The sequence below is a fragment of the Prevotella sp. 885 genome (assembly GCF_002265625.1).
In the GTDB taxonomy this organism is placed as follows: Bacteria; Bacteroidota; Bacteroidia; order Bacteroidales; family Bacteroidaceae; genus Prevotella.
Genome location: NZ_NOVE01000007.1, coordinates 57,672 through 100,643, shown reverse-complemented (window position 1 = coordinate 100,643; position 42,972 = coordinate 57,672). Strand labels below are relative to the sequence as shown.

The window sequence follows — 42,972 nt, the reverse complement described above, 5'->3', positions numbered from 1 at the left end:
ACGAATATCGGTTCTGTCACCTGGTCTCAGCTCGTTTTCGTCAAGGTATATGTGAACAAGCTTTGTTTCTTTCTTTTGCTCTACAAACACGTCTTTAAGGTCGAACCAATCCAGCATGTGTTCGGGCAAAAGACATTCTGCAAGGAGTCTATACTTTTCCATATTTATCCGTTCTTTGACTTTATAAACGGACAATATAGTGTTTTTATTGTACTACGATATCCACACACTTTTTCCAGTGGTCCAGAAGTTTCCTGCAGTTGTTGATAATGGCATCATCAGGATTTCTCAGTCTGAAGAGCGTTCTCGCTATATTCTGAAGCCTGCTCCGTGGGACAACACTCTATATACAAGAAAGCAAATTCCTGCCAATGAACACCTTACAATGCAGATAGCATCTCAAGTATATGGTGTTGTCACAGCAGAAAACGGTCTTTGCTTCACTCCTCATGGAGATATGGTTTACATAACCAAACGCTTTGATGTTGCTGAGGATGGAAGCAAGTACTATATGGAAGATTTCGCTTCGCTGTTATGTAAAAGCGAGGCAGAGCATGGCTCTTATTTCAAGTATGAAGGTAGTTTTGAGGATGTTGCTCGTATGATAATAAAGTACATTCCTGCTTGGATGGTTGCCATGGAGAGATTCTTCAGATTAGTGGTTTTCAATTATATCTATGGTAATGGCGACGACCATCTGAAAAACTTCTCAATAATAAAGGTTGGCAATAGTTACCAGCTTGCTCCTGCCTATGATTTGATGAATACGTGTCTTCATATAGAAGGTGACGACTTTGGGCTTAACGGAGGTTTGTCCTTGTCGTTGGAAAAGAGCGACGTCTATGACCGTACAGGACATCCTTGCCGTTTGGATTTTGAACGCTTTGGTGAATTTATCGGATTAAAAACGAAACGAATGAATACGATTTTGGATGCTTTTTCTTCATTGCCAATGGAGGCAAAGCAATTAGTCGGCAATTCTTTTTTGGACGATAAAATGAAGCGTACTTATTTGAGAATTGTAAATGAAAGAATAGCAAGATTCAATCGTAAATCAGAATAAAAATTATCTATACAAATCATCATTTATATTACACATAATGAAAACTTATCTATCACGATTTTTCGTTGCCGCTTCGTCCGTGCTTGCTACAGCGCTGACCACTACGGCAGTAGCCCAGACGGCAGACAGCAGGGCACCGCGCCCTATGGTCAGACCCAATGTGGCTAACCTCCTTCCATTGACGGGAGCCGAGGCAAAGACATCACCACGTGAGCAAGCCGAGCGATTGGCGCAGCTCAGGGCCTACCGTCCCTTGCTCTTCAAGGCACGCATTGCAGGTCAGGCTGTGGCAGGACAGCTGAAGCCCGTGAAGCGTGCGGTGCCGGCAAAGGCTGACGCCGCTCCCTTCTATGTCAGCAAGGCTCCCCAGTCCGTACCACTCGGCAGGGAACTGTGGGCAAACATTATGCAGAGCGGACGTTGGGCTGACTCTGACCCTGACTACGGCATGTATTCGTTCGGCGTATCAGGCAAGATGGAGATGAACGAGAAGTACGTGGACGCAAGGATGTATGCCAATGCGGGTGGCGCTCTGTCAGGCGACCGACTGGACATCGTGAAGTATGACAGCTCCGTGGGCACGATGACGCACTACTGCTTCGACGCTGAGACGGGCGACCTGAAGTCGAGCGACTACCTCAGCGACTACTCGTTGTGGGCGACCGAGACTGCTGTTGCTGCAGACGGAACCGTGTATGGCGACTTCTTCACGGGTGACGCATCGAGCTATGAGCTTGGCATCGCTGACTATGCGAACAATACGCGCAGCACCATTGGTTCGCTTCACAATTATTATGTGGCGCTTGGCATCACGAAAGACAACGTGCTATACGGCATCAGCACATACGGCGACCTCTATCGCATCGACACCAAGACAGCCAAGGAGAGTCTTGTGGGCAGCACAGGCGTGAAGCTTATGCTCAGCGACGGTTCGTGGAACGTGCAGAGTGGCGAGATTGATCAGGCGTCGGGCATCTTCTATTGGGCTTGCACCGACCATACAGGCGCTTCAGCTCTCTACACCGTTGACCTCACATCAGGCGCAGCCACAAAGGTGGGCGACATTGTCAACAATGAGCAGCTGGCGCTTCTCTCCATTCCTAAGGAGACCGTAGCGGACGCCGCACCAGGCATGACTGCTGACCTTGACGTAGTCCTCGACAAGGCTTCGCTTGCCGGAAACCTGACATTCACCGTGCCCACCACCACATACCGTGGCTCGCAGCTGACTGGAGAGGTGAACTACGTGGTGTCGGTGGACGGCAAGAGCGTGGCTACGGGCAAGGCTTCGGCTGGAGCTGCCGTTAGTGAGAAGTTTACCGTAAAGCGTGGCAACCGCCTCTTCAGCGTGGTGCTCTCCAACGCCGCCGGCAATGGTCCGAAGGCTTATAAGACTGTCTTTGTGGGCGACGATACGCCTTGCAAGCCTACCAACGTGAAAGCCAGTCTCGACATAGCAACGGGTAAGCTGTCGCTTTCATGGGATGCCGTGACGAAGGGAATCAATAACGGATACGTGGGCGATGTAACCTACGACGTGGTTAGATATCCAGATAACAAGACTTTGGCAAGCGCTACTACTAATACATCGCTCACCGACCAGTTGCCGGGTGGCAATCTGACGGGCTATTACTACACCGTTACGGCACGCAGCGGACAGCGCAAGAGCGAGCCGGAACAGTCGAACAGCGTCTCTTACGGCGACATGCTGGAGCCGCCTTATTATCAGGGCTTCGACAATGAGGCGTCTCTTAACGTCTTCACCATCATCGATGCCAACGAGGACGGAGCCACATGGAAGTTCTGCGAGAACGACGGAACAGGTCAGTCGTCGGCACAGATTGAGTATGGCGATAGCGAGGACGGTCACGACGACTGGCTCATCATGCCGCCGCTCAAGCTGAAGAAGGGTCAGGTTTATAACGTGTCGTTCCGTGTGGCAAGCATGGGCGAGTCGTACCCTGAGGAGATGGAGGTGATGTACGGCAGCGAGCCTACAGCCGAAGCGATGACACACACTCTCATGGCCAAGACCAAGATATCCAACGTGGAGTATGAGACTCTGAAGGCAGAGCTTACACCGGATAAGGACGGCGCGTTCTACATCGGTTTCCATTGCACCACCGACGGATACAACTTCTACAAGCTTGTCCTTGACGATATCACCGTGAAGGGAAATTCGCAGAAGGCTCCTGACGCAGCCACCAACCTCCGCGTGGTGCCCGCAGAGGACGGTTCGGCTAAAGCCACATTCTACTTCACTGCCCCGACAAAGGCTATCGACGGCACCAAGCTCACCTCTGACCTCGACGTCTACATCATGCGTGACGGTGAGGAGATACAGCAGATGTCAGCCGTAAAGCCGGGCAGCGAACAGTACTATATTGACAATTGGGCGCAGAACGGCGTAAACACTTACTCTGTCATAGCCTCTAACGATGAGGGTACGGGACGCGAGAGCCAGAAGGTTTCGGCTTATGTGGGCAAGGATACGCCAGCATCGCCGACCGGCATCAAGGCTACTACCACCGACAACGACATCACGCTGACTTGGAATCCGGTAACAACGGGAACCAATGGAGGATACATCGACCCGAATGATGTGGTGTATAACGTGTACGAAATAATCGAGACCGGTACCGGCGTTAGCCTCCCGCTCGTCGATCAGGTATCAGCCACAACCATCACCATCCCATACGACACCAACGACGGCGATCAGGAGATGATAAATTACGCTCTCTCTGCCGAGAACTCTGTGGACGAGGGTCCGCGCGTAATGTCGCCGGGCATCATTGTCGGCACACCTTACACGCTGCCTTTCGAAGAGCACTTCAAGGGTGGCAGACTGGACAACGCCATGTGGTGGACTGACCAGACAGGCGAAGTGGGCTTCGACCTTATGCAGGGCATGTCGTCGGAAGGCGACGGAGGATGCTCGGGCTACATCGCTGAGACTGATTCGGACAAGGCTAAGATTGGCGTGGGCAAGATAGCGCTGGACGGAGCCGAGAATCCGATGCTCGTCTTCTCTTATATGTCAACGGCAGCAAAGGAGCAAGCCGACATCGAGCTTTACGTAAAGACTCCCGGCAAGGACGACGTGCTCTACAAGACATTCAAGTGCGGCGGCGAAGGATCGTCAGCATGGACAACGATGTCCGTGCCGCTCGACAAGAACTTGGCAAGTCAGAAGTATGTCATGCTGACGTTCATCGTTCAGACACCTGCCGGCACAGCACTATATATAGATAATGTATGCGTGCGCGATGTGGCAGGTAAAGACCTGCGTGCTTCGATGACCGCACCAGAGAAGGTTCGTCGTGGCGAGAACGTCACAGCCAAGGTTGCGGTGGAGAATGTGGGTAGCGTTGCAGCCCGCTCATACGCCGTCCGCCTCTATGCCGACGGCAAGCTGGTGGACACTAAGGACATCAACGAAACCCTTGAGCCGAACGAACGTCACATAGTGGAGCTGACATACAAGAGCTCGGTAGTGGACAAGTCGCCGCTGGCGTTGAAGGCAGAGGTGGCAATAGACGAGGACGCCACACCTGACGACAACATAGTTGAGGCAACCGTAGAGCTGACCGCTTCCACACGTACAGCCCCCGAGAGCGTAGACGCTACGACGGCGGACGGCAAGGTGGTAAGCGTGACATGGAAGAAGGTGGAGGAGAAGTCGGAGACAGTGACGGACGACTTCGAATCGTACACTCCGTGGGCAATGGACGACTTCGGCGAGTGGACATCCGTATACGGCGAGAAGGGCATCGCAAAGGGTCCGTTCAGCCGCACATATCCTCATCCCGCAGAAGGCAAGCGCTTCGCCTACACATTGGTGGAGCCGTCGTCATGGATAGTCAATACGGTGCTCGACCAGAACCCGTGTTTGAAGCCCCGTTCAGGAAAGGCTTACCTGGCATCGTTCTACAGCGTGGAGGACTCGAAGTTCATCCCCGCCGACAACTGGCTTATATCGCCGCCGCTCACCGAGCGCAAGCAGACAGTGAGCTTCTGGGCTAACAACTTCAAGAACGCCAACCTCGGTTATTCAGAGGACTTCGAGGTGCTCTACTCTACAGCCGGAACAGCCATCGCCGACTTCAAGACCACGGTTTTGAAGGCAAAGGCAGAGACAGGCGAATGGAAGCAGTATACAGTGGAACTGCCGCAGGGCGCCACTTTCTTCGCCATCCATAACAACACCGCCGACACCTACATGTTCATGGTGGACGACGTGACGTACGAGGCTGGCACCGGCGTGGTAAAGGCATACAACGTCTATCGCGACGGCGTGTTCCTGGCACAGGTGAAGGCTGACGCTGCAGCCGAATACACCGACACACAGGCAGACGGCGGACGTCACCGCTACGCTGTCTCTGCTGTATACGTAGGCGGCGAGTCGGAGGCGACACAGGCTCCTGTGGTTACTGCAGTGGACGCATTGCCCGCTACCGAGGCACAGCAGACTTATGACGTTTACACACCGGACGGCAAGGTGATGGCAAGAGGAGCCAAGAAGCTTGGCACGCTGCCGAAGGGAGTGTATAAGGTGAAGAAGCAGAGCAAATAAGAAAGACTGTGGAGGATGTGTTTTAGGAGGCTATGGCGTCCCGCCATAGTCACGCACCCACGAACGACCAGCAATAATGAGCTGATAGACGTTCTGCTATGGGAGGCTGCGTGACTACGGCGAGACGCCGTAGCCTCCTATGTTTGTTTTGTCAGCTTGTAAATTTCCTGTTCACTTTCCTAAAACATCAACTTCTCAATGTTAGCGATAGTTGATACGCGTTCTCTCACCAGTTGTTAAGCATTCTCTCACCATCCAAATAGAGTTACTTGGAAATCAGCCGAAAAAAACCTGTGTAATGTGGGAGAATGTGGCGCTTTTTTAGTATCTTTGCATAAGATAGCCCCTTATGCGGACTCAATCTTAGCAATAAAACTAAAAAGCAACACCAGAAAAGATATGAACGATTTCAGAAAGTATGCCACAGGTCACCTTGGCATGAACGGAATGACGCTCGACGAAGTGATGAAGGCACAGGCTCAGTATATGAACCCCTACATCCTGGAGGAGCGCCAGCTCAACGTCACACAGATGGACGTTTTCTCGCGTCTCATGATGGACCGCATCATCTTCCTCGGCACAGAGGTCAACGATTATACAGCCAATACATTGACTGCACAGCTCCTTTACCTCGACTCTATTGACAGCGGTAAGGACATCTCTATCTATATCAACTCTCCCGGCGGCAGCGTAACGGCTGGTCTCGCCATCTACGACACAATGCAGTTTATCTCAAGCGACGTGGCAACCATGTGTACTGGCATGGCGGCTTCGATGGCTGCCGTACTCCTCGTGGCAGGTAAGGAAGGCAAGCGCTCGGCACTTACACACAGCCGCGTGATGATACACCAGCCGCTCGGTGGCGTACAGGGACAGGCTTCGGACATCGAGATAGAGGCTCGTGAGATTCAGAAATTCAAGAAGGAACTCTATACCATCATCTCTGATCACTCGCACACTCCGTTTGACAAGGTGTGGGCAGACTCTGACCGCAACTACTGGATGACAGCCCAGGAGGCGAAGGAGTACGGAATGATTGACTCGGTGATGACAAGAAAGAAGCAATAAGAGAAATAAAAGGAAAATGCCAAAGAAAGTTTGCAGCTTCTGCGGAAGAAGCGAGAAGGACGTCAATCTGCTCATCACCGGATTGAACGGATTTATCTGCGACGCCTGTGCGCAGCAGGCCTACCAGATTGTGATGGAGGCTGGCTTCGGGCCGGAGGGAACGCGCAGGAAACCCGCATTCGACGTGTCGCTCAGCGACGTGCCCAAGCCCACGGAGATAAAGAAATATCTCGACGAATATATCATCGGACAGGACGAGGCTAAGAAGTATCTCTCCGTAGCCGTATACAACCACTATAAGCGTCTGAATCAGCCCGAAGACGACAAGGGCGTGGAGATAGAAAAGAGCAACATCATCATGGTGGGCTCTACGGGTACGGGCAAGACGCTTCTCGCACGTACCATAGCGAAGCTCCTCAAGGTGCCGTTCACCATCGTGGACGCCACGGTCTTTACCGAGGCTGGATACGTGGGTGAGGACGTGGAGAGCATCCTCTCGCGTCTGCTTCAGGTGGCTGACTTTGATGTGGCTGCCGCCGAGCGAGGCATCGTCTTCATCGACGAGATTGACAAGATAGCCAGAAAGGCGGACAACCCCAGCATCACGCGCGACGTGAGCGGCGAGGGTGTGCAGCAGGGTCTGCTCAAGCTCCTCGAGGGAACAATGGTGAACGTGCCGCCAAAGGGCGGACGCAAGCACCCCGACCAGGACTACATACACGTCGACACACGCAACATCCTCTTCATCTGTGGTGGTGCGTTTGACGGCATAGAGCGCAAGATAGCACAGCGTCTCAATACGCACGTCGTAGGATTCAATTCCGTGCAGAACGTGCGCAACCTCGACAAGGGCGACCTCATGAAGTATATCCTTCCGCAGGACCTCAAGTCGTTCGGTCTCATACCAGAGATTATCGGACGTCTGCCCGTGCTCACTTATCTCAATCCGCTCGGACGAGAGGCGCTGCGCCGCATCCTCGTGGAGCCGAAGAACTCTATCGTAAAGCAGTATAAGAAGCTCTTCGAGATGGACGGCATAAAGCTGGAATTCACCGAAGAAACATACGACTTCATCGTCGACAAGGCTGTGGAGTATAAGCTCGGCGCACGCGGACTGCGCTCCATCGTGGAGTCGATAGTCATGGACGCCATGTTTGAGGTGCCTGCCAAGAAGGTGGACTCATTTACCGTAACTCTCGACTACGCAAAGAGCCAGCTCGAGAAATCGAACCTTAAATAAGAAGGAGATGCGCGGGAGGCAAGGACACAGACGAGCCTGTCTCCCACGCATATCTCAGAGACATTAAATCTTATTACTATGACTGGGACAATTAACCTAACCGGACAACTGAAGCATTACTTCGGCTTCTCTTCCTTCAAGGGAGAGCAGGAAGCCATCATACGCAATCTGCTTGACGGCAACGACACCTTTGTGCTCATGCCGACGGGCGGAGGAAAGAGCCTGTGCTATCAGTTGCCGTCTCTAATCATGGAGGGCACGGCCATTGTCGTGTCGCCGCTGATAGCGCTCATGAAGAACCAGGTGGATGTCATCAATTCGCTCGGCGAGGAGACGGGAGTGGCACACTATCTCAACTCCTCACTCAACAAGGCTGCCATACAGCAGGTGCATGACGACGTGCACAGCGGAAAGACCAAGCTGCTGTACGTGGCACCCGAATCGCTCAACAAGGAAGACAACCTGGAATTCTTCCGCTCGTTCAAGATTTCGTTCTACGCCGTGGACGAGGCGCACTGTATCTCCGAATGGGGACACGACTTCAGACCAGAATACCGAAACATACGTCCTACCATATCCAAGATAGGCGACGCTCCCGTCATAGCACTCACCGCTACGGCTACGGACAAGGTGAGGATGGACATCAAGAAGAGCCTCGGTATTATGGATGCAAAGGAATTCAAGAGTTCGTTTAATCGCCCCAACCTATATTATGAGGTAAGGCAGAAGACAAAGGATATCGACCGCCAGATAATAAAGTTTATCAAGCAGCATCACGGAAAGAGCGGCATCATCTATTGCATTTCGCGCAAGAAGGTGGAAGAACTGGCTGCCGTGCTCAAAGCCAATGACATCAAGGCGGCACCTTATCATGCCGGACTCGACTCGGCTACGCGTTCGAAGACGCAGGACGACTTCCTCATGGAGCGAATTGACGTCATTGTGGCTACGATAGCCTTCGGAATGGGCATCGACAAGCCAGATGTACGCTTCGTAATACATTATGACATTCCGAAGAGCCTGGAGGGATATTATCAGGAAACCGGCAGAGCAGGACGTGACGGCGGCGAGGGCATGTGCATTGCCTTCTACGCATATAAGGACCTTCAGAAACTGGAGAAGTTTATGGAGAGCAAGCCTGTGGCTGAACAGGACATCGGAAAGCAGCTTCTGCAAGAGACGGCGGCATACGCCGAGTCGTCTGTATGCAGAAGACGCATCCTCCTGCATTACTTCGGAGAGGAATATACGAAGGACAACTGCGGCAACTGCGACAACTGTCTGCATCCCAAGACACAGCACGAAGGCAAGGAACAGCTGCTCATCGTCCTGAAAGCCATCATGGCAGTGAAGGAGGCATTCCGTCAGGACTACGTGGTGGACTTCATAAAGGGCAGAGCCACGGACGACATCGTGTCGCACAAGCACGAACAGCTGGAAGAGTTCGGAGCAGGAGAGGACATGCCGTCGAAGGTGTGGAATCCTGTGATTCGTCAGGGTATGATTGCCGGATATATCGTCAAGGACGTGGAGAACTACGGACTGCTGAAGGTGACGGCTGCCGGACGCCGATATGTGAAGAACCCGACGGACTTTACGTACGTGGAGGACACTGACTTCAGCGAGTCGGCTGAGGACGAGATGGAAGATCACGGAGTATCGGCTCTCGACCCGACACTCTACAGCATGCTGCAGGACTTGAGAAAGAATACAGCACGCAAGTGTAACCTGCCCGCATACGTAATCTTTCAGGACGTGTCTCTGGAACAGATGGCAACGCTTTATCCCGTCACCGTGGACGAACTGAAGAACATTCAGGGCGTGGGCGTCGGCAAGGCTAAGCGTTACGGCAAGGAATTCTGCCAGCTTATCAAGACTTACTGTGAGGAGAACGATATAGAACGTCCTGAAGAACTCTTCGTGCGCACCGTGGCGAAGGACTCGATGACGAAGGTGAAGATCATCGGATTCCTCGACCGTCGCATGCCTCTCGACGACATCGCCTCTACGCTCAACCTTGAGTTTGAAGAACTGTTGGACGAGATTGACGCCATCGTATACAGCGGCACAAAAGTGAACATCGACTACTTCCTCGAAGACGTAATGGACGAAGATCAGGTGGACGACATCTATGAGTACTTCCGCGAGAGCGAGACGGACAGCATAGATGATGCTGTGGACGAACTCGGTGGCGACTACGAGGACAACGAAATAAGACTGGTTCGCATAAAGTTCCTGTCGGAACAGGCGAATTAAAGTTGAGAATTGAGAGTTGAGAATTTGGAGTTGAGAGTTATGATTACCTTTTTTAATCATTTAAGATTGCTACATTATTAATATGCATATCATAACTCTCAACTCTCAATTCTGAACTCTCAACTAAGTACATCTCTCAACTTTTCCGCTCTCTGACGTTAATTAGCATTAACGTAAAAATTAAATGCCCTGTTTTTTTTTCCGAATGGATTTTTATTGCTAAATTTGCATGCAATAAATTTTTTAAGTTATATGTCATCATTTGTTGCTGATAAAATTGTAATGGACGGTCTCACTTACGACGACGTCCTGCTTATCCCAGCTTATTCAGAGGTACTGCCCAAGACGGTAGAGTTGCAAACCAAGTTCTCAAGGAACATCAGCCTGAATGTGCCCTTTGTCACAGCAGCCATGGACACCGTAACGGAGTCGGCTATGGCTATTGCCATCGCGCGTGAAGGCGGCATCGGTGTTATCCACAAGAACATGTCGATAGAGGACCAGGCTCGTCAGGTGGCTATCGTGAAGCGTGCCGAGAACGGCATGATTTACGATCCCGTGACCATTCGCCGTGGAAAGACGGTGAAGGATGCCCTCGACATGATGGCGGAATATCACATCGGAGGTATTCCCGTAGTTGATGAGGACAATCATCTCGTTGGTATCGTCACCAACCGTGACCTGCGTTTCGAGCGTCACCTTGACAAGCTCATCGACGACGTGATGACACGCGACAACCTTGTCACAACACACATCAAGACCGATCTTGTGGCTGCTGCCGAAATTCTGCAGAGCAACAAGATTGAGAAGCTCCCCGTTGTTGACGGTGACAACCATCTCGTAGGTCTTATCACATACAAGGACATCACCAAGGCTAAGGACAAGCCAATGGCATGCAAGGACGACAAGGGTCGTCTGCGTGTGGCTGCTGGTGTGGGCGTAACAGCCGACACCCTCGAGCGTATGAGCGCTCTCGTTGAGGCTGGCGCTGACGCCGTTGTCATCGACACAGCTCATGGTCACTCTAAGTTCGTTATCGAGAAGCTCCGCGAGGCTAAGGCTTCATTCCCCAACGTAGATATCGTTGTGGGTAACGTAGCTACTGGTGCTGCCGCCAAGATGCTCGTCGACAATGGAGCCGACGCGGTGAAGGTGGGCATCGGGCCGGGCTCTATCTGTACCACACGTGTGGTTGCAGGTGTAGGTGTGCCGCAGCTCAGCGCTGTGTATGACGTATTCTCAGCTCTCCAGGGCACAGGCGTGCCTTTGATTGCTGACGGTGGTCTGCGCTATTCAGGCGACGTGGTTAAGGCACTCGCTGCCGGTGGTAGCTCAGTAATGATCGGTTCGCTCGTGGCAGGTACAGAGGAAAGCCCCGGCGACACCATCATCTTCAACGGTCGTAAGTTTAAGAGCTACCGTGGTATGGGTTCGCTCGAGGCTATGGAGAACGGATCGAAGGACCGCTACTTCCAGGCTGGTACAAAGGACGTGAAGAAGCTCGTGCCGGAAGGCATCGCAGGACGCGTACCTTACAAGGGAACCGTTCAGGAAGTTATCTATCAGCTCATCGGCGGTCTGCGCTCTGGTATGGGTTACATCGGAGCAGGCACCATCGAGGCTATGCACAACGCCAAGTTCACACGCATCACCAATGCCGGCGTGCTTGAGAGCCACCCGCACGACATTACCATCACAAGTGAGGCTCCTAACTATTCACGTCCACAGTAATAACAGGACGGACACTCTATAAAGCAATGGTCCGCGCCGCGTTTCCGAGGAAATGCCACGGACCATTGCTTACGCTTTTTTTAGACGTATCCGCATAAGACGGAACATGACTCACCCCTTAATATATAATGTATATACAGATACACCACATGCTGACGATTAACGTACACCCCGATTCGTCATACTGAATAAGAAAATACGCCGTAAGGCAAACAAAATACAGAAAGAACACATAAACAGAAATGAATAAGATTAAATCACTGTTGGCTGCATTGCTACTTGCCGCAGGCAGCGTGTCGGCACAGACCGCCGACCCTACGATTATGACCATAAACGGACAGGCAGTGCCGCGTTCTGAGTTTGAGTATTCATACAACAAGAACAACGCTGAGACTGTCGTCGACAAGAAGAGCGTAGCTGATTATGTTGACCTCTTTGTCAATTACAAGCTCAAGGTGCTGGCAGCACAGGCAGAAGGACTGGACACGGCAAAGGCATTCAGAGACGAGTTTCTGATGTATCGTAACCAGCAGGTGCGTCCGTCATTCATCGACGATAACGATGTGGAGCGCGAGGCACGCAATATATACAAGCAGACACAGCAGCGCGTAGACGGCAACGGAGGCTTGGTGCATGCTTACCACATCCTCGTGGCTTTGAAGCAGAAAGCGTCGCAGGCAAGTCAGGACTCTGCCAAGCTGCGTGCCGACAGCATCTATACGGCGCTGAAGAAGGGCGCCGACTTTGAGGATTTGGCACGTCGTTGCTCGGACGACAAGATGTCAGGCATGCGTGGTGGCGACCTTTCATGGGTGCAGAAGGGACAGACCGTTAAGGAGTTTGAGCAGAAGATATTCGGAATGAAGAAGGGCGAGACTTCAGAGCCGTTCCTCTCACCGTTCGGTTATCATATCGTTTACGTAAAGGATCGCGGCAACTTCTTCCCGTACGACTCGGTTCGTACTGACATCCGCAGATTCATCGACCAGCGCGGCATCCGCGAGCAGATCATCACACAGAAGATTGATTCCATCGCAAAGGCTGACAAGGTGAAGCCCGGCGACATTCTGGACAAGCGTGTGGAGGAGATGACAGCAAACGATCCGTCACTCAAGAACCTCATCCGTGAGTATCACGACGGACTGTTGCTCTACGAAATCTCAAACCGCACAGTGTGGAACCGTGCGGCAAAGGACGATAAGGCACTTGAGGCTTATTTCAAGAAGAACCGCAAGAAGTATCGTTGGGACGAACCGCGCTTCAAGGGCATCGCTTACTACGTGAAGGACGCTGCCGACGTGGAGAACGTGAAGAACGCCATCAAGAACATTCCTTTCGAGGCTTGGGCAGACACGCTGCGCAAGGAGTTTAACGACTCGACGGTTCGCATCAAGGTGGTGAAGGGCATCTTCAAGAAGGGCGACAACACCCTCGTGGACAACGAGATATTCCAGACAGGTGCAAAGGTGAAGCCCGTAGAGGGTTATCCCATCACAGCCGTATACGGCGAGAAGCTCAAGGCTCCGAAGACATACAAGGACGTGCGCGAGCTTGTTGTAGCTGACTATCAGGAAGAACTTGAGAAGAAGTGGGTGGCTGATCTGCGCAAGAAGTATAGCGTAAGCGTAGACAAGGCTGTGCTCGAGACTGTAAACAAGCACTAAGCACACATATATAATATAAGTATATTAGGAATATACATTCAAATTGATAGATGAACAAACAGAGAGTAACCATATTTATTGCGGCAGCAGCCATGCTGCTTGCCGTGATAGGAGCAAATGCAAACCGCGGAAAGGCTATGCAGCTTGCTCTCAAGACCGACACTACGGAGGTGGAGAGCGACGAGCCGGTCTCGCTCCCCGAACTGTCGGAGGAGAAGCCCGTTGTGGACAATACACCTCCTGAGCACAGCGTTGTGGACGAGGTGATGTGGGTGGTAGGCGATGAGCCTATCCTCAAGTCGGATGTCGAGATTATGCGCCTGCAAGGTGAGGCTGAAGGCGTGACATGGCATGGCGATCCTGACTGTTCCATACCGGAGCAGATAGCCGTGCAGAAGCTCTTCCTCCATCAGGCAGCCATCGACTCTGTCACCGTTACAGAGTCAGAGATTGCACAGAACATCGAGATGCAGATAAACCGCTGGATACAGCAGGCGGGTTCGAAGGAGAAGCTGGAGGAATACAAGAAGATGACAGTCGCACAGATGAGACAGCAGCTCCACGACGACTTCAAGAACAACCAGCTGATTCAGCAGATGCGTGAGAAGCTGGTGAGCGACATATCAGTAACTCCGTCCGAGGTGCGCAAGTTCTTCCGCGATATGCCGGAGGACAGCATACCGTTCGTGCCGACAGAGGTGGAGGTGGAGATTGTCACCAAGCAGCCGAAGATTTCGCAGGAAGAAATCAATCGTGTGAAGAACGATCTGCGCGAATACACGGAGCGTGTCACATCGGGCGAGACCTCATTCGCCACTCTCGCACGTCTCTACTCTGAAGACCCGGGTTCTTCACGCCAGGGAGGAGAGATGGACTATGTGGGAAGAGGTATGCTCGACCCGGCGTTCGCCACCGTGGCGTTCAATCTTACAGACCCGAAGAAGATATCCAAGATAGTGGAGTCGGAGTATGGATTCCACATCATTCAGCTCATCGACAAGAGAGGTGACAGAATAAAGGTGCGCCACATCCTCCGCATTCCGCGAGTTTCGCCGGAGGCAACCGAGGAGATGCGTCTGCGTCTTGACTCCGTGGCAGATGACATCAGAGCCAAGAAGCTGACCTTTGAGGAGGCTGCCACTTACTTCTCCGACGACAAGGACACACGTAATAATAAGGGTCTGATGTCGTTTAACGCAGAGGACGGACGCACATCACGCTTCCAGATGAAGGACCTCCCCACTGAGGTGGCACGCGAGGTGGAGCACATGGAAGTTGGAGACGTGTCGAAGGCATTCTCAATGGTTAACGAGAAAGGCAAGACTGTCGTGGCTATCGTAAAACTGAAGAGCCGCACACCGGCTCACCGCGCCACCATCACCGAGGACTATCAGGTAATGAAGAACGTGGTGTTGCAGAAGATGCGTGCCGACTTCCTTCATGAATGGGTGGTCAACAAGATTAAGACCACGTATGTGAAGATGGCAGACAGATGCAAGAGTTGCAAGTTTGAATATGAAGGATGGATTAAGTGATCTATGAAGTGATCTTATAATAAAATGGAAAAACAGAAATCCAAAATCATACATAATTGGCATAGAACCGTCCTGATGGCGGTTCTATGCCTTTTTGGCTTCTGCCTGCTCTCGGCTATGGCGGCGCCAAACAAGAAGAAAAAGCGTAGGAAGACAGACGAACGTGTGTATCTCGTCCATTCGGATGAGCTGCGATACGACCAGTATAGCAGCGTTCCTGACGCGCAGATACTGAAGGGAAAGGTGCATTTCACGCATGCCGGAGCCCAGCTTTGGTGCGACAGCGCCTACTTCTTCCAGGAGGCCAACGCCGTGGAAGCGTTTGGACACGTGCGCTTCAAGCAGGGCGACACGCTCTCCATGACCTGCGACTATGCCGACTATGACGGAGCTGAGCAGATGATGCATGCCAGAAACCATGTGGTGCTAAAGCATCGTACGCAGACGCTTTACACCGATTCGCTCGACTATGACCGCATTTACGAGAACGCCTACTTCTTCGAAGGAGGAAAACTCGTGGACGGAAAGGACCGTCTGGTGAGTGACTGGGGCGAGTATAATACCGTAACACGTAAGGCTACGTTCCTCTATTCGGTGGAGATGTTCAGCGGTCATAACCATATCACTACGGATACGCTACATTACGACACGCGAACATCAGTGGCTCACGTCACCGGACCGTCTACGGTGCGTTCGAAGGAGAGTGTCATACACACCACTGACGCCTACCTTAACTCGCGTACCGACCGCTCGCAGCTCTTCGGACGCTCCACCATCGTGGACGGCGACAAGACCATTACGGGCGATTCGCTCTATCATGACAACAACAACGGCAACAACGAAGGATTCGGTAACGTGGTTTTCGTAGACCACAAAAACAAGAATGAGCTGCATGCAGGACGCTTCTTCTATAACGAGAAGGACGGTTATGGATATGCCACGAAGCGTGCCATGCTTGTAGACTACTCGCAGAAGGACACGCTGTGGATGCATGCCGACTCGATGAAGCTCTATACATACAACATCAATACCGACTCGGTGAGACGTGAGGTGCACGCTTTCCGCCATGTCCGTTCGTTCCGCAACGACATGCAGGCGGTGTGCGACTCGCTTGTCGCCACTTCCATTGATTCGTGCATGACGATGTATCACGACCCGATAGCGTGGAACATCAACCGTCAGATTCTCGGAGAAGTGATAAAGGTGTATATGAGCGACTCCACAATAAAGCGTGCAGAGGTCATCAATCAGGCGCTCTCGGTGGAACAGGTGGATGACAAGCACTTCAATCAGATATCCTCAAAGCGCATGGACGCCTTCTTTAAGGACGGAAATATGCGTCGCGCGGATGCCGTCGGAAACGTCAAGACCGTATATTACAACGCCGATAGCAAGGACTCGGTTCTCACGGAGCTTAACTATCTGGAGACGGATACGATGCGAATGTTTGTGTCTGAGAAGAGACAGCTGGAGAAGATATGGGCTTCGAAGTCCACGGGAACGATGTATCCTATTACGCAGATACCGCCAGACAAGTATCGTCTGCCTGAGTTTGCGTGGTTCGACTATATCAGACCTACCGACAAGGACGACATATTCAACTGGCGCGGAAAGAATGCCGGCACCGAACTGAAGGCGGTCCGCAGACGTGAAGCGCCGTTGCAGACGCTGTCTGGAGAGTGACGCAGTGCATCACACAGATTGTGAACAAGCATCATTGCTGCGTATTTCGTCTTACATATATCTAATTTTATACATATATATAAATGTATTTCGGCAATCGCCGCCCACGCGGCTTCCATCACACGTTTCGCTTCTCCAATGAGCGACGTGACATATTAGACGCCTTGAAGAGGGGAGTGGCGCCGGAGGATGTGGCAAGACAGTCGCTGGAAGGTTCGTCCGAAGGCGACCGTAAATCGGCAAGACAGCCGGCACGTATCACCGGATGGCTCTTCATAGTGGCGCTGCTGTTACTGTTGGCAGCCCTGATGGCGTTGCTGGCTTGCTGAACTTAGGTAAGCCGTGGACAAGAATGTGGGTATATATTAACAGACCATTTTAACGTATGAGCGATATTATACAACTTCTGCCCGATTCCGTGGCAAACCAGATAGCCGCCGGCGAGGTGATACAGCGCCCCGCCAGCGTTATAAAGGAGCTGGTGGAGAACTCCGTTGACGCGGGTGCCACCAGCATCAATGTGGTGTGTGTCGACTCAGGACGCACCACCATACAGGTTGTGGACAATGGTAAAGGTATGTCAGAGACTGATGCCCGTCTCTCGTTCGAGCGTCATGCTACGTCGAAGATACGAAAGGCGGACGACCTTTTCAACCTTCACACTATGGGATTCCGCGGCGAAGCGCTTGCTTCCATTGCAGCTGTGTCGCAGGTGGAGTTGAGGACACGCATGGCAGACGACGAGGTGGGAACGCTGCTTACCATAGCTGGTTCGCGTTTCGTGTCGCAAGAGCCGTGCTCATGTCCCGTCGGAAGCAACTTCAAAATTGAGAATCTCTTCTTTAATGTTCCGGCAAGAAGGAAGTTCCTGAAGTCGAACACCACCGAACTTAACAACATTGTAAGCGCTTTCGAGCGTATAGCCCTTGTATATCCCGAGATAGCTTTCTCGCTTTATAATAACAACAACGAGATGTATAATCTCCGTTCCTGCGGTTTGAGACAGCGCATCGTGGACATCTTCGGCAAGAAAATCAATCAGCACCTTCTACCTTTGGACGTCGACACATCGATGTGTCGCATCTCCGGCTTCGTGGGTAAGCCCGAGTCGGCACGTAAGAAGGGCGCTCACCAGTACTTCTTCGTTAACGGTCGCTACATGAAACATCCTTATTTTCATAAGGCAGTGATGATGGCTTACGACCGTCTTGTGCCTGAAGGCGAACAGGTGCCTTACTTTATCTACTTCAATGTGAATGCCGACGACATCGACGTGAACATCCATCCAACCAAGACCGAGATAAAGTTCGGCAACGAACAGGCTATATGGCAGATTCTATCAGCTGCCGTAAAGGACGCAGTGGGCATGTTCAATGACGTTACTGCCATCGAATTCGACACTGAGGGTCAGCCCGACATTCCAGCAGTAGGCGGTTTGGGTGGAGTTACTGCGCCCAAAGTGCAGTATAATCCCGAATACAATCCCTTCAAGGAATCGGCTCCAAAGAAGCCTACCGCTCCTTCTGAGTGGGACAAACTCTATGCAGGACTTGGTGATACGTCGCGCCAGCCCCGTCAGACAAGCTTCCTCCCGGATGACAGCGAGATAGTGCCGTCGCGTAATTTCAACAGCGACGACGCAGAAATGACCATTCCCTCGCGCGGTTTTGGTGATGCATACGCCATCCCATCACGTGGTTTTGGTGATGCAGATGTTCTTCCGTCTGACGGTTTTGGCGATATGGATGAGCCCGCTACTGACGAGATTGTGCAGTCGCGCACGCTTCCGTCCGATGCAGAACCTCAGTCTGCCGCCACCGATGAAGGACTGATGGCAGAGAAATCGCCCGACCATTATCAGTTTAAAGGCAAGTATATCATGACCGCCGTAAAGTCAGGACTGATGATTATCGACCAGCGTCGTGCACACATACGTATCCTATACGAGCGTTATCTCGCCCAAATGGCCGACCATCACAGCTATCCGCAGAAGCTGATGTTCCCTGAGGCACTCCATCTTACACCTGCCGACGGCAATGTCTTAGCATCGGTAATGACCGAGATGCAGTCGCTCGGCTTCGAGCTTAGCGACCTTGGAGGCAACACGTACGCCGTGAATGCCGTGCCGTCAGGACTGGAAGGCGTAAACTGCATCAATCTTCTGCAAGACCTTATAGCCTCTGCCCGAGACGTGTCTTCGTCGTCAGCAGCAAGCGTAGACGCCACTTTGGTCAGCAACGTCAACCACGAACTGGCGCTCGGCATGGCACGAGGAGCCGCTATCGGTTATGGCGAGGTGCTCAGCAACGAGGAAATGGAGACCATAATCAACAGTCTTTTCGCTTGTTCTAACTGCAATTACACCCCCGATGGCAAGAAAATCCTTGCCGTATATCGCCAGACAGATATGGAGCAACTCCTGGGGTAGGAAGCTAATAGTGTCAGTTTTGCATTATTTACATAAAATGTTAATACACAAAAAGATAAAATGAACACAAGATTATCCGAAATGTAAGATTTTTTATACTTTTAGGTAATATTTTTATGAAAAATTGATGTGGATACTGTTTTTATTAGTATCTTTGCAGCGATTTATAAGGTGAAAACCCTCTATACCAATATTAAAACTGAATAAAATTTTTGATTGTTAAAAAATAAAGGTTATGAAAAAGTTATTAATTGTTTTGGCAATGTGCGGTTTGTCAATGGGCTCAATGGCTCAGGAGACAACAGCAGATCCTGTAGAAAAGTACAGCGTTGCAACAAACTCATTCTGGAGCAACTGGTTTGTCCAGGTTGGTGCAGATTGGAATGCATTCTATTCAAATCAGGAGCACGGTCAGGGCCTCTCACGTAGCCCGTTCAAGGACTTCCGTTCAACTCCCGGTTTCTCAGTAGCTATCGGTAAGTGGTTCACACCGGGTCTTGGTCTTCGTACCAAGTTCTCTGGCGTTTGGGGTCGTACCGTAGTTGACGAGAACAAGCACTCTAACCATATTTGGACTCTTAACGAGAACGTTCTCTTCAACCTCAGCAACATGCTCTATGGTTATAATCCTAACCGCGTTTGGAACTTCGTTCCCTTCGTAGGTGCCGGTATCAACCGTAACTGCTGCGCTGACCGCTATGCAATGAACCTCTCAGCTGGTATCCTCAACACATTCCGTGTTAGCAAGCACGTAGGCATCCACTTCGAGCTTGGCTGGAACTATGCAGAGCAGGACCTCGACGCTGTTCCTGCAGACGGCAAGGGTGGCCGTATCTGGGAAGGCAAGGACAACAAGCTCTATGCTGAGCTTGGTCTGACCTTCAACCTCGGTAAGGCTTCTTGGGACAAGACTCCTGACGTAGACGCTATCAAGGCTCTCTCACAGGCTCAGATTGACGCTCTCAACGCTCAGCTCAACGACGCTAACGCAGAGAACGCTCGTCTGAAGAACCTCCTCGCTCAGAAGAAGGATGCTACAGCTGCTGTTAAGGAATACGTAGGTACTCCGGTATCTGTATTCTTCAACATCAACAAGTCAGTTATCGCTTCTAAGAAGGACCTCGTAAACGTTAAGAACATGGCTGAGTATGCTAAGGATAACAACGCTAACCTCCTCGTTACCGGTTATGCTGATAGCGCAACAGGTAAGCCTGCTTACAACCAGAAGCTCTCTGAGAAGCGTGCTGAGACCGTTGCTAACGAGCTCGTTAAGATGGGCGTTAGCCGCGACCAGATTACAACAGAGGCTAAGGGTGGTGTAAAGGATCTCTCTCCGATCTCTTACAACCGTCGTGCTACTGTTCAGGTTAAGTAATTTCAGAGCTTAACAACAAGTAACATAATACAAAAAGGGTGTTTTTCCTGTCAAGGAGAAGCACCCTTTTTTATTTGGTATTTTTTATTTAGTATTTTTTTATTCCTAACCCCTGATTCCTAACTCCTAATTACATTTACTCCCAATAATTTAGTAACTTTGCGGGTATGAATAAACTGAAACGATATTTCCGTTGGCTGTGCCGCATCGGGTATTGCCGTGGTTTCGGTGTGCAGTCGCCCTCGGCATACCGTTTTATCCGCTATGTCATCAACGAGCACTATCCGTATTATGCTTATTCAGACCTGTGCAGCGAATTGCCCGATGTCAGCTGGCTGGAACGCAAGCGTATGGAGCTGTATTTCCGCATTGCCAACTTCCGCCAGGCGAGCACATGGCTCTGCTACGGTGGCGACACGGCATTGCTGAAGAGATATGTAAGCAGCGGATGCAAGGCGTCGGCTGTACGCGCTGTTCAGACAAAGGAGGCAAGGGACGGAAAAATGGAAGCAGAGACAGTAGAAGTGGCACTCATCCGTCCCGTTGAGGGAAGCGAAGACTTCCTCACGTCTGTATTGCAGCATTCTGATATGGACACGCTGATATTGGTGGAGGACATCTATGACAATGCTTTGGCTAAGAAAATGTGGCAGACACTCCTGGCAAGCCCTCGCGTCAGCGTCTGTTATGACCTCTACTATCTCGGCATCGCATTTACTGATACAGACCGATACAAGACCAGTTACATCGTGAATTTCTGACATCCTGTTACATCGTAAATTTCTGATATTATGAAGTTATATACCCGACTTGGCGACGATGGCACCACCTCGCTCTATGGAGGCAAGCGTGTCATGAAGGACGACATACGCATTGAAGTGAGCGGCGAGATTGACGAACTGAATGCCCACATAGGGCTGCTTGCCGCTGAATCCGATGCGGAAGTATCGCGTTTTCTGGCGGAGATACAGGCTCGGTTGTTCATCATCGGATCCAGTCTTTCGTCCACGGTGGGCAATCGTACTTGGCGTGTCGGCAAAGACGTGCAGGGAGAAGGCTGTCTGGGATGCGACGAAATAGCAAGGCTGGAGCATGAGACAGACCGCTTGCAGTCTATAGTTCCTGCTCTCGACACCTTCGTTCTGCCCGGCGGAAGCATTGCTGCAGCTCAAGCTCATGTGTGCCGTACGGTATGCCGCCGTGTGGAGCGCCGTTTGGTAACGCTTAGTCGTGAAGAGCATATAGACAGCCTTCTGATGCAATTTGTAAACAGATTGTCCGATTATTTTTTCAGTTTGGCTTTATATTTAAACTTTATTGAAGGTTGCGACGAAAAAAAACTCTATATTACTTGCAAATAATACAAAAATTACTATTTTTGCAGTTGGAACAGGAGGCACACGGCCTATAGGCCGGAATGTCTGTTGATTGGCATCGTAAAAAAGCGATGGCAGCCTCTTTGTGAAACATTAAATTTTGAACCGTAAAAACTTAAGACTATGTATTGGACACTTGAATTGGCTTCCAAACTGGAAGACGCACCCTGGCCTGCAACTAAGGACGAACTTATAGACTATGCTATGCGTTCCGGCGCTCCGCTCGAAGTGCTCGAGAACCTTCAGGAGATAGAGGACGAGGGCGACGTATACGAAAGCATCGAGGACCTCTGGCCCGACTATCCATCAAAGGACGACTTCCTCTGGAACGATGACGAATACTAAAAGCTAACGAGCTGACAAAGCTTAAAGGCAAAAGAATATAAGCGGTATAGGAATTCTACAGCAAGATTCCTATACCGCTTTTTTCCTGTCTTATTCCGCCGAATAAACAGCTCAAATCTGTATATTGTTTATTCAAAGTTCTTGAGTTCTGCAAGGTTCTGCTCTATCTCCGACATCGTATTCTTATGTTTCTTCCAGCTCAAGTAGGCACATGTTCCACTTTTGTTCATTTTTAATTAATTGTTATCGTTCGACTCTTTACCCTATTAGTCGCATGACAATCAGAAAACTTACGCAGGGAGGGAATCATTTTTTATTAAAACTATGATATTGCACTAATGTAAAATCCATCAGTAAAGGTACTACAAATAATTGAGAAATAAAGGCGATGAGGAAAATAATGGGAATACCGACTAATCGGAAAAGTAAGCGAAAATAACTCTCAGAAAAGTTGTAATATTCCTCAATATATTGTATATTTGCACCTGATAAGTTCGGAAAAATGTCAATTTTGACACAAATCAGAAGTTGTTAGTGTAGGTATGAGGATAAAAAGAGACATAATAGATAGATTCAAGGATTGGAAAGATGCAGAAAAGCATAAGCCAATCCTTTTGAAAGGTGCCCGTCAGATAGGCAAAACGTGGGCTATGGAGGAGTTTGGAAGGGAATGTTTCGATTATACGGCGAAATTTGACTTTGACCGCCAGAAAGAGTTGCTGTCAGCCTTCACTGTGTCAAAAGAGCCTTCACGCATAATTAAAGAACTCGCCCTTTATAGTCCAGTTCCCCTTATTCCTGGTAAGACACTTCTTATATTCGATGAAATACAAGAATGTGAGGAAGCGCTCAATTCGTTAAAGTATTTTTGTGAGGATGCTCCCGAATGGCATATTATTGCGGCAGGTTCGCTGTTGGGTGTGGCTGTTAAGAGGAGGAGAATGACCGTACCTGTGGGAAAGGTGCAGGTTATGCGTATGTATCCGATTACGTTCAAGGAATATCTTCGAGCCAGCGACATCCAGACATTCAATTTTGTTGAACAGATAGAACAGCCTGAGAAACTGCCTCTTATTATACTTGACAAGTTGAAGTCGGAATACCGCAGATACATGGTGTCTGGAGGAATGCCGGAAGCTACTGTAAGTATGCTTGAAAATCAGGGTATGCAAGCAGTGGATGACATATTGCAAGGCATATTAGACTTGTATGAGCTAGACTTTGCCAAGTATGCAGAACCTCGCGAGATACCGCGCATTCATGCGATTTGGCACTCACTTCCGTCTCAACTTGCCAAGGAGAACAGAAAGTTCATATATAAGATTGTAAAGAAAGGTGCGAGAAGCCGTGACTACGAGGATGCTTTGCTGTGGCTTGAAGATGCTGGCATGATATATCGTGTGAACGCGGTGTCGAAACCTGGAATGCCTTTAAGTGCTTACGAAGAACCTGACATTTTCAAGATTTATGCCAGTGACTGCGGATTATTGCGGCGATTGGCCGGACTACCGGGAAGCATAGTCATAGACCCGACTGCCAACTACACGGAATTTAAAGGTGCAATGGCAGAGAATGCAGTGCTGCAAAGTGTGTTGCCTTCATACGGTTCTATGCCTTACTATTGGTCTTCGGAGGGAAAGGCAGAGATAGAGTTTCTTTTACAGCGAGAGGAAGAGATAATTCCGGTAGAGGTAAAGGCCGAAAATTGTGTCAGTGGTAGAAGTATAGTTGTGTATAACGAACGCTACCAACCCAAGAACCGCATACGTTTCTCGTTTCTCAACTTACAGCAGAACTGTGGAATGCTTGCATGTCCATCACCTTTAGCGGAATGGGCTATGAAATGGTTAATCAAATAATTGTTGTGGAGAAAGGTCACCATGCAAATATCGTACAAGTGGTAAAAACCTGTTACAAAATAAAAATCAATTCTAGAGAATCAAAAAGCTGTTTTTATGGTGTTTTGCTGTGCAAACAGCACCCGAGCTTAACGATAGCGCCACTTTTACACTACAATAGTGCCACTATTAGAGTGTAAAAGTGGCGCTATTGCATGATAAAAGTGGCACTATTGTAGTGTAAAAGTGGCGCTATTGCAGCAAAAAACGGCTCTTTTGCGAATCTGATTTCATAACATTTCTCCAGAAAACCGCATAATACACTGTGTATGAGCGTATTGTCTCCAAACGCTCAAAACTCAAGAATTTCGCACCAAAGATTTTGTTGTGCGCTCAGCTCATAGTATTGAGCATCAGAAATGCAAATATTGTCAGGCAAACTAACCGCCAAACAGGAATTTTATCAGCGAAATCCGGTTAGGCAGGGCTTTAACAAAAACCTTTTTCCACATACCGCTTATGGGCGCAAATCCTATCGGATTTAAATAAAAGGCTTTACATTAGGTCTTACGAGAACCATGTTCTCGACAACCTAACGTAAAGCCTTTTATTTGTGCACAGCACGCGCCCATAAGCGGAAAAACAAAGAAAAACACAAGGATATCGGGCGACATATTGCCCGAATTATGAGTTTGAATTATAGCAGACATGGCAAACCTAGGAGGCTATGGCGTCCCGCCGTAGCCACGCACCCATAAACTTACGGTTGGTTCTATGGAGCGAAAGCGTCGCTATCACATTACTTTACCATCTGTCTCGCTTGCCATACTTGCGCTTGTCGTAGTGCTTGTGATGCTTGTCGTAGTGCTTGTGGTGCTTGTCGTAGTGCTTGTGATGCTTGTCGTGGTGTTTGTGGTGCTTCTTTTCGTAGTGCTTATAGTGCTTGTCGCAGTGCTTGTGATGCTTGTCGTAGTGCTTGTAGTGCTTGTGGTGCTTCGGATACTTGTGATAGATGTTGTGGACGTATACGTCGTCACGCCATTCTATCGGGCGATAGAAGTAGTAAGCCTCCTTGAATCTCTGCCATTGTCTGGCTGTGAGCATTCTCCTCAGCTCCCTGTTGCGGCATTCCCATCCGTATGAGTCGATGTCGCGGTAGCTGCGGATGCCGTTGAGATAGTTGAGATTGATGTTGAGTATACCGTTGCGCTGTGCTTTTGAAAGTCCCAATTCCAGCACCATCTTGTCAGTTATCAAGGTTGCTTCTGCGCGGACGTTGGCGAGTCTCTGTGCGTACGCGGATGTCATCATTAAGAATGCCGCTACGATTGCTAATAATGTACGTTTCATAATCCAAATCTGTTTTAAGGGTTATTACTTGGTTTGTTAGTTTTCTGCTGCAAAGATAGCTGATTCCCGCTTGTCGGGCAAGGGAAAATCCATAAACAGTAGTATGGTTTTCCCTAAACTGTATAGGGAGTTGCTATAGCCGTATAGCCGCCATTTCTGAACAGCTGTGAAAATACTGCTTGGACGGACCGAAATTGTTAAAATCGCCAAAATCTGAGTATTTTTATCATAAGTATGTCGTATAGATATTTAAAAATGTGTAATTTTGCAGCTACGTGCCAAAAATGCCGAATAATACAATAATATATAAATATACTACATTACAAAAAAATGAACATTTCATTCGAAAATCCCGACAAAGTGAATGGTCTGTTGACCATCACAGTCGAAGAGGCAGACTTCAAGGACTCTGTCGAGAAGACACTCAAGGACTATCGTAAAAGAGCAAACATCCCCGGTTTCCGTCCGGGTCAGGCCCCGATGGGTCTCATCAAGCGTCAGTTCGGCGTATCTGTACGTTACGACGCAGTTAACAAGTTTGTAGGCGAGCAGCTCTACAAATACATCCAGGACAATAACATCCAGATGCTCGGCGAGCCCCTGCCTTCTGAGAAGCAGGAGACTCCGGCTGACATCGAGAAGCCCGCTCCTTATACATTCGTGTTCGACGTAGCTGTTGCTCCTGAGTTCAAGATTGAGCTCAACGGCCGCAACAAGATCGACCACTACACCATCAAGGCTGATGACAAGCTCATCGACGAGCAGGTGGAGATGTTCCAGAGCCGTGCCGGCAAGTACGAGAAGGCTGAGGAGTATGACGCAGAGAAGAACGACCTTCTCAAGGGCGACCTCCGCGAGCTTGACGCTGAGGGCAACACCAAGGAAGACGGCATCACCGTTGAGGGCGCTGTCTTGATGCCTTCATACATCAAGGTGGACGAGCAGAAGGATCTCTTCAAGGGCTGCAAGCCTGGTGACATCATCACCTTCAACCCCCGCAAGGCTTATCCGGAGGGAGAGGCTGAGATTTCTTCACTTCTCAAGATCGACCGCGAGGTTGCCAAGACTCTCGAGTCTGACTTCAGCTACCAGGTTACTGAAATCCAGCGCTTCGCTAAGGCTGAGCTCGGTCAGGAGCTCTACGACCAGGTATTCGGCGAGGGCGAGGTAAAGAGCGAAGAGGAATTCCGCAACAAGATTGCCGAGACTCTCAAGCCGCAGCTCGAGCAGAACGCTGACTACAAGTTCATGATCGACGTACGCAAGTACTGCGAGGACAAGGTTGGCGAGCTGACATGGCCGGACGCACTCCTCAAGCGCATCATGCTCCTTAACAACAAGGACAAGGGCGAGGACTTCGTAGAGAAGAACTACGAGGAGAGCATCAAGCAGCTCAAGTGGCACCTCATCAAGGAGCAGCTCGTTAAGGCTCAGAACATCAAGATTGAGGACGCTGACGTTAAGGCTGCTGCCGTTGAGATGGCTCGCATGCAGTTCGCTCAGTATGGCATGACCAACGTTCCTGATGAGTATGTTGAGAACTATGCTAACGAACTTCTCAAGAAGCGCGAGGCTGTTGACAACTTCGTAGAGCGTGCCATAGACATCAAGCTCGCTGCTGCCCTCAAGGCTGCCGTAACTCTGAACGAGAAGGAAGTAACTCTCGAGGAGTTCAACGAGATGATGAAGTAATACGATATACTTTTTATCATACAAATACAGTAAAGGCTGTCATGTCGGAGCATCAGATGCTTCACATGACAGCCTTTTTTGTTTCTACGTAGATGCTGTGTGGGAGTACCTTTAGGAAAAAGACCGGTTTATTGAATAATTAATGTTATAATTTGGCTAATCAAATATAATTTGTTACTTTTGCCCCGTAATCATTAATAAATAATAACGAAAAACATATCGCTATGAAGAAATTTTTACTCGCTTGCGCGTGTGTAGGTTCGCTCGCGTTGTCTTCTGCACAGTCTCTAAACGCCCAGACAATGGTGACACAGTCCTTTCAGGACTTTATGATTTCGGATCCTTATTTTGGTGGAGAAACGATGGGCGCTACTGGTTATTTCCAGCATGTATCGTCCAACGGCAAGTATGCTGTAGGTTATGACGATTCGCAGATAAACTTCCAGTTGGGCGGCGCATTCCTTTGGCAGGCTTCTGATCCGACAGAGCTTACTCCGCTCGGCCTTACATACAACCGCATCTCGGCTTGCGACGTATCTAACGACGGCATCATCGTAGGTAGCTTCGAGCAGCGCGAGGATGAGGAAAAGAATGCCGTGGCATATCCTGGATGGCGCACCGTTGACGGCGACTGGCAGCAGCTGCCCGTACCCGCTCACTATTCACAGAAGCAGGCTAAGACTGAGGACTTCGCTGAGGAGGCTCGCGCCATTACTGCCGACGGCAAGTATATAGCCGGAAACCTTAGCCTTAAGGTAGGCGAGAAGGAGATTCTCGAAGGAACGCTTATGGAGATTATTCACGATTCTCCCGTATTGTGGGAGAAGCAGGGCGACTCATACGTTCTCAGCGCCGTGTATGACCAGCTTGGTCAGGCTGGCAAGAACAAGCTGTATGTTGACGGCGAGCTCGTGGAGCAGGCTGATTCGGCTTACTTCACACAGTTCCTGGTTCGCGACATCAGCGACGACGGCAAGACCATGGTGGGTCTGAACGTAGCCGGTAGCGGCGGTTTCAATCCTGCTTTCATCCGCGACGGCGAGCTGGTTCAGCTCTTCAACTGTGGCGACGAGGAAGACTATGAAGGAGAAGACGAGACTACTACTGTAAACTTCAATGGCGGTACTCTCCTCACCATTGACGCTGAAGGCAATATGTATGGCTATTATGTAGACGCTGACGCAAATCAGATGTACTTCGTATATACTGCTGATGGCAAGTTGGAGTATACTGACGACTTCTATACATGCGGTGCCAACGGCAAGCGTTTCTCAAGCATGGAGCAGGGCTTGAATCCTGCTTATTGCTGCAGCGCTGACGGCAAGGTAGTAGCTGGTGGTGGAGTTACTTCTGACGGTCAGGTCGCGTTTAACTATCCGGCTATCAGCTACGACGAGTCGGTTACTTCCGTTAAGACTATCGACAGCATCCGCAAGGACGTTAACGTAAGATTCTCTGGTCGCAACTTCGTTTATATCACAGGCGAATATAGCTCAGCCGATGTATATGCAGCAGACGGCACTCTCGTTTCTCGCGTAGGTCAGGGCACACCGGTTAACCTCTCTGGTCGCTCAGCTGGCACATACGTCGTTAAGGTGCAGACCGCTGACGGCGTGAAGACCTTCAAGGTGGCTAAGTAATAAGACACATTCTAACGGATGTTTACCCCAACATTAACTGAAACAAAACGTATGAACCTTACATTAAATAAGGAAATAAGAATCATGGGCTTCGTGCTCATGATTCTTTTTGGTATTAGGGCGTATGCTGCGGAAGCTACGCTCACCATAGGCAACAACAAGAATTCGCTCACAAATTATGAGTCGGTTAAGGGCGGCAAGGCAGGTGCGGCGCTCTTCTTCGACGCTGCGTATATGTCGGCATACAAGGGTTGTCGGCTTACGGAAGTGAAGATTGGCGTGTCGGACAAGACCACGGACGGCGCCATCACCATCTTCCTCAGCCATGCCATTGGCGAGGCGCCTTTTTATAAGGAGACGGTGGATGCGTCGAAGAGCAGATGGAACACCTTCACGCTTGCTACGCCTTACGTGGTGGACGGGTCGGATTTATGTATTGGTTACACCTTGGACGGAGCCAAGTATGCTTGTTACGGCAACGCCCTGGTGCGCAATCGTGAGTATGTTCTCGATAAGGACGGAGCATGGGCTGAGTATGACGGACCTTACAGCGCTTCGCTGCTTGCCACGCTTAGCGGCGACATGCCGGAGCATAACGTAAGATTGGGTGCCACCAATATGCCTGAATACGCACGGACAGGTGAGGTGATGGACATCTTCGGCGACTTCCAGAATCTCGGTGTGTCTACGGTTAACAGTCTTACTCTCGCTCTATATGACGGCGACAACGAATTGTGCGAGGAGCGCGTCGGCGACCTTAATGTTGCTCCGCGCCGTGAAGGATCGTTCGCTCTCTCCACCATGAAGCTTGACGCTGTTGGCGACCGCACTCTGCGTCTGCGCATAAAGGCCGTAAACGACGGCGCTGACGCTGTGGATACGGACAACTGGACGGAGGCGCAGAACGTAATGTGCCGCGACAGTTACGTTCAGCGTAAGGTATTGCTCGAACTCTTCTCCACAGAGAGATGCACGGCATGCCCTGAGGCTCATCATGCCATTGACGCTGTTACGCCAGACATGGACAACCTCATAGAGGTAGGTCATCACGCCGGATTCTATACAGACCAGTTCACGATAGACGAGAGCGTGGCGTACGAATGGTTCTATCCCTCTTACCACGTCTTCGCTCCGGCTATGCTTATCGACCGCATGGACATGCGCAACGCATTCCCCGACCTGTTCAAGTATGAGACGCCCATCATGAGTGCGTCTGCCACCAACCTCAAGGCGCTCTACGCTCTTGAACAGAAGCGTCCCGCTCTTGTGACGGTGGACTTGACTACAGACTGGAGTCCTTCATCGCGCAGCCTTGGCATCGACGTCTCAGGCGAGCAGCTGTTGCCCATTGCCACTCCCGACAGCCTTCGCCTCTATGTCTTCCTGACCGAGGACAGCCTCTACAGCACGTCGCAGGCAGGTGCAAGCAGCGGATTCTATCATCGTCATGTTCCTCGCAAGTCGCTCACGCCGGCATGGGGTGAGAAGGTGGATGTAACGGCTGGCTATAACCGCCATTTCGACGTTACGCTTAATGATGAGTGGGACGAGAAGCACATGAGAGTGGTGGCGTTCGTAGCCAACTATAACTCAACGGATCCATGCGACTGCTCCGTTCTCAACGCCGCAAAGCGCGACATCATTGCCAAGACATCCGGCATCGGCAGCATATCGCAAGACTCTTCATCGTCCGACGCCTGGATGATAACGGACCTCGCTGGCAGAACTGTTGCAAGAGGGCAGGGCAGCGCCTCGCTCACCGCAGCATACAACGCTCTTAACAAGGGAATGTATGTGGTGAAGGTTGGAGAGAAGAGCAAGAAGATAGTTTTGAATTAGGAGTTTTGAGTTATTCAATTAAGAATTATAAGATAAGCAAACGGGATAAACTGTAAGAGTTGCGGAAAGCTAAATCACGCAGCTCATACAGTTTATCCCGTTTCCTCGTTTATACTATATTATAAATTCAAAATTGAATAATTCAAAATCGCAGGCGAAGCCGAGAATAATTCCTAACTCCTAATTCCTAATTCCTAACTCATTCATTTCCACTCTCTTCACCTTCTTGAAGAGTTCGGATGCGAAGACGAGGTCGTTGAGCTTTTCGTTTGTTGAGCCCATCACGTCGTCCTTGGTGCCCTGCCATTCCTTATGACCCTGATAGATGAAGAGGATGTTCTCACCGATGCCCATCACGGAGTTCATGTCGTGAGTGTTGATGATGGTAGTGATGTTATAGTCCTTGGTGATGGACGAGAGCAGTTCGTCAATGACGAGCGACGTATGTGGGTCCAGACCGGAGTTAGGCTCGTCGCAGAACAGATACTTCGGGTTGAGCACGATGGCGCGGGCTATGGCCACACGCTTCTGCATACCGCCCGAAATCTCGCCCGGAAATTTATGCTGAGCGTCTATAAGATTGACGCGATCGAGGCATTCCTGAGCGCGGCGAACGCGGTCGCGATAGTTCATCGAAGAGAACATGTCGAGCGGGAACATCACGTTCTCCAGCACCGTGAGCGAGTCGAAGAGAGCCGCCGACTGGAATATCATGCCCATCTCGCGGCGCATCAGCACCTTTTCATGCTTTGTCATAGCCACGAAATTGCGGTTGTCGTAGAGCACTTCGCCGCTTGTAGGCGTGAGCAGACCCACGAGATTCTTCATCAGAACCGTCTTGCCGGAGCCGCTCTGTCCGATTATGAGGTTGGTCTTGCCGTCCTCGAAGACGGCGTTAATGTCCTTGAGGACTTCCTTGTCCCCGAACGACTTGCATAGATGTTTTATTTCGATCATGAGATAAGTCTTTATTTTAGCTGAGAAGCTGGGTGAGGAAAACGTCCGAGAACAATATCAACACGCTGGAACTGACCACTGCATCCGTACTTGCCTTGCCCACTTCCACGGATCCGCCCTCCACGGAATAGCCGTAGAAGCTCGACACGCTTGAGATGATGAAGGCGAAGACGAGGCTCTTGATGATACTCATCCACATAAACCAGGAGTTGAAGGAGTGCTGCAGACCGAGCGTGAGGTCCTCAGGCGAGAGGATATGTCCGACGTACGCTGTGCCGTAAGCTCCTAGAATGCCCGTCGCAGAAGAGAATATCACGAGGAAAGGCATGATGGTCACCAGTCCTAATATCTTCGGCAGGATGAGGTAGTTGGCTGAGTTGACGCCCATGATGTCGAGAGCGTCAATCTGCTGCGTCACGCGCATCGTGCCAAGCTCAGAGGCGATGTTCGATCCCACCTTGCCGGCAAGGATCAGACACATGATACTTGAGGAGAACTCGAGGAGCAGAATCTCACGCGTCGTATAGCCCGACACCCAGCGTGGCATCCACGGACTCTGGATGTTCAGCTTCATCTGGATGCAGATAACGGCTCCGATGAAGAATGATATGAGCAGCACGATGCCGATAGAGTCGACGCCAAGCGATGACATCTCCTTGGCATACTGCTTGAGGAACATGCGCATGCGCTCCGGACGAGCGATGGAGCGACCCATAAGTATAAGGTAGCGTCCGAGTGTGTTCAACGATTTCAATATAAACATAATCTGTTGTTCTTATATATATAGCAAGTGCAAAAGTAGCAATAAAAAGGTAGAAACTATTTCTTCATCGTGAGTTTTTTTCATATCCGAAAGTTTTTATTAAAATAAATAACGTAACTTTGCATATCATAGGCATATTATACAACGACAATGGAACAAAACGATATATCAGAAGAGCGCCCGCATTGCATGGTGCTCCGCACCGAGGGACTTGTCAAGCGTTACGGCAAGCGTACGGTTGTCAACGACGTGTCGATAAACGTGCGTCAGGGAGAGATTGTTGGTCTGCTCGGTCCTAACGGAGCTGGAAAGACCACATCGTTCTATATGACGACAGGACTTATCGTCCCGAACGCCGGTCATATCTTCCTCGACCAGCATGACATCACCGACTATCCCGTATATAAGCGTGCCCGCGCCGGCATCGGCTACCTCCCGCAGGAGGCGAGCGTATTCCGCAAGCTCAGCGTGGAGGACAACATCATGTCCGTACTGGAGATGACAAAGCTCTCGCGTAAGGAGCAGCTTGAGAAGTTAGAGAGCCTTATCGCCGACTTCAATCTTGGCAAGGTGCGCCGCAACAAGGGCGACCAACTCTCCGGTGGAGAGCGACGTCGTACGGAGATTGCGCGATGCTTGGCCATCGACCCGAAGTTCATCATGCTGGACGAGCCGTTCGCAGGTGTCGACCCTATCGCCGTGGAGGAAATCCAGCACGTGGTTTGGCGACTCAAATACCGCAACATCGGTATTCTCATTACCGACCATAACGTGCAGGAGACGCTCACCATCACCGACCGCGCCTACCTCCTCTTCGAGGGACGCATCCTCTTCCAGGGCAAGCCGGAGGAGCTGGCAGAGAACCGCATCGTAAAGGAGAAGTATCTCGGCTCCACCTTCGTGCTCAGAAAGAAGGACTTCCAGCTCCTCGACGAGCAGAAGCGCAAGCGCGATCAGGAACGCGAGCTGAACGACTGATAAATAATAAATACTAAATAATAAATACTAAATAACAAAGTGAACTTCCTACTTGTTTCCGACATACACGGCTGCTTGCCAGCCCTTGAGCGCGTGCTCGACTTCTATGAGCGCGGCTCTTATGACATGCTTTTCATCCTTGGCGACATCCTCAACTACGGACCGCGCAACCGCATTCCGGAAGGAATCGACCCCAAGGGAATCGTCGAGCGACTTAACGCCATGAAGGATCAGATTGTTGCCGTGCGTGGCAACTGCGACGCTGAGGTGGATCAGATGCTGCTCCAGTTCCCCATAATGGCTGACTATGCCCTCGTTGTGGAAGGCGGCAGACGCTTCTTCCTCACACACGGACACGTTTATAACGAGGACAATGCTCCTGTGATGAAGAACGACGTCTTCGTCTACGGACATACACACCTGTGGAAGCTCGAGCCAACCGACGACAACCGCATCGTCTGCAACCTCGGCTCCATCACTTTCCCCAAGGGAGGCAACGTCCCGACGTTCGCCACTTATGAGGACGGCGTGATGGCTGTGCGCACAATGGACGGCGAAGTGTTGAAGGAAGTAAAGCTATAAGAAAGAGGCAGTAAAAGCAGAAGAAAGCGGAAAAACAGCTCTAAAAAGAGGAATTTTATACAAATGTAAGTTTTTTCTCTTGATTTATTTTGCTATCATGTAAAATTGAACTATCTTTGCAGAAGAAACGGCTGAGACCTTTACAAAATGTCAAAAAGAGTTTTGTCTTCTGCATTAGGTTGGCCCTTTCTTTACATCAAGAATCAATAATCATCATATAACATAACGACCTCGATATAATAAAACCAAGAACACACACATGCATCAGATGTGGATGTGCCTACGTGCGCGGAAATGTCGAATGGTGCAGGAAAGTAAATTACCTTTAACAATCACCTATTTTTTACCTTCTCAAAGAATAAAAACTTATAGTCATCACAATTTACTATTAATTACACAACAGCCACGGTGCAGATGATGCAACGTGGCTGACCTTTTTTATGGCTTATATACTGAGACTCTATATAAACAAAACGTGAGCGACGCGGGCTGTTGGTTCAGCTTGAGTCGCTCACGTTTTGTTTGTTTATGCCGTTCTCTTATTTCATCATCCAGTTGCCTTCCACCAATGCCATCGGCACCACTATCTCCTCCTTTGTGCTGTCCTTGAAGCACAGCACGAGGAAGGCGTGACCCGTATGGCGGGCGGTGTCGGCTTTCGCCCCTGCCACCTTTACGGCTGCCAGTCCACCGTGGTCCTCCTTCATCTGCGCGGCATACTGCTTGGCGTTCACGATGAGCTGCTCACGGTAGCTGCCGGGGATGCTGTCAGGCTGATAGAAGCCGTCGGTGTAAGCCTCGTACTTTCCCTCTATGAGGTAGTCGTAGTAAGCCTTGGCGGTGCGTCCCGCCACTTCCTCCGGCTTCGGTCCTTCTGTCTTGTGGCACGACAGCATGCAAAGAGTGACGAACGACAAGGACAGGCATACAAGCGTATTTCTCATCCTGTTCATCCTTTCCGTGTCTTTTTTTTACTTCTGACGAATGAAGACATTTATCGGGCAACCGTGCATCGACCAGTTCTCGCGAATCTTGTTCTCGAGGAAGCGGCGATACGGCTCCTTGATATACTGCGGCAGGTTGGCGTAGAACACGAACGAAGGAATCTGCGTGTTAGGCAACTGCGTGCAATACTTGATCTTGATGTACTTGCCCTTCGTTGATGGTGGCGGGTAAGCCTCGATGAGCGGCAGCATCACCTCGTTGAGCTTCGATGTGCCCACGTGAGCCTTGCGGTTCAGATAAACCTGCTTGGCGGTCTCGAGCACCTTGAAGATGCGCTGCTTTGTGAGAGCCGAAGCGAAGACGATGGGGAAGTCGACGAACGGAGCCATGCGCTGACGGATGGCGTTCTCGAAGGTCTTGATGACAGCCTGGTCCTTGTTCTCCACGAGGTCCCACTTGTTCACCACCACCACGAGCGACTTGTTGTTGCGCTGGATGAGCTGGAAGATGTTCATGTCCTGTGCCTCGATGCCGCGTGTGGCGTCAATCATGAGGATGCAGACGTCCGAGTTTTCGATGGCGCGGATTGATCGCATCACGAATAGAATTCCAGGTCCTCCGACACCTTGTTCTTGCGGCGGATTCCTGCTGTGTCAACAAGGTAGAAGTCGAATCCGAACTTGTCGAAGCGTGTGTAGATAGAGTCGCGTGTGGTGCCTGCTATCTCCGTAACGATGTTTCGCTCCTCGCCGATGAAGGCGTTGATGATGGAGCTCTTGCCGGCGTTAGGACGTCCTACGACGGCGAAGCGGGGAATGCCCTCTTCGATGAGTTCGCCGGTGTCTGCCTTCAGCTTCGAGAGCACGAGGTCGAGCAGGTCGCCCGTGCCGCTACCCGTTGCCGAGGAGATGCACTGCGGCTCGCCGAGTCCGAGCGAATAAAATTCGGCTGCGTCGTAAATCTGGTCGTTGTTGTCCGTCTTGTTAGCAACGAGGATGACAGGGAGCTTCGTGCGGCGCAGAATCTGAGCCACGTCCTGGTCCCAGTCTGTCAGTCCGGTCTGGACGTCCACGAGGAAGAGCACGAGGTCTGCCTCTTCTGTTGCCACGATCACCTGCTTGCGGATGGCGTCCTCGAAGATGTCGTCGCTCTTCACCACCCATCCGCCGGTGTCTACAACTGAAAACTCGCGACCGTTCCACTCGCACTTGCCGTACTGACGGTCACGTGTGGTGCCTGCTGTGTCGCTGACGATGGCCTGACGAGTCTTTGTCAGGCGGTTGAATAGTGTTGACTTGCCCACGTTAGGGCGTCCCACTATTGCCACTAAATTTGCCATATTGGTGTATTAGTCATTTTCCCTCCCATCGACGGGAGGTCTTGGATGTGGTCTGTGCATCCGAGTTGATAATTTGCCGAAGCTGACCTCACTCCGGCCCTCGCCTCTCTGGCGAGAGTGTCCCCTCTTTGCTATTCAGGGGAGGGCGGCGTAGCCGCCTATTCCGGATTATATCCGAAGTTATCGAGTTCTCTTTTAGAGCTTCTCCAGTCCTTGTCCACCTTCACGAAGGTGTGCAGGTATACGCTCTTGCCGAAGAACTTCTCCAGCGCCTTTCTTGCCTCCGTCGACATCTTCTTCAGCGCCACGCCCTGGTGTCCGATGATGATGCCCTTCTGCGAGTCGCGCTCCACGTAGATGACGGCGTGGATGTCGATGTTGCGGTCGGTCTCCTTGAACGACTCCACCTTCACCTCCACCGAGTAAGGAATCTCCTTGTCATAGTAGAGCAGAATCTTCTCGCGGATTATCTCCGAAACGAAGAAGCGGGCGGGCTTGTCCGTCAGCTGGTCCTTGTCGAAGAATGGTGGTGAGTCAGGCAGGAGCTCCTTGATGCGTCGCATCAGCATGTCCACACCAAACTTGTTCTTAGCCGATATCGGGAGAATCTCGGCGTTGGGAAGCAGCGAGTGCCAGCGTTCCACGGTGTCGCCGAGCGTCTTCTGGTCGCTCTGGTCAATCTTGTTGATAAGTAGGAGCACGGGGATGGTCATCTTCTTCACCTTGCTGAGGAAATCCTCGTTCTTTTCGGGGTTCTCCACGACGTCCGTCACGTAGAGCAGGACGTCAGCGTCCTGCAGCGCCGACTCCGAGAAGGCGAGCATCGACTCCTGCAGCTTGTAGTTGGGCTTGAGCACGCCCGGGGTGTCGGAGAAGACAATTTGTGCGTCCTCTTCGTTTACGATGCCCATGATGCGGTGGCGTGTGGTCTGCGCCTTGAACGTGGCGATGCTGATGCGTTCGCCTACGAGCTGGTTCATGAGCGTTGATTTGCCGACATTAGGATTGCCGACTATGTTTACGAATCCTGCTTTGTGCATATAAGAAATAAGAAATAGTACTATATGGTGCAAAGATACCTCTTTTTTTCTGCAATCCTGCTTCCGCGCGTTCTTATTAAACGTTTTTTATTTATTTTATCCGTTGACTTGCAGAAAGGAGATAAAAAAAGGCGCGCCACAATCACTCGTGACGCGCCTTTAAAAGCATTATGAGGTGGGTGGTGATGGATTCGAACCACCGAAGGCATAGCCAGCAGATTTACAGTCTGCCCCATTTGGCCACTCTGGTAACCACCCTTGCTTTTTTAAAGCGAGTGCAAAGGTAGTAATAATTTTTGAATTACAAAGCAAAAACGTGATTTTTTTTGTTTCGTAGCGTGTTTTTTTCGTGATATAAGCCCTATTCTCTTACAAAACCGCTACTTTTATGACATCATTCAATTTTCAATGTTGTCCCATTTCGTTCGATATGAGCATTCACATCGTTCGATATAAGCATTCACATCGTTCGATATAAGCATTCACATCGTTCGATATAAGCATTCACATCGTTCGATATAAGCATTCATATCGTTCGGTGTGAGGTAACAAAAGTGGCGGTTTCGGATAACTAAAGTGGCGGTATGAGGTCACAAAGGTGACGAGCTTGCAGTGGGTTTCATTATATAAATATGTTATTAGACATGAAGAACATGTGCTGAGTGGTTACCAAATACATATCGAAAGTTAAATAACTTTAAATGTTACGCTTTGTGAGCTGTCTTGTTTTTGTATATAATAAATAATGAGTAATTTTGCGGACCGATTATTCGGGGATACACTTAGAGTCCCCTGCATGAGGGTGTTAATAGCGTTCGCTAAAGAATAGGCCAAGCGGCGTGGTTAGTGAATCGCTCGTGCAAAAAAGAAGAAACGTTTTTTAGTAGTAATTTTTAAATTAAACAATGAACACTTTAAGTTACAAGACTATTTCCGCTAACAAGGAAACAGCTAAGAAGGAGTGGGTGGTAATCGATGCCACAGACCAGGTAGTAGGTCGTCTCTGCTCTAAGGTAGCAAAGCTCATCCGCGGAAAGTACAAGCCCAACTTCACTCCTCACGTAGACTGTGGAGACAACGTTATCATCATCAACGCAGCTAAGGCTGTCTTCACCGGTAAGAAGGAGACAGACAAGGTCTACACACGTTATACTGGCTATCCTGGTGGACAGCGCTTCAATACTCCCGCTGAGCTTCGCAAGCGTCCGGACGGCATGGACAAGATCATCCGTCACGCTGTAAAGGGCATGCTCCCCAAGGGCCCGCTCGGTCGTCGTCTTATCGACAACCTCTATGTATATGACGGTACAGAGCACAAGCACGAGGCACAGCAGCCGAAGGCTATCGATATTAACCAGTATAAATAAAGCAAGAAGATGGAAATGATTAATGCAATTGGTCGCCGTAAGAGTGCCGTAGCTCGTGTATATCTCACAGAGGGCACCGGTAAGATCACAATCAACAAGGTAGAACTCGCTAAGTACTTCCCATCAGCAATCCTGCAGTACGTGGTTAAGCAGCCGCTGCTCCTGCTCGGTGCGGAAGAGAAATATGATATCAAGTGCAACCTCGACGGTGGCGGCTTTACAGGTCAGAGCCAGGCTCTCCGCCTCGCTATCGCCCGTGCGCTCGTAAAGGTTGACGCAGAAGACAAGAAGGCTCTCAAGGCACAGGGCTTCCTCACTCGCGACTCTCGTGAGGTTGAGCGTAAGAAGCCGGGTCAGCCGAAGGCACGCCGTCGCTTCCAGTTCAGCAAGCGTTAATATTCGGACACTGGCTGACACACATTATTATATATGTGTGGCTTGAAGCTCAGACCCGAAGTTTAGCATCCAAACCCATAAGACCGAAGAGTGTCGTTCACAATTCGTTACTCATGGGCTGGTTCAATTCAACTAAAAGGAAAGTAAACAAATTAATCAGAACAAAGAAATGTCAAGAACTAATTTTGACCAGTTGTTAGAGGCAGGCTGTCACTTTGGCCACCTCCGTCGTAAGTGGAATCCCGCAATGGCTCCTTACATCTTCATGGAGCGCAACGGCATTCATATCATCGATCTGCACAAGACCGTAGCCAAGGTTGACGAGGCTGCTGAGGCTCTCAAGCAGATTGCAAAGTCAGGCAAGAAGATCCTGTTCGTCGCTACTAAAAAACAAGCTAAGGACATCGTTGCTGAGAAGGCAGCGAGCGTAAACATGCCTTACGTTATCGAGCGTTGGCCGGGCGGTATGCTCACCAACTTCCCGACAATCCGCAAGGCTGTTAAGAAAATGGCGAACATCGACAAGCTCATGAACGACGGAACATTCTCAAAGCTCTCTAAGCGTGAGCTTCTGCAGGTGACACGTCAGCGCGCTAAGCTGGAGAAGAACCTCGGTTCTATCGCTGACTTGACTCGCCTTCCGAGCGCTTTGTTCGTTGTCGACGTGATGAAGGAGAACATCGCAGTGAAGGAGGCTAACCGCCTCGGTATCCCTGTGTTTGCTATGGTGGACACCAACTCTGATCCCCGCAACCTCGACTACATCATCCCGGCTAACGACGACGCTAAGGATTCTATCGACGTTATCCTCTCAGCTTGCTGCGGTGCTATCGCAGAGGGTCTTGAGGAGCGCAAGGTAGAGAAGGCTGACGAGAAGGCAGCTGCTGAGCAGAAGGAGGGCAAGGCTCCCCGTAAGGCTCGCAAGGAGGAGACTCCTGCTGAGAACGCAGAGTAATCTTACATAAATAATATAAAGATCGGAAATTCTTTAATTCGTAAATCCAAGGTTTTAGAATGGAGAATTTCCGATTTTTGGGTTAAAGGCGTTATTCCCCAAGGATGTCAGCGCGAAGACCCGACCCCAACAGATAATAAATATTAATTACTAAATAATAAATTAACAAAATGGCTATTTCAATTGAAGACATCAAGAAACTTCGTGCCATGACTGGTGCTGGTCTTGCAGACGTAAAGAAGGCCCTCACTGAGGCAGAAGGTGATTTCGATAAGGCAAAGGAGTTGCTCCGTGAGCGTGGACTCGCTATCGCTGCTAAGCGTTCTGACCGCGAGACATCTAACGGTTGTGTTCTCGTTAAGAACGTTGACGGCTTTGCAGCCATGATCGCTCTCAAGTGCGAGACCGACTTCGTTGCTAACGGTGCTGACTTCGTTAAGCTTACATCTGACATTCTCGACGCTGCCATCGCTGCAAAGTGCCACACTCTCGACGAGGTGAAGGCTCTCAAGCTCGGTGAGGGTGACGTTCAGGCTGCTGTTACACAGCGCTCTGGCATCACTGGCGAGAAGATGGAGCTCGACGGCTATGAGGTACTCGAGGGTGAGAACATCGAGGTTTATGACCACATGGGCAAGCACACTCTCTGCACAATGGTACAGCTCAACCAGAACAATCAGGACGCAGGTCACAAGGTAGCTATGCAGGTGGCTGCTATGAAGCCTATCGCTCTCGATGAGGCTTCAGTTCCTGAGTCAGTTAAGGAAGAGGAGTACAAGGTTGCTGTTCAGAAGACTAAGGAGGAGCAGGTAGAGAAGGCAGTTGAGGTGGCTCTTAAGAAGGCTGGTCTCAATCCTAACCACTTCGACTCTGAGGATCACATCGAGTCAAACCAGGGCAAGGGCTGGATCACAGCTGAGGACGTTGCCAAGTTCCGCGAGATCAAGGAGACTGTCTCTGCAGAGAAGGCTGCTAACCTCAACGAGAACATGATCCAGAACATCGCTAAGGGTCGTGTAGGCAAGTTCCTCAAGGAGAACTGCCTCGTTTGCCAGGAGTTCCAGTTCGGCGACGGCGACAAGCAGAGCGTTGCTGACTACCTCAAGAAGCAGGACAAGGAGCTGAAGATCGTTGCTTACAAGCGCTTCACTCTCGCTGCTGAGTAATTCGCGTAATTACACACAAACCATTATACGAGCCGTGAGGAGTGGAAACTCTTTCACGGCTTTTTCTTTAAATACATCCTGTACAACCGATTACTGAAAGAAGAAATGAAGATTTTTGCTGTAGGTATGAACTACCTCGAACACAATAAAGAGCTACATGGAGCGTTATATAAACCGGAGAGTCCTGTGATTTTCCTCAAGGCGGACTCGGCTCTGCTTAAGGACCACAAGCCCTTCTTCATCCCTGACCACCTCGGACGCATCGACTATGAGACCGAATTGGTGGTGAGAATATCGAAGTTGGGAAAGACCATCCCGCAGCGATTCGCACATCGTTATTACGACGCCGTCACCGTTGGCATCGACTTTACGGCGCGCGAGCTGCAGCAGAAGCTGCGCGAGGAAGGCAAGCCCTGGGACCTTTGCAAGGGATTCGACGGAGCTGCCGCCATCGGCGAGTGGGTGCCGGTGGAGAAATTCCGCGACATCCAAGCTATACATTTCCATCTGGACATAAACGGAAAGACGGTGCAGGAGGGATGTACGTCGGACATGCTCTACAAGGTGGACGAGCTTATCGCCTACATCTCACAGTACTTCACGCTCAAGACGGGCGACATCCTCTATACAGGAACGCCGGCAGGAGTGGGTCCGGTCCATATTGACGATAAGCTGGAAGGCTACGTTGAGGACCGTAAGGTGCTGCAGTTCAACTGCAAGTAACGCTCCGCCACAATTCTTATTTTTATCAGAACAAAACGAAACACACTACTATGCGCAAAGCCATAATGCTGATTACGCTGGTCATGACAGCCATGCACGCCATGTCGCAGCAGTTCATACATCTTACTGACGAGCAGCTACGGATTGACTCGGTGAGCGTCCCGTCCTACACGCAGACCACGCCCCTTGACGGAGCGTGGCGCGACTCATCGTATGTGGTCAGCATTGTGTATCCCGAGTTCAGGGACATGACTGCGCAGGAAGCCGCCGACTATCTTCGTCATAACGCGGTGAAGCCCGGCGAGATGCCCAGTCTGCATACTGCGGTGTCGTACGACCGCAAGATTCCGTCGCTCTATACGTCGTTCAGCCCCGTGGTTTTCCGTGACGGAAAGTATCAGGTGCTCACCAGCTTCATGCTCCGTCGTGAGGCAAAGGCTTCGTCTACGGGAGGAGCGGACATCATTGCGCCAGCCAAGCGCTACGCTGCACACAGCGTCCTGCGCAAGGGCAACTGGGCAAAGATACGCGTGCCGTCCACCGGAGTTTATCAGATTACGGAGTCGCTCATCCGTCAGGCAGGATTCTCCAATCCCTCCAAGGTGAAGATTTACGGATATGGAGGCAATCTTCACAGCGAGGTGCTCATACCCTCAGACCTCATTGAGAAAGACGACCTCAAGGAAGTGGCAACGTGCGACGTTGGCGGAAAGCGCCTTTTTTATGCCCTCGGCCCCGTTTCGTGGGAGAACAACAAGTCGGAACGCCGCACCCGCAACTATTTTTCTGACTATGGATATTACTTCCTTACGGAGAGTGACAGCGATCCGTTGAAGGTGGATTCGGCAGCCTTCGTGTCCTCGTTCTATCCCTCACCTTATTATTATCACGACCTTTACGAGAAGGACGGACATGCCTGGTATTCAGGCGGACGAAATCTTTACGACCCTACAGCCGTCGCTGTGGGTGGCACTTACACGGCAGAGCTTGCCGCCAACCCCAACGCGCGTCAGGCTGTGCTTTCCGTGAACGTGTCGACGAAGACAGGCTGCAGGGTGGAGGTGG

General features: G+C 50.5%; 32 protein-coding genes, 1 tRNA gene and 1 pseudogene (1 of these 34 cut by a window edge). 27 read left to right on the top strand and 7 right to left on the bottom strand.

Annotated elements, in window-relative coordinates; translation table 11 throughout:
• Positions 1 to 238: 238 nt before the first annotated feature.
• From CHL74_RS04445 to CHL74_RS04370, 16 genes are all read left to right on the top strand, one after another.
• The gene (locus CHL74_RS04445) at positions 239 to 1,063 is read left to right on the top strand and encodes a HipA domain-containing protein (protein WP_141241231.1); all 825 of its coding nucleotides are present in this window, start codon (positions 239 to 241) and stop codon (positions 1,061 to 1,063) included.
• A 37-nt stretch (positions 1,064 to 1,100) separates the two neighbouring features.
• Entirely contained in the window at positions 1,101 to 5,636 is a 4,536-nt protein-coding gene (locus CHL74_RS04440) for a choice-of-anchor J domain-containing protein (RefSeq protein ID WP_094879957.1), read from the top strand.
• A 399-nt stretch (positions 5,637 to 6,035) separates the two neighbouring features.
• Positions 6,036 to 6,704, top strand: coding sequence for an ATP-dependent Clp endopeptidase proteolytic subunit ClpP (gene clpP / locus CHL74_RS04435; RefSeq protein WP_094879956.1), 669 nt, complete (start codon positions 6,036 to 6,038; stop codon positions 6,702 to 6,704).
• A gap of 16 nt (positions 6,705 to 6,720) precedes the next feature.
• Positions 6,721 to 7,944, top strand: coding sequence for an ATP-dependent Clp protease ATP-binding subunit ClpX (gene clpX / locus CHL74_RS04430; protein WP_094879955.1), 1,224 nt, complete (start codon positions 6,721 to 6,723; stop codon positions 7,942 to 7,944).
• A 78-nt stretch (positions 7,945 to 8,022) separates the two neighbouring features.
• The gene (gene recQ, locus CHL74_RS04425) at positions 8,023 to 10,200 is read left to right on the top strand and encodes a DNA helicase RecQ (protein ID WP_094879954.1); all 2,178 of its coding nucleotides are present in this window, start codon (positions 8,023 to 8,025) and stop codon (positions 10,198 to 10,200) included.
• A 252-nt stretch (positions 10,201 to 10,452) separates the two neighbouring features.
• Positions 10,453 to 11,931: an IMP dehydrogenase gene (guaB, locus tag CHL74_RS04420; RefSeq protein ID WP_094879953.1), complete on the top strand. Its 1,479-nt coding sequence runs from the start codon at positions 10,453 to 10,455 to the stop codon at positions 11,929 to 11,931.
• Between the two features lie 242 nt (positions 11,932 to 12,173).
• The gene (locus tag CHL74_RS04415) at positions 12,174 to 13,595 is read left to right on the top strand and encodes a peptidylprolyl isomerase (RefSeq protein ID WP_094879952.1); all 1,422 of its coding nucleotides are present in this window, start codon (positions 12,174 to 12,176) and stop codon (positions 13,593 to 13,595) included.
• A 50-nt stretch (positions 13,596 to 13,645) separates the two neighbouring features.
• A complete protein-coding gene (locus CHL74_RS04410; protein WP_254923217.1) occupies positions 13,646 to 15,130 on the top strand; it encodes a peptidylprolyl isomerase in 1,485 nt (494 codons plus the stop codon).
• A 24-nt stretch (positions 15,131 to 15,154) separates the two neighbouring features.
• Positions 15,155 to 16,813, top strand: coding sequence for an OstA-like protein (locus CHL74_RS04405; protein WP_094879951.1), 1,659 nt, complete (start codon positions 15,155 to 15,157; stop codon positions 16,811 to 16,813).
• Between the two features lie 83 nt (positions 16,814 to 16,896).
• A complete protein-coding gene (locus tag CHL74_RS04400) occupies positions 16,897 to 17,142 on the top strand; it encodes a hypothetical protein (RefSeq protein ID WP_094879950.1) in 246 nt (81 codons plus the stop codon).
• 56 nt (positions 17,143 to 17,198) lie between these two features.
• Positions 17,199 to 19,241 (top strand): DNA mismatch repair endonuclease MutL, encoded by a 2,043-nt coding sequence (gene mutL / locus CHL74_RS04395; RefSeq protein WP_094879949.1) that lies wholly within the window; start codon positions 17,199 to 17,201, stop codon positions 19,239 to 19,241.
• 235 nt (positions 19,242 to 19,476) lie between these two features.
• A complete protein-coding gene (locus tag CHL74_RS04390) occupies positions 19,477 to 20,616 on the top strand; it encodes an OmpA family protein (RefSeq protein ID WP_094879948.1) in 1,140 nt (379 codons plus the stop codon).
• A 167-nt stretch (positions 20,617 to 20,783) separates the two neighbouring features.
• Positions 20,784 to 21,377 carry a hypothetical protein gene (locus CHL74_RS04385; protein ID WP_094879947.1) on the top strand — a complete coding sequence of 198 codons (594 nt, stop codon included), beginning with the start codon at positions 20,784 to 20,786 and terminating at the stop codon, positions 21,375 to 21,377.
• Positions 21,378 to 21,407: 30 nt separating this feature from the next.
• Positions 21,408 to 21,977, top strand: coding sequence for a cob(I)yrinic acid a,c-diamide adenosyltransferase (locus CHL74_RS04380; RefSeq protein WP_176452168.1), 570 nt, complete (start codon positions 21,408 to 21,410; stop codon positions 21,975 to 21,977).
• A gap of 138 nt (positions 21,978 to 22,115) precedes the next feature.
• Positions 22,116 to 22,337, top strand: coding sequence for a DUF2795 domain-containing protein (locus tag CHL74_RS04375; RefSeq protein WP_094879945.1), 222 nt, complete (start codon positions 22,116 to 22,118; stop codon positions 22,335 to 22,337).
• Positions 22,338 to 22,879: 542 nt separating this feature from the next.
• Positions 22,880 to 24,196, top strand: a complete 1,317-nt coding sequence (locus CHL74_RS04370) for an ATP-binding protein (RefSeq protein ID WP_094879944.1) — start codon at positions 22,880 to 22,882, stop codon at positions 24,194 to 24,196.
• Between the two features lie 783 nt (positions 24,197 to 24,979).
• Here CHL74_RS04370 and CHL74_RS04365 read toward each other — a convergent pair.
• Positions 24,980 to 25,525, bottom strand: coding sequence for a hypothetical protein (locus CHL74_RS04365; RefSeq protein ID WP_141241230.1), 546 nt, complete (start codon positions 25,523 to 25,525; stop codon positions 24,980 to 24,982).
• A gap of 330 nt (positions 25,526 to 25,855) precedes the next feature.
• Here CHL74_RS04365 and tig point away from each other — a divergent pair, with 330 nt between their 5' ends.
• From tig to CHL74_RS04350, 3 genes are all read left to right on the top strand, one after another.
• Positions 25,856 to 27,217 (top strand): trigger factor, encoded by a 1,362-nt coding sequence (tig, locus tag CHL74_RS04360; RefSeq protein WP_094879942.1) that lies wholly within the window; start codon positions 25,856 to 25,858, stop codon positions 27,215 to 27,217.
• Between the two features lie 224 nt (positions 27,218 to 27,441).
• Entirely contained in the window at positions 27,442 to 28,857 is a 1,416-nt protein-coding gene (locus CHL74_RS04355) for a T9SS type A sorting domain-containing protein (RefSeq protein WP_094879941.1), read from the top strand.
• Between the two features lie 51 nt (positions 28,858 to 28,908).
• Positions 28,909 to 30,696 carry an Omp28-related outer membrane protein gene (locus CHL74_RS04350; RefSeq protein ID WP_176452167.1) on the top strand — a complete coding sequence of 596 codons (1,788 nt, stop codon included), beginning with the start codon at positions 28,909 to 28,911 and terminating at the stop codon, positions 30,694 to 30,696.
• A 180-nt stretch (positions 30,697 to 30,876) separates the two neighbouring features.
• Here CHL74_RS04350 and CHL74_RS04345 read toward each other — a convergent pair whose 3' ends face one another.
• Positions 30,877 to 31,653, bottom strand: coding sequence for an ABC transporter ATP-binding protein (locus CHL74_RS04345; RefSeq protein ID WP_094879939.1), 777 nt, complete (start codon positions 31,651 to 31,653; stop codon positions 30,877 to 30,879).
• 16 nt (positions 31,654 to 31,669) lie between these two features.
• Complete coding sequence (locus CHL74_RS04340) at positions 31,670 to 32,416, bottom strand: MlaE family ABC transporter permease (protein ID WP_094879938.1); 747 nt, start codon at positions 32,414 to 32,416, stop codon at positions 31,670 to 31,672.
• Positions 32,417 to 32,566: 150 nt separating this feature from the next.
• Between CHL74_RS04340 and lptB the strand changes: the two genes are divergently transcribed.
• Positions 32,567 to 33,394, top strand: coding sequence for an LPS export ABC transporter ATP-binding protein (gene lptB / locus CHL74_RS04335; protein ID WP_094879937.1), 828 nt, complete (start codon positions 32,567 to 32,569; stop codon positions 33,392 to 33,394).
• Positions 33,395 to 33,433: 39 nt separating this feature from the next.
• Positions 33,434 to 33,976 carry a phosphodiesterase gene (gene yfcE / locus CHL74_RS04330; RefSeq protein WP_094879936.1) on the top strand — a complete coding sequence of 181 codons (543 nt, stop codon included), beginning with the start codon at positions 33,434 to 33,436 and terminating at the stop codon, positions 33,974 to 33,976.
• 539 nt (positions 33,977 to 34,515) lie between these two features.
• Here the strand turns inward: yfcE and CHL74_RS04325 are convergent.
• The 4 genes and pseudogenes from CHL74_RS04325 to CHL74_RS04310 all read right to left on the bottom strand — a co-directional run bounded on the left by CHL74_RS04325 (position 34,516) and on the right by CHL74_RS04310 (position 37,558).
• A complete protein-coding gene (locus CHL74_RS04325; RefSeq protein WP_254923216.1) occupies positions 34,516 to 34,929 on the bottom strand; it encodes a hypothetical protein in 414 nt (137 codons plus the stop codon).
• A gap of 18 nt (positions 34,930 to 34,947) precedes the next feature.
• A pseudogene (gene der, locus CHL74_RS04320) lies at positions 34,948 to 36,260 on the bottom strand (ribosome biogenesis GTPase Der).
• A 158-nt stretch (positions 36,261 to 36,418) separates the two neighbouring features.
• The gene (gene era / locus CHL74_RS04315) at positions 36,419 to 37,300 is read right to left on the bottom strand and encodes a GTPase Era (protein ID WP_094879935.1); all 882 of its coding nucleotides are present in this window, start codon (positions 37,298 to 37,300) and stop codon (positions 36,419 to 36,421) included.
• Between the two features lie 176 nt (positions 37,301 to 37,476).
• Positions 37,477 to 37,558 (bottom strand) — tRNA-Tyr (locus CHL74_RS04310).
• A 647-nt stretch (positions 37,559 to 38,205) separates the two neighbouring features.
• Here CHL74_RS04310 and rplM point away from each other — a divergent pair.
• The 6 genes from rplM to porU all read left to right on the top strand — a co-directional run.
• Positions 38,206 to 38,667 carry a 50S ribosomal protein L13 gene (gene rplM / locus CHL74_RS04305; RefSeq protein ID WP_094879934.1) on the top strand — a complete coding sequence of 154 codons (462 nt, stop codon included), beginning with the start codon at positions 38,206 to 38,208 and terminating at the stop codon, positions 38,665 to 38,667.
• A 9-nt stretch (positions 38,668 to 38,676) separates the two neighbouring features.
• Complete coding sequence (gene rpsI, locus CHL74_RS04300; protein WP_094879933.1) at positions 38,677 to 39,063, top strand: 30S ribosomal protein S9; 387 nt, start codon at positions 38,677 to 38,679, stop codon at positions 39,061 to 39,063.
• A gap of 169 nt (positions 39,064 to 39,232) precedes the next feature.
• The gene (gene rpsB, locus CHL74_RS04295) at positions 39,233 to 40,018 is read left to right on the top strand and encodes a 30S ribosomal protein S2 (protein ID WP_094879932.1); all 786 of its coding nucleotides are present in this window, start codon (positions 39,233 to 39,235) and stop codon (positions 40,016 to 40,018) included.
• Positions 40,019 to 40,188: 170 nt separating this feature from the next.
• On the top strand, positions 40,189 to 41,184 hold the full coding sequence (gene tsf, locus CHL74_RS04290) for a translation elongation factor Ts (protein WP_094879931.1): 996 nt from the start codon (positions 40,189 to 40,191) through the stop codon (positions 41,182 to 41,184).
• A 105-nt stretch (positions 41,185 to 41,289) separates the two neighbouring features.
• Complete coding sequence (locus CHL74_RS04285; RefSeq protein ID WP_094879930.1) at positions 41,290 to 41,907, top strand: fumarylacetoacetate hydrolase family protein; 618 nt, start codon at positions 41,290 to 41,292, stop codon at positions 41,905 to 41,907.
• Positions 41,908 to 41,957: 50 nt separating this feature from the next.
• Positions 41,958 to 42,972, top strand: partial view of a type IX secretion system sortase PorU gene (porU, locus tag CHL74_RS04280; RefSeq protein ID WP_141241229.1) — the beginning only. Its footprint extends 2,522 nt past the window's final position; the window shows 1,015 of its 3,537 coding nt (coding positions 1-1,015); it begins with the start codon at positions 41,958 to 41,960; its stop codon lies off the right edge, out of view.

Bases quoted from the DNA above. Each gene is read 5' to 3' on its own strand.
- CHL74_RS04440 (WP_094879957.1), top strand. From the start codon at position 1,101: ATGAAAACTTATCTATCACGATTTTTCGTTGCCGCTTCGTCCGTGCTT.
- clpP (WP_094879956.1), top strand. From the start codon at position 6,036: ATGAACGATTTCAGAAAGTATGCCACAGGTCACCTTGGCATGAACGGA.
- clpX (WP_094879955.1), top strand. From the start codon at position 6,721: ATGCCAAAGAAAGTTTGCAGCTTCTGCGGAAGAAGCGAGAAGGACGTC.
- recQ (WP_094879954.1), top strand. From the start codon at position 8,023: ATGACTGGGACAATTAACCTAACCGGACAACTGAAGCATTACTTCGGC.
- guaB (WP_094879953.1), top strand. From the start codon at position 10,453: ATGTCATCATTTGTTGCTGATAAAATTGTAATGGACGGTCTCACTTAC.
- CHL74_RS04415 (WP_094879952.1), top strand. From the start codon at position 12,174: ATGAATAAGATTAAATCACTGTTGGCTGCATTGCTACTTGCCGCAGGC.
- CHL74_RS04410 (WP_254923217.1), top strand. From the start codon at position 13,646: ATGAACAAACAGAGAGTAACCATATTTATTGCGGCAGCAGCCATGCTG.
- CHL74_RS04405 (WP_094879951.1), top strand. From the start codon at position 15,155: ATGGAAAAACAGAAATCCAAAATCATACATAATTGGCATAGAACCGTC.
- CHL74_RS04400 (WP_094879950.1), top strand. From the start codon at position 16,897: ATGTATTTCGGCAATCGCCGCCCACGCGGCTTCCATCACACGTTTCGC.
- mutL (WP_094879949.1), top strand. From the start codon at position 17,199: ATGAGCGATATTATACAACTTCTGCCCGATTCCGTGGCAAACCAGATA.
- CHL74_RS04390 (WP_094879948.1), top strand. From the start codon at position 19,477: ATGAAAAAGTTATTAATTGTTTTGGCAATGTGCGGTTTGTCAATGGGC.
- CHL74_RS04385 (WP_094879947.1), top strand. From the start codon at position 20,784: ATGAATAAACTGAAACGATATTTCCGTTGGCTGTGCCGCATCGGGTAT.
- CHL74_RS04380 (WP_176452168.1), top strand. From the start codon at position 21,408: ATGAAGTTATATACCCGACTTGGCGACGATGGCACCACCTCGCTCTAT.
- CHL74_RS04375 (WP_094879945.1), top strand. From the start codon at position 22,116: ATGTATTGGACACTTGAATTGGCTTCCAAACTGGAAGACGCACCCTGG.
- CHL74_RS04370 (WP_094879944.1), top strand. From the start codon at position 22,880: ATGAGGATAAAAAGAGACATAATAGATAGATTCAAGGATTGGAAAGAT.
- CHL74_RS04365 (WP_141241230.1), bottom strand. From the start codon at position 25,525: ATGAAACGTACATTATTAGCAATCGTAGCGGCATTCTTAATGATGACA.
- tig (WP_094879942.1), top strand. From the start codon at position 25,856: ATGAACATTTCATTCGAAAATCCCGACAAAGTGAATGGTCTGTTGACC.
- CHL74_RS04355 (WP_094879941.1), top strand. From the start codon at position 27,442: ATGAAGAAATTTTTACTCGCTTGCGCGTGTGTAGGTTCGCTCGCGTTG.
- CHL74_RS04350 (WP_176452167.1), top strand. From the start codon at position 28,909: ATGAACCTTACATTAAATAAGGAAATAAGAATCATGGGCTTCGTGCTC.
- CHL74_RS04345 (WP_094879939.1), bottom strand. From the start codon at position 31,653: ATGATCGAAATAAAACATCTATGCAAGTCGTTCGGGGACAAGGAAGTC.
- CHL74_RS04340 (WP_094879938.1), bottom strand. From the start codon at position 32,416: ATGTTTATATTGAAATCGTTGAACACACTCGGACGCTACCTTATACTT.
- lptB (WP_094879937.1), top strand. From the start codon at position 32,567: ATGGAACAAAACGATATATCAGAAGAGCGCCCGCATTGCATGGTGCTC.
- CHL74_RS04325 (WP_254923216.1), bottom strand. From the start codon at position 34,929: ATGAACAGGATGAGAAATACGCTTGTATGCCTGTCCTTGTCGTTCGTC.
- era (WP_094879935.1), bottom strand. From the start codon at position 37,300: ATGCACAAAGCAGGATTCGTAAACATAGTCGGCAATCCTAATGTCGGC.
- rplM (WP_094879934.1), top strand. From the start codon at position 38,206: ATGAACACTTTAAGTTACAAGACTATTTCCGCTAACAAGGAAACAGCT.
- rpsI (WP_094879933.1), top strand. From the start codon at position 38,677: ATGGAAATGATTAATGCAATTGGTCGCCGTAAGAGTGCCGTAGCTCGT.
- rpsB (WP_094879932.1), top strand. From the start codon at position 39,233: ATGTCAAGAACTAATTTTGACCAGTTGTTAGAGGCAGGCTGTCACTTT.
- tsf (WP_094879931.1), top strand. From the start codon at position 40,189: ATGGCTATTTCAATTGAAGACATCAAGAAACTTCGTGCCATGACTGGT.
- CHL74_RS04285 (WP_094879930.1), top strand. From the start codon at position 41,290: ATGAAGATTTTTGCTGTAGGTATGAACTACCTCGAACACAATAAAGAG.